The 56702-nt window shown below is 66.1% G+C and carries 56 protein-coding genes (1 of these 56 running past the window's edge); 26 read left to right on the forward strand and 30 right to left on the reverse strand.

Annotation, left to right across the window (positions count from 1 at the left end; all coding sequences use genetic code 11):
* Window positions 1-130 precede the first annotated feature (130 nt).
* From MC380_RS08565 to MC380_RS08630, 14 genes are all read left to right on the forward strand, one after another.
* The gene (locus tag MC380_RS08565) at window positions 131-652 is read left to right on the forward strand and encodes a hypothetical protein (protein WP_242164198.1); all 522 of its coding nucleotides are present in this window, start codon (window positions 131-133) and stop codon (window positions 650-652) included.
* Between the two features lie 1606 nt (window positions 653-2258).
* Window positions 2259-2759, forward strand: a complete 501-nt coding sequence (locus MC380_RS08570; RefSeq protein WP_242103697.1) for a hypothetical protein — start codon at window positions 2259-2261, stop codon at window positions 2757-2759.
* A gap of 91 nt (window positions 2760-2850) precedes the next feature.
* Window positions 2851-3669 (forward strand): type II CAAX endopeptidase family protein, encoded by an 819-nt coding sequence (locus MC380_RS08575; RefSeq protein ID WP_242164200.1) that lies wholly within the window; start codon window positions 2851-2853, stop codon window positions 3667-3669.
* A 30-nt stretch (window positions 3670-3699) separates the two neighbouring features.
* A complete protein-coding gene (locus MC380_RS08580) occupies window positions 3700-4080 on the forward strand; it encodes a VOC family protein (protein ID WP_242103695.1) in 381 nt (126 codons plus the stop codon).
* A 108-nt stretch (window positions 4081-4188) separates the two neighbouring features.
* Window positions 4189-4587, forward strand: coding sequence for a methyltransferase (locus MC380_RS08585; protein ID WP_242164201.1), 399 nt, complete (start codon window positions 4189-4191; stop codon window positions 4585-4587).
* A 77-nt stretch (window positions 4588-4664) separates the two neighbouring features.
* The gene (locus tag MC380_RS08590; RefSeq protein WP_242103693.1) at window positions 4665-5399 is read left to right on the forward strand and encodes a class I SAM-dependent methyltransferase; all 735 of its coding nucleotides are present in this window, start codon (window positions 4665-4667) and stop codon (window positions 5397-5399) included.
* 395 nt (window positions 5400-5794) lie between these two features.
* On the forward strand, window positions 5795-6733 hold the full coding sequence (locus MC380_RS08595; RefSeq protein WP_242164203.1) for a hypothetical protein: 939 nt from the start codon (window positions 5795-5797) through the stop codon (window positions 6731-6733).
* Between the two features lie 1009 nt (window positions 6734-7742).
* Window positions 7743-8180, forward strand: a complete 438-nt coding sequence (locus tag MC380_RS08600; protein WP_242164204.1) for a nuclear transport factor 2 family protein — start codon at window positions 7743-7745, stop codon at window positions 8178-8180.
* A gap of 178 nt (window positions 8181-8358) precedes the next feature.
* Entirely contained in the window at window positions 8359-9591 is a 1233-nt protein-coding gene (locus MC380_RS08605) for a DUF3466 family protein (RefSeq protein ID WP_242164206.1), read from the forward strand.
* Between the two features lie 252 nt (window positions 9592-9843).
* The gene (locus MC380_RS08610; RefSeq protein ID WP_242164207.1) at window positions 9844-10269 is read left to right on the forward strand and encodes a YciI family protein; all 426 of its coding nucleotides are present in this window, start codon (window positions 9844-9846) and stop codon (window positions 10267-10269) included.
* A 56-nt stretch (window positions 10270-10325) separates the two neighbouring features.
* Complete coding sequence (locus MC380_RS08615; protein WP_242103688.1) at window positions 10326-10736, forward strand: VOC family protein; 411 nt, start codon at window positions 10326-10328, stop codon at window positions 10734-10736.
* Between the two features lie 50 nt (window positions 10737-10786).
* Window positions 10787-11191 (forward strand): VOC family protein, encoded by a 405-nt coding sequence (locus tag MC380_RS08620; protein WP_242103687.1) that lies wholly within the window; start codon window positions 10787-10789, stop codon window positions 11189-11191.
* A 99-nt stretch (window positions 11192-11290) separates the two neighbouring features.
* Window positions 11291-11647: a DUF1428 domain-containing protein gene (locus MC380_RS08625; RefSeq protein ID WP_242103686.1), complete on the forward strand. Its 357-nt coding sequence runs from the start codon at window positions 11291-11293 to the stop codon at window positions 11645-11647.
* Between the two features lie 230 nt (window positions 11648-11877).
* A complete protein-coding gene (locus MC380_RS08630; protein WP_242103685.1) occupies window positions 11878-12270 on the forward strand; it encodes a VOC family protein in 393 nt (130 codons plus the stop codon).
* Window positions 12271-12445: 175 nt separating this feature from the next.
* Here MC380_RS08630 and MC380_RS08635 read toward each other — a convergent pair whose 3' ends face one another.
* From MC380_RS08635 to MC380_RS08675, 9 genes are all read right to left on the reverse strand, one after another.
* Entirely contained in the window at window positions 12446-13705 is a 1260-nt protein-coding gene (locus MC380_RS08635; RefSeq protein ID WP_242164209.1) for an RNA polymerase sigma factor, read from the reverse strand.
* Between the two features lie 130 nt (window positions 13706-13835).
* Window positions 13836-14402, reverse strand: a complete 567-nt coding sequence (locus MC380_RS08640; RefSeq protein WP_242164211.1) for a dihydrofolate reductase family protein — start codon at window positions 14400-14402, stop codon at window positions 13836-13838.
* Between the two features lie 10 nt (window positions 14403-14412).
* Window positions 14413-15024, reverse strand: coding sequence for a YceI family protein (locus MC380_RS08645; RefSeq protein ID WP_242164213.1), 612 nt, complete (start codon window positions 15022-15024; stop codon window positions 14413-14415).
* Between the two features lie 394 nt (window positions 15025-15418).
* Window positions 15419-15877 carry a hypothetical protein gene (locus MC380_RS08650; protein WP_242164215.1) on the reverse strand — a complete coding sequence of 153 codons (459 nt, stop codon included), beginning with the start codon at window positions 15875-15877 and terminating at the stop codon, window positions 15419-15421.
* Entirely contained in the window at window positions 15874-16074 is a 201-nt protein-coding gene (locus MC380_RS08655; RefSeq protein WP_242103680.1) for a PspC domain-containing protein, read from the reverse strand. The genes MC380_RS08650 and MC380_RS08655 overlap by 4 nt, the downstream gene beginning before the upstream one ends.
* A 115-nt stretch (window positions 16075-16189) precedes the next feature.
* Window positions 16190-17260: a class III poly(R)-hydroxyalkanoic acid synthase subunit PhaC gene (locus MC380_RS08660; RefSeq protein WP_242103679.1), complete on the reverse strand. Its 1071-nt coding sequence runs from the start codon at window positions 17258-17260 to the stop codon at window positions 16190-16192.
* Window positions 17257-18456 carry a class III poly(R)-hydroxyalkanoic acid synthase subunit PhaE gene (gene phaE / locus MC380_RS08665; protein ID WP_242164216.1) on the reverse strand — a complete coding sequence of 400 codons (1200 nt, stop codon included), beginning with the start codon at window positions 18454-18456 and terminating at the stop codon, window positions 17257-17259. The genes MC380_RS08660 and phaE overlap by 4 nt, the downstream gene beginning before the upstream one ends.
* A 175-nt stretch (window positions 18457-18631) precedes the next feature.
* Window positions 18632-19249: a CDP-alcohol phosphatidyltransferase family protein gene (locus tag MC380_RS08670; RefSeq protein ID WP_242164218.1), complete on the reverse strand. Its 618-nt coding sequence runs from the start codon at window positions 19247-19249 to the stop codon at window positions 18632-18634.
* Between the two features lie 69 nt (window positions 19250-19318).
* Complete coding sequence (locus MC380_RS08675) at window positions 19319-21121, reverse strand: D-(-)-3-hydroxybutyrate oligomer hydrolase (protein ID WP_242164220.1); 1803 nt, start codon at window positions 21119-21121, stop codon at window positions 19319-19321.
* A 217-nt stretch (window positions 21122-21338) separates the two neighbouring features.
* On the opposite strand from MC380_RS08675, the gene MC380_RS08680 reads away from it, so the two are divergent.
* Entirely contained in the window at window positions 21339-22007 is a 669-nt protein-coding gene (locus tag MC380_RS08680; RefSeq protein WP_242103675.1) for a response regulator transcription factor, read from the forward strand.
* Window positions 22008-22054: 47 nt separating this feature from the next.
* Here the strand turns inward: MC380_RS08680 and MC380_RS08685 are convergent, their stop codons facing one another.
* The 14 genes from MC380_RS08685 to MC380_RS08750 all read right to left on the reverse strand — a co-directional run bounded on the left by MC380_RS08685 (window position 22055) and on the right by MC380_RS08750 (window position 40518).
* Window positions 22055-23215 carry a porin gene (locus MC380_RS08685; protein ID WP_242164222.1) on the reverse strand — a complete coding sequence of 387 codons (1161 nt, stop codon included), beginning with the start codon at window positions 23213-23215 and terminating at the stop codon, window positions 22055-22057.
* A gap of 56 nt (window positions 23216-23271) precedes the next feature.
* Window positions 23272-23955 (reverse strand): response regulator transcription factor, encoded by a 684-nt coding sequence (locus MC380_RS08690; RefSeq protein ID WP_242103673.1) that lies wholly within the window; start codon window positions 23953-23955, stop codon window positions 23272-23274.
* A complete protein-coding gene (locus tag MC380_RS08695) occupies window positions 23943-25988 on the reverse strand; it encodes an ATP-binding protein (protein WP_242103672.1) in 2046 nt (681 codons plus the stop codon). The genes MC380_RS08690 and MC380_RS08695 overlap by 13 nt, the downstream gene beginning before the upstream one ends.
* A complete protein-coding gene (gene cysW, locus MC380_RS08700; protein ID WP_242164224.1) occupies window positions 25988-26833 on the reverse strand; it encodes a sulfate ABC transporter permease subunit CysW in 846 nt (281 codons plus the stop codon). Before cysW ends, MC380_RS08695 begins: the two co-directional genes overlap by 1 nt.
* Window positions 26830-27699 carry a sulfate ABC transporter permease subunit CysT gene (gene cysT / locus MC380_RS08705; protein ID WP_242103778.1) on the reverse strand — a complete coding sequence of 290 codons (870 nt, stop codon included), beginning with the start codon at window positions 27697-27699 and terminating at the stop codon, window positions 26830-26832. Before cysT ends, cysW begins: the two co-directional genes overlap by 4 nt.
* Window positions 27696-28781: a sulfate ABC transporter substrate-binding protein gene (locus MC380_RS08710; RefSeq protein ID WP_277929902.1), complete on the reverse strand. Its 1086-nt coding sequence runs from the start codon at window positions 28779-28781 to the stop codon at window positions 27696-27698. Before MC380_RS08710 ends, cysT begins: the two co-directional genes overlap by 4 nt.
* Window positions 28778-30715: an ABC transporter ATP-binding protein gene (locus MC380_RS08715; protein ID WP_242164226.1), complete on the reverse strand. Its 1938-nt coding sequence runs from the start codon at window positions 30713-30715 to the stop codon at window positions 28778-28780. Before MC380_RS08715 ends, MC380_RS08710 begins: the two co-directional genes overlap by 4 nt.
* Window positions 30716-30833: 118 nt before the next feature.
* Window positions 30834-32081, reverse strand: a complete 1248-nt coding sequence (locus tag MC380_RS08720) for an MFS transporter (protein WP_242164228.1) — start codon at window positions 32079-32081, stop codon at window positions 30834-30836.
* 174 nt (window positions 32082-32255) lie between these two features.
* A complete protein-coding gene (locus MC380_RS08725) occupies window positions 32256-32672 on the reverse strand; it encodes a GFA family protein (RefSeq protein ID WP_242164230.1) in 417 nt (138 codons plus the stop codon).
* 182 nt (window positions 32673-32854) lie between these two features.
* Window positions 32855-33604 carry a hypothetical protein gene (locus tag MC380_RS08730; RefSeq protein WP_242103667.1) on the reverse strand — a complete coding sequence of 250 codons (750 nt, stop codon included), beginning with the start codon at window positions 33602-33604 and terminating at the stop codon, window positions 32855-32857.
* Between the two features lie 80 nt (window positions 33605-33684).
* Entirely contained in the window at window positions 33685-34215 is a 531-nt protein-coding gene (locus MC380_RS08735; RefSeq protein ID WP_242164232.1) for an SRPBCC family protein, read from the reverse strand.
* The gene (locus MC380_RS08740) at window positions 34212-34610 is read right to left on the reverse strand and encodes a metalloregulator ArsR/SmtB family transcription factor (RefSeq protein ID WP_242103665.1); all 399 of its coding nucleotides are present in this window, start codon (window positions 34608-34610) and stop codon (window positions 34212-34214) included. The genes MC380_RS08735 and MC380_RS08740 overlap by 4 nt, the downstream gene beginning before the upstream one ends.
* A 108-nt stretch (window positions 34611-34718) precedes the next feature.
* Window positions 34719-38093, reverse strand: coding sequence for a PAS-domain containing protein (locus tag MC380_RS08745; protein ID WP_242164234.1), 3375 nt, complete (start codon window positions 38091-38093; stop codon window positions 34719-34721).
* A 181-nt stretch (window positions 38094-38274) separates the two neighbouring features.
* Entirely contained in the window at window positions 38275-40518 is a 2244-nt protein-coding gene (locus MC380_RS08750; protein WP_242164236.1) for a TonB-dependent receptor, read from the reverse strand.
* Window positions 40519-40796: 278 nt separating this feature from the next.
* On the opposite strand from MC380_RS08750, the gene MC380_RS08755 reads away from it, so the two are divergent.
* A complete protein-coding gene (locus MC380_RS08755; RefSeq protein ID WP_242164238.1) occupies window positions 40797-42200 on the forward strand; it encodes a GntP family permease in 1404 nt (467 codons plus the stop codon).
* Window positions 42201-42209: 9 nt separating this feature from the next.
* Here MC380_RS08755 and MC380_RS08760 read toward each other — a convergent pair whose 3' ends face one another.
* Both MC380_RS08760 and MC380_RS08765 read right to left on the reverse strand, forming a co-directional pair.
* Window positions 42210-44249, reverse strand: a complete 2040-nt coding sequence (locus MC380_RS08760; protein ID WP_242164240.1) for a glycoside hydrolase family 97 protein — start codon at window positions 44247-44249, stop codon at window positions 42210-42212.
* An 80-nt stretch (window positions 44250-44329) separates the two neighbouring features.
* Window positions 44330-45463, reverse strand: coding sequence for an NAD-dependent epimerase/dehydratase family protein (locus tag MC380_RS08765; RefSeq protein ID WP_242103661.1), 1134 nt, complete (start codon window positions 45461-45463; stop codon window positions 44330-44332).
* 174 nt (window positions 45464-45637) lie between these two features.
* On the opposite strand from MC380_RS08765, the gene MC380_RS08770 reads away from it, so the two are divergent.
* Window positions 45638-46027, forward strand: coding sequence for a BlaI/MecI/CopY family transcriptional regulator (locus tag MC380_RS08770; protein ID WP_242103660.1), 390 nt, complete (start codon window positions 45638-45640; stop codon window positions 46025-46027).
* Complete coding sequence (locus MC380_RS08775; protein WP_242164242.1) at window positions 46020-47918, forward strand: M56 family metallopeptidase; 1899 nt, start codon at window positions 46020-46022, stop codon at window positions 47916-47918. The genes MC380_RS08770 and MC380_RS08775 overlap by 8 nt, the downstream gene beginning before the upstream one ends.
* Before the next feature lie 180 nt (window positions 47919-48098).
* Here MC380_RS08775 and MC380_RS08780 read toward each other — a convergent pair whose 3' ends face one another.
* Genes MC380_RS08780 through MC380_RS08790 form a run of 3 tightly spaced genes read right to left on the reverse strand, consistent with a single transcriptional unit; the run spans window position 48099 to window position 50350 of the window.
* A complete protein-coding gene (locus tag MC380_RS08780) occupies window positions 48099-49463 on the reverse strand; it encodes an amidohydrolase family protein (RefSeq protein ID WP_242164244.1) in 1365 nt (454 codons plus the stop codon).
* A 32-nt stretch (window positions 49464-49495) separates the two neighbouring features.
* Window positions 49496-49861: an STAS/SEC14 domain-containing protein gene (locus MC380_RS08785; protein ID WP_242103657.1), complete on the reverse strand. Its 366-nt coding sequence runs from the start codon at window positions 49859-49861 to the stop codon at window positions 49496-49498.
* A 45-nt stretch (window positions 49862-49906) separates the two neighbouring features.
* Complete coding sequence (locus tag MC380_RS08790; RefSeq protein WP_242103656.1) at window positions 49907-50350, reverse strand: BON domain-containing protein; 444 nt, start codon at window positions 50348-50350, stop codon at window positions 49907-49909.
* Window positions 50351-50711: 361 nt separating this feature from the next.
* On the opposite strand from MC380_RS08790, the gene MC380_RS08795 reads away from it, so the two are divergent.
* From MC380_RS08795 to MC380_RS08830, 8 genes are all read left to right on the forward strand, one after another.
* On the forward strand, window positions 50712-51386 hold the full coding sequence (locus MC380_RS08795) for a protein N-lysine methyltransferase family protein (protein ID WP_242103655.1): 675 nt from the start codon (window positions 50712-50714) through the stop codon (window positions 51384-51386).
* Complete coding sequence (locus MC380_RS08800) at window positions 51383-51688, forward strand: YkgJ family cysteine cluster protein (protein ID WP_242103654.1); 306 nt, start codon at window positions 51383-51385, stop codon at window positions 51686-51688. Before MC380_RS08795 ends, MC380_RS08800 begins: the two co-directional genes overlap by 4 nt.
* 11 nt (window positions 51689-51699) lie before the next feature.
* Window positions 51700-51942: a hypothetical protein gene (locus MC380_RS08805; RefSeq protein ID WP_242103653.1), complete on the forward strand. Its 243-nt coding sequence runs from the start codon at window positions 51700-51702 to the stop codon at window positions 51940-51942.
* A 58-nt stretch (window positions 51943-52000) separates the two neighbouring features.
* Entirely contained in the window at window positions 52001-52210 is a 210-nt protein-coding gene (locus MC380_RS08810) for a hypothetical protein (protein ID WP_242103652.1), read from the forward strand.
* Between the two features lie 102 nt (window positions 52211-52312).
* Window positions 52313-52795, forward strand: a complete 483-nt coding sequence (locus tag MC380_RS08815; protein WP_242103651.1) for a YaiI/YqxD family protein — start codon at window positions 52313-52315, stop codon at window positions 52793-52795.
* Window positions 52796-52879: 84 nt separating this feature from the next.
* A complete protein-coding gene (locus tag MC380_RS08820; protein ID WP_242164246.1) occupies window positions 52880-53374 on the forward strand; it encodes a hypothetical protein in 495 nt (164 codons plus the stop codon).
* A 21-nt stretch (window positions 53375-53395) separates the two neighbouring features.
* Window positions 53396-53941, forward strand: a complete 546-nt coding sequence (locus MC380_RS08825) for a peroxiredoxin (protein ID WP_242164248.1) — start codon at window positions 53396-53398, stop codon at window positions 53939-53941.
* A 123-nt stretch (window positions 53942-54064) separates the two neighbouring features.
* Window positions 54065-54943, forward strand: a complete 879-nt coding sequence (locus MC380_RS08830) for a ChbG/HpnK family deacetylase (protein ID WP_242164250.1) — start codon at window positions 54065-54067, stop codon at window positions 54941-54943.
* Between the two features lie 58 nt (window positions 54944-55001).
* On the opposite strand, the gene MC380_RS08835 is transcribed toward MC380_RS08830, so the two are convergent.
* The gene (locus MC380_RS08835; RefSeq protein ID WP_242164252.1) at window positions 55002-55847 is read right to left on the reverse strand and encodes an alpha/beta hydrolase-fold protein; all 846 of its coding nucleotides are present in this window, start codon (window positions 55845-55847) and stop codon (window positions 55002-55004) included.
* A 129-nt stretch (window positions 55848-55976) separates the two neighbouring features.
* A protein-coding gene (locus MC380_RS08840; RefSeq protein ID WP_242164254.1) for a LytTR family DNA-binding domain-containing protein crosses the window boundary here: on the reverse strand, window positions 55977-56702 show its 3' portion. It continues 57 nt past the right edge of the window; 726 of the gene's 783 nt are visible here — the last part of the coding sequence; its start codon lies beyond the right edge, outside the window — the gene reads right to left on this strand; the stop codon is at window positions 55977-55979.

Raw genomic sequence — 56702 nt, forward strand, 5'->3', positions numbered from 1 at the left:
ATTTGGGTGGCTGGTATTCAAGATCGTCAGGCGCAGGCTATTCTTCCTCCGCCATCGTCATGACGCGGCCTAACAATTCATTCAAGCCGAACCCGCTTCGCGGGTCGGCTTAATTCAGGCGTTAGGCGGCATGGGCGAGTTCATCGCAAACCTTAAAGGCATGGGATGGCAAGTTGAGCCTCCTACTCCGGATGCTGAGATTCCAAAGCATCTCCTCGCGCGGTATGACAACCTCCCCGCTGAGCTTATCAATTTCATTTCCTCGTTTTCCCGCTGCACCAATCCATCCGCGCAAGCGTGGTTTGTGACCGCGTGCGACCTCGTTCGGAGCGAGCCGTTCCGGTTCAATGAGTTTGAGCTCATGTCACTCTCAGCGGCCGGACCTGATCAGGATTGGTCCGCCGCTGTTCGAGCGTTCTGGACGAGGCACTTTCCCCTCCTTCTTTCGGTTGCTGGGTCGTACCAGTACTTTGCGCTGTCTCTGGCAGGGCCGACCAGAGGGAGTGTGGTCTATGGGGCGGAGCCTGAGTTTGAGGAGTGCTCCATTGTTGCGCCGTCGCTGACGGAGTTCTTGGCCATGTTCCTGGCTGCCCAGGGCTCTCCTACGCCTGCCTTTCCGTTTAGCGTTGCCATCCCACAGAATGCCGCCTAACAATTCATTCAAGCCGAAGCCGCTTCGCGGCTCGGCTTAATTCAGGCGTTAGGCAGCATGGGTAGGTCGCCAATAGTCTTCAGGTGCATTTCGGAAGCTGAGTTGGCTGTCCTGGAGCGGGCCGTCCGGAAGGCACAGTGCTCAGACACTAAAGAGCCACCTGATCTAGCGCAGGCTGCGTCGCTTCAGGTCGTGGGTCGCTGCGACTGCGGGTGCGCGTCCGTAGACTTCTCGCACCTCCCGCCGGGAGAGATTGCGGAGCTCGTAGCGGACGCTGTCGCAGAGTCGCCCTCCGGTGAGCACCTTGGTGTATTGGTCTGGGCCAGCCGAGGGCGCTATACCGGCCTTGAAATTGTCGGGTACAGCGACAATCCGGCTCCTCTTCCCGCTTTAGAAACGATACGCGGCTGGGGACCTGAGGAGACGTAGAATGCTGCCTAACAATTCGTTCAAGCCGACGCCGCTTCGTTCCGGCCACAGGCATGGCACAGAAAGCTTGCCATGCCTGCAGCCCCCACTACGCAGCGCGGCTTAACTCAGGCGTTAGGCGGCTGCGACAGTTCAATGGCACGTAAAGCATTCGCTGCAATAGGGATCTGCCTGTCCGTAGCAGGCACTCTCGGCTTCTTTACTTTTGCCGACGATCTTCGGCACTCCGGCGAGTTCGCTGTAGCTTCTTGCCTGCTTCTCGCCGGCATCAGCTTGCTTGTATCTGTCCTCCGCCCTACGCTTCCTCTTCAATGGCTTTCTGTTGCTGTCCTGGCCGGGTTGCTGATTGGTTCCGTGCTGGATGCAGCTGCGTTTGGTCTCGTAGGCGGCATAGCAACTGGAGCGATCGCTACGTGGTGGCGTCACAGCCGCGCAGTGAAGCATCCTCGACCAGCCGCCTAACAATTCATTCAAGCCGACGCCGCTTCGCGGCTCGGCTTAACTCAGGCGTTAGGCATGTCTCACTTTACGGAGGAGTTCTGATGAACAGAGTCGTCTTCATCCTCAGTTTTGGAATTGCATCATCGCTTCTTTCGTCTGCGTCGTGTCCGGCAAGTGCGCAGAGTAGCCCCCGCTCGGCAGCAGTAGAGACCACGCTTCGCCGTGGTCAGCCGCTAAGAGCTACGCTAAACGGAGCTCAAGCTGTACCCGCTGTTCTGACGCCCGGCTCAGGGGAATTCAAGGCTTTCATCGAAAACTCGCAGCTCATCCGCTATGAGCTGCGATACTCCGGCTTAATCGGTGGTTCCGTTGGCTTTATCAGCATACATTTTGGTCAACCTGGAGTTAATGGCGGATTTATCGCCATCTTGTGTGGGGTCAATGAGCCCCCGTGTCCTTCGTCCGGAAACCTTCAAGGTTCAATTACTGCTTCGGACATTCGGGGCCCCGTGTCGCAGGGGGTTCCAACGGGAGACCTTGCCGCAGCGATACGCGCCCTCCAAAGCAAAAACAGTTACGTTGTCATTCGCACCAATAGATTTGCCCCTCCTGGCGGCGAGATTCGAGGACAAATCCGCGCTGGAAGACCATAGGCACATGCCTAACAGTCCATTCAAGCCGAGGCCGCTTCGCGGCTCGGCTTAATTCAGGCGTTAGGCAACACCAAGGATCCTCCATGCGAAGTCTGCTGCTATCGCTCTTATTGGTACCGCTTTGCGCGTCTGCCGTTGAAAGCACGCCTGAAGCGGCGGTTTCCACGCTGTGGAGCGCTTTGTCCAACGATCCTGGCACCAGTGCGGATCTCGCCGCACTCAAGCGGATTTTCCATGAGGATGCCGTGATCTTCGGCGGGCGGTACCAGGCGGGTGTCCCTGTCATGCGCCGCTCGACAGCCGAAGATTTCCTCAAGCACTACGAGAGCGCCGGGGAGAAAGGCTTCTATGAGTGCGAGGTCTCACGAGTCATACAGACCTACGACCGTTTCTCGGTCGCGTATAGCGTCGTGGAGTCGAGGACCGACAAGACTTCAACCGCCCCCGATTTCGTCGGCGTCAACAGCGTCCAGCTGTACAAGGTGGGGTCGCAATGGCAGGTCCTGTCGCTGTACTACCATGTGGAAAAGCAAGGGCTGCCCATTCCTCTAGGTGGTGGAAGCTCAGGCAAGTGCGTTGCCTAACAATTCACTCAAGCCGAACCCGCTTCGCGGCTCGGTTTAATTCAGGCGTTAGTCGTTGCTCACCGTTGGGAGACTCATGTCTCGTAGATCAATGATCGGCATCGCCACCTTCTTCTTAATCGCATTCGGCATTCCATGGGCCGGGTGGCTTCTCGTCCGCGACGAGAACATGAGTCTTTGGTTGTTCCCGCTGTTCGCGAGCATCGCTGGGTTCTCGGCCGCCTATGCAGAGGGTGGCAAGGAAGGACTGAAAGTGTTCTCGCGCCGGGTTTTCGCAATTGCTCCCTCAGTGCCGTACGTGTTGGCGGGGGTAGCACTTCCGCTGCTTCTTGGTCTGAGCTATCTGCTCACAAAGGGTGTACCTCTTTTCAGCATGCCGTGGTCCCCTGCAGCCGTACTGGCGCTGTCGCTCGGTGCCGCACTCGTGACAGGTCCCATCGCTGAAGAGTTTGGATGGCGCGGCTATCTCCAGCACCGCCTACTGAACCGTTTTGCACCGTTTTGGACGGCGCTGATTGTTGGCGCCATCTGGTGGGTGTGGCACTTTGCGTTGTACCGCGCGTCGGTCTTTGCCTCTCCAGTCTCGGCATTCAATTTCTTTGCCTACCTCGTAACTTGGTCACTTTTTATGGTCTTTCTTGTGGAGAGTGGCGGTGGCTCTGTCTGGCCCGCCGTTGCTCTCCACTGGGCAGCCAATACGCACCCGAGTGTTTTGCAATCGCTGCAGCCATACGTAGACGGCGGCATCCTGCCAGGCGGCTCCAAGGGCTCGCTGTTCTATCTCGGTGCTGCATGCGCCTTTGCTGCCATCAACCACCGGTTTTTCTTTGCCAAACGTGCAAGCGGGTCCGTATCGCACGCAACGGCCGACAATTCGTTCAAACCGAAGCCGCTTCGCGGCTCGGCTTGATTCCGGCGTTAGGCTTCAAGCAAGGTCCTCGTGAATCTCAACCAACTCACCCTGCCCGTTACAGACTTTGATCGCTCCGTCGCGTTCTACCGTGAAATGGGCTTTAAGCTGATCGTTCACTCGCCGCCACGCTATGCCCGCTTCGGGTGCCCGGACGGTGACTCAACGTTCTCACTACACACAGTGGATCATCCGGTAAACACCTCCGGCGTGGTCGTGTACTTCGAGTGCTCCGACCTGGACACACGGGTTCAGCGCTTGCTCGCAGCAGGGTTCGAGTTCACGCAACTCCCCACGGATGAGCGCTGGCTCTGGCGCGAGGCGCGTCTCACGGATCCTTCTGGCAACATTCTCTGCTTGTTCTGGGGTGGCAACAGTCGCAAGAATCCACCCTGGCGTGTTGCGACCTAACGGTTCATTCAAGCCGACGCCGTTCCGTGGCTCGGCTTTACTCAGGTATTAGGGCTCACACCCATTTTCACGCGAGCCGTCATTGCGTTTCTGGCGTTGCCTGGGGTCGTGGCTTTTTTTGTGCCTGTCGCCTGGGCCTGGCTCGCCCGACTTCCACTGCAGTCGCCCTTCGGCTTGGTTCTTGTCGTGCTCGGGACCTTAGGCTTGCTATGGTGTGTTCGCGACTTCTACGTGTCCGGCAAGGGCACGCTCGCCCCATGGGCTCCGCCGCAAAAACTGGTGGTTGTCGGCCTTTACCGGTACAGCCGTAACCCGATGTATGTGGCCGTGGCTGTCATCTTGCTCGGCTGGGCGGCCGCATTCCGCTCGGCCGGCATGCTGGCCTATGCGTTTGCCGTCGTCGTTGCTTTTCACCTACGGGTCGTGCTCGATGAGGAGCCTTCGCTGGCCCGGAGGCATGGCACGGCTTGGCAGCAGTACACTCGTCGCGTTAAACGTTGGTTCTAAGCAGGGTTCCGTCAGTGAACCCTCACAATTCATTCAAACAGAACCGACTTGGTAATGAACATTCCGAGGAAAAGTTGATGACGCAAGATTTCTCGATGGCCGAGCCAAGAACCAAGGGATTGGCGCTGCACTTGAAACCTGGTGATGAGCATTACCGTGCTTATGTCGGGCCTCCGAAGGATTACGATCTTGTTTCTGCCATGGCATTCAACCTTCTTACATGCCTTGGCCTCCGCCAACATCATCGCGTGCTGGATGTAGGCTGTGGATCGCTGCGCATAGGAAGACTTCTCATACCCTATTTGAACGAGAGCCACTACATTGGAGTTGAGCCAAATAAGTGGCTGGTAGATGACGGAATCGCGAATGAACTAGGTATGGACCTCGTTAGAATAAAGAAGCCACGGTTTTCATTTCGCGCGTCAATGTGCGACTTCAAGGATTCCTTGCATCTTGATTACGCGATAGCACAATCAATTTTCAGTCATTGTGGCGACGATCTGATCAGGCAATGGCTGTCGCAGATGTCTTTCCATTTGAAAGACGACGCAGCGATTGTGGCCACATTTCTAATTGGCAATGAAGACTATCGTGGAGACGGCTGGGTATACCCCGGGTGCGTAAGGTATAAACCAGAAACGCTAGCCGGAATAGCCGCTGAGTTTGGCCTCGACTTTCGCGTACTCGATTGGAGTCACCCGCGCCAAACCTGGGCGCTGTTTTCAAAAAGATGCTACGACACGTCACTGATTGATGGCGGTCCTATATCGTGGAATCGATTTGTTGCGAAGACCGTGAAGTCCAATACCTAGCAGATGATTCATGAAGCGATGCTTCCCTTCGCAAAGAGCGCACAAATGACGCCATCAATTTGTTTTCTGATGCACGGAAGGAAATTGTCTGCCCATCGGTAGCTCTTCAATACGGGCATCAATAGGACGTGCCCGGGCTCCGTTACACAAGACAGAAAATTTGTGATAGAAGGGCGTAGGGAGACGGCTCAAGCCCATATTGGTTGCTCTGGCAGCTGGCCGCACCCCGGGGGAATATCCGTGCATGCGGCTGAGGAAGCTTGGATCGCTACTGGTCCTAGAGTTTGGCCGCCTGCCGCGCGGAATATCCGCGCAGATAAATCAAATCACTCATCATGCCTTTCGGGGAAACTGTCATGAGCCTTAAAAGAGCAGTATTTCGCAATTCGTTGATCATGTCGTTCCTGCTCCTGCTCCTGCTTGCGAGCGGGGCTGCTTTTGCCCAGGCAACGCGCACATGGGTGTCGGGGGTAGGTGACGATGCCAATCCCTGCAGTCGTACTGCCCCATGCAAGACATGGGCTGGCGCGATTTCCAAGACGGCGACAGGCGGCATGATCAACTGCATCGACCCAGGCGGTTTTGGCGCAGTAACGATCACCAAATCGATTACGATTTCATGCAAGCATGTCGAGGGTTCTGGCCTAGCGTCCCTCAGCAACGGCATCGTCATCAATGGCGCTGGCATCGATGTTGTGCTTCGCGGCCTCGATATCGACGGCAGCCCGACTGCCTCGCCAGGTCTCAACGGCATCCGCTTCCTTCAAGGTGCATCACTGATCGTCGACGATTGCGTGATCCGCGACTTCAAGGGTGGGGCGCCGAATGGCAACGGCATCATCGTCATCAACAGTTCGCTTGTCGCCAGCGTCCATGTCATCAATTCGAACATCAGCGGCAATGGCACAGGAACAACCGGAGCCGGGATCCAGATCGCACCAACTGGCACAGGTGGCGCCAATGTCACCATCACGAACTCCGTCTTCTCGAACAACATCGTTGGTGTCCGCGCGGACTCAGCCGCGACGAGCGGAGCGATCGACGTGACCGTCACCGATTCGACAGCGGCCGGCGCGCCTTTTCATGGGTTTGTCGCGCTGGGTGCCGGCGGCCCCGTTCGCATGATGCTGAATCGGGTGACCTCGACCAACAATCTCGGAGAAGGAGTGCGGGCCGCCGGCGCCAATGCCGATATCCGGATCGGCAGTTCGGTCGTGACAGGCAATGGAACCGGCCTCGCCGCTGCCAGCAGCGGCCAGATCCTGTCCTACGGAAACAATCAGATCAATGGCAACACGGTGGACGGCTCAGCGACGGCTGTCCCTCTGAAATAGCACCGCCGCGTGCGGGCAGTCATGGTCGCGCTTTATATCGTCAATGGCTGTTCCCGTCATGCCCGCCGCCTGAGTGGCGGCGGGCTGACGGGCTCGCGAGCCATCCAGGCAAGGCGCATTTCGCCCGAACGCATCCACAGACGAAGAACGACGGCTATGGATAACGCAGCATTCGTCACTGCGGCATAGCGTGCAATGTCTCAGGGCGCTGCGAGCGAATAGGGATTGCTATGTTGCGATGACGCCAGCGTCGGCACGCCCAGGGCCGCCTTTGCTGGGCAACCTTTAGCTGCCAGGGGATTGCGTGCAAACGCGGGGTTTTCCAGCCCCCTGCAAGTGGACAAGGTCGCCGTCGCGATACAAGGACAACTCCTCGCCTAGGTAGGCCTCGTCGCTGCCGTTGGACACGGATTCTGCGCGCGACAACATGGTCGACCCTGTGGGCAATTTCACCAAGGCACCATGTTCGTCGTAAGTGACGGCCAGACCGCTTCCATCATCGCAAGCGTATACGACCATGCTGCCGGGCTCAGGATCGATTGCGGGAACGGCTGGCGTGGGCCCTGGCGATTCGGCAGTGGGCAGTGGTTCGGACATGGACTCAGCCGGTTGCTCGACCTCAGGTTGGTTTGGGGGTGGGGACGGGCTGCAAGCTGCCATCGTTGCGACAAGTATCAATCCGGTCATCATTCGTACGCGCTGACTCATTCGAGTTCTCCTGCCACACCGGTCAGAATGATAGTCCGTGTGACACGATCACGCAGCGGCGGTCCCCTGCCCTAAAAATGACTACAGAGACAAGATTTCGGTCCATGCGGCGTGGGCCGCGAATTGCGCGTGGATATTAGTTACCCGAAACCAAACTCGGTGGCGTTCTATCGGGACGGTCAATGCGGGATGAGACGACTTTGCCCTGCACAGGGAACCATGTCCGGAAACGGCTGGTTTCATTACTGCCGTCCGGGTATCTACCGGTCACAATACCCACTGCACTGACCCGGAGCCCACCATGCGACTGCTGCCCTGCCTGCTGTTTTCGATCGCCCTGCCGATCTCGTTCGTGTCTTCGGCATTGCAGAGCGAGGACGTGGCGGCCATCCTCAAGGTCGAGCGCGAGATCTGCGCAGCGTTCGAACGTGAGGATGCGGACTGGCTGGAGGCGCACCTGGATCCGACCTTCACCCTGACCAGTTCCACCGGCAAGGTGACGTCGGCGGCGCAGGAAGTCGCGGATCTGCGCGGCGGCACGCAGTACGACGTGTTCCGCAATCGCGACGCGAAGATCCGCCTCTATGGCGATGCCGCGGTGGTCACCGGCATCACCCGGGTAGAAGGCAAGAGCGATGGCCAACCGTATGCGCTCGAATTCCAGTTCACCGACACCTACATCCGCAAGCCCCAGGGCTGGGTGATGGTGGCCAGCCACGCCTCACGCCTGGGGCAATGAACCGCGCAATACCGGCAGGCACCGGGCGACCCGGTCCTTGTCCGGAAACGGCGAGTAATCCCGCGGACCCAGGCGCATAACTCCGATCGCGCCGCATGTCACGCGGCGCACCGAACCACGACTTCCACGCCGATCGCGTTCGCGCATCGCGACGGGATCGGCCGCCCCGGAGAAAGCCATGAAACGCGCGATTCCACATTCCGTGCTCGCCACCGCACTGCTGTCCGCCTGTTACCTGCTGCATGCCGGCTCCGCGCATGCGCAGGCCGCGGACGCCACGACGGCCCGCTACACGGTGAAACTGCTCAGCAAGGATCTGGGCGCCAAGCCCACCATCGGCTACAGCATCAACAACCTGGGCTGGGTCGCCGGCCGCGCACAGACCACCAAGGGCGGTCGCCAGGCGATCCTGTGGCGCGATGGCAATCCGACCCCGCTGGGCGCACTGGGCAAAGACAGGAACAGCATGGTGCGCTGGCCGGTGAAGAACACCATCGGCCTGGTCTCGGGCATTTCCCATACCAGCCGGATCGATCCGCTCAACGAAAGATTCAGCTGCGGCGCCTTCCTGCCGGCCGCCGCCAGCTACGTGTGCCGCGGCTTCGTCTGGCGCAACGGCGCGATGCGCGAACTCCCGACGTTTGGCAGCGCGGACACCCACGGCTTCGCCACCGGCACCAACAACCACGCGCTGACCGTCGGCTGGGCGGAATTCGACGCACTCGATGCCAGCTGCGTCCCCGGCAACGCCTTCAACCAGCAGCGGCGCTTCTCGGCCGCGTTGTGGGGGCCCGAAGCCGACCGCATCCGCGAACTGCCGCCGCTGCCACTGCCAGGCCACAGCACCAGCGCGGCCACCGCGATCAACGACCGTGGCCAGGTGGTCGGAATCTCCGGCAAGTGCGATCAGGGCGTCGGCCGCGAAAGCGCGCTGGAAGCCGTGCTCTGGGAAAACGGCCTGCCGCAGCGCATTCCGAATCTCGGCGGCAACGGCTGGCACACGCCGAACATGATCAACGAGAACGGGGTCGTGGTCGGCTTCTCCGCCTACGATCCGGCCTTGCCCGCCGATAGCGCCAAGACCCAGGGCTTCCTCTGGAGCCAGGCCACGGGCCTGGAGCCGATCGCGTTCCTCGCGGGCGATGACGACGCAACCGCCAATTCGATCAACAATCACGATCAGGTGGTCGGGATGTCGTGCGGCGCGGTCTGCCGCGCGTACGTGTGGCAGGACGGGCGCAGCGTCGATCTGAACGCGTTGCGCCAGCCCGGTTCAAGTTCGAATGCCATCCTGGTCAGCGCCAACGACATCGACGATCTAGGGCGCATTACCGGGCAGGCGCTGTATCGACCGAAGGGCGCCAGCGCGGATGTCGTCGTGGCCTTCGTGGCCAGCCCGGTCGAAGACTGAGTCATCGGTCCGCCAGCCGCCTGCCCCTCCCCTGGCTGGCGGCGCTTCGGCCGGGCGCCTTGCGTCCGGCCGTCTTTTTTTTGCGGCGCATCAGCGCCCGGATCGGCGCGGGCGGCCTTTGTCGCCGGGCCGCTCACATTTTTTCGCCTGGCGTGTCGATTCCGGACATGCCGCCTCGTCGTACTTGTCGAACGCCGGCAACAAGCCGCCGGCACCCTGCCACGACATTGCTTTAAGCAACGGGAGCGAATGATGCGCGTCATCGTGATGGTCAAGGCCAGCCAGCAATCCGAAGCGGGCGTCATGCCCAGCCAGCGGCTGCTGGAGGACATGGGCCGATACAACGAAGCGCTGGCGAAGGCCGGCATCCTGCTCGCGGGCGAGGGCCTGCATCCCAGCAACAAGGGCGTGCGCGTGCGCTTCGAAGGCGCGACCCGGACGGTGATCGATGGACCCTTCGCCGAAACCGGCGAGCTGCTGGCCGGATTCTGGCTGTGGCAGGTGCGCTCGATGGAGGAAGCCATCGAATGGGTGCGCCGTTGCCCGAATCCGCATGACGAGGCTTCCGAAATCGAAATCCGACCAGTGTTCGAAGCCGAGGATTTCGGCGAGGAACTGACGCCCGAGCTGCGCGAACGCGAAGAGCAGCTGAGGGTCGAACTGGCCACACGCCACTGATTCCCCAGCCGATTGCCGTTGATTTCCCGTTTCCAACCATGCAAAGGAAAGATCCCATGCAGCTCGTCGCCTACCTCAACTTCGAAGGCAATGCCAGGGAAGCCATGGATTTCTACGCCCATGCGCTTGGTGGCAAGGTCACCCAGCGATTCACCTACGGCGCATCGCCGATGGCCGAGCAATGCGGCCCGGCGGCCGCCGACCATGTGATGCATTCGCAGGTCGAAGCCGGCGGCGCGATCCTGATGGGCGCAGACGGTCCGCCGCCACATGCGGCGGGCAGCACTTGCGTCAACATCCTCACCGAGACGCCCGAGGAAGCCGAACGCGTTTTTGCGGCGCTATCCGAAGGTGGCACCGTGCAGATGCCGATCGCCGAGACGTTCTGGGCGCACCGCTTTGGCGGGCTGCAGGACAAGTACGGCAAGGGCTGGCTGGTGAATTGTCTCAAGCCGCTCGACGCCTGAACCGCGCGACCTCTTTCCCTCCTCCAAACACCCAACCGCAAGGACTCCCCATGCCCCGCCAGCTGTTCGTCAATCTCCCGGTCAAGAACCTGGACCGTTCCGTGAAGTTTTTCACCGCGCTCGGCTTCGAATTCAACCCGCAGTTCACCGACGAGAACGCCACCTGCATGATCATCGGCCAGGACTGCTACGCCATGCTGCTGGTGGAAAAGTACTTTGCCACCTTCACCGACAAGCCGATCGCCGACGCGACCAAGGGGGTCGAGGTGATCAATGCCATCGGGCTCGACAGCCGCGAAGAGGTCGATGCCATGGGCGACAAGGCGCTGGCTTCCGGCGGCAGCCCGTTCGCGGAGCCCAAGGATTACGGCTTCATGTATCAGCGCAGCTTCCAGGATCCAGACGGCCACTTGTGGGAAGTCTTCCACATGAGCGGTGAGCCCCCCGCGGCCTGAGTCCAGGCCTAGCGGAGCGCAGGTTGCTGCGCTCCGTTATCTCACCCTTTGCAGCGGAGCAGACTCCGCTGTGCGGCAACCCCGAAGAGGAGGTTGGTCATGTATGTCGATGGATTCCTGTTGGCGGTTCCGGAAAAGAACCTGGACGCGTACCGCAAGATGGCACGCAAGGCCGGCAAGGTCTGGAAGGAGTACGGCGCGATCGATTATGTCGAATGCGTCGCCGATGATGTCCAGCCCGGCAAGGTCACTTCGTTCCCGCAGGCGGTGAAGCTCAAGCCTGGCGAGGTGGTGGTGTTCTCATGGATCACCTACAAGTCGCGGAGGCAGCGCGACAGCATCAACAAGAAGGTCATGGCCGATCCGCGCATCGCCGCCATGGGACCACCCAACGCAATGCCGTTCGACGGCAAGCGCATGATGTGGGGCGGGTTCAAGTCGATCGTGGAGATGTAATCGTTGCCAACGACCGGGGCATGGGTGTGCATGTCCTTCGACTTCGATGGCCCCGGCGTCTGCGCCCAGGACGAACGGGAACATTCAACGCCGTTCGTCCCCGGTCCAAGTCCGGGCCGCGCCCGGAGAGTAGGCGCGTGATGGTGAGGTCGCAGGAAGTGCGGCACTATCGTCGCTGGAAGACCAAACCTAGGGAACGGAATCTGCAACGAACCTGGAGAATACCCACCATGACCGATGCCAACAGCGTCAACTGGTTCGAGATCTATGTGCAGGACATGCCGCGCGCGCGCGCGTTCTACGAAACCGTCTTTGCGATCAAGCTGGAGACGCTCAAGGTACCGGAAGATCCAGCGGGCGCGGGGCTGGAAATGCTGGCCTTCCCCGGCGACATGGAACGCTATGGCGCCAAGGGCGCGCTGTGCCGGATGCCCGGGGCGCCGTCCGGCCCCGGCGGCACGCTCGTGTACTTCGCCTGCGAGGACTGCGCGGTGGAAGCCGGACGCGTCGAAGCCGCCGGCGGCAGGATCCATCGCCCGAAGATGTCGATCGGCGAGTACGGCCACATCGTGCTGGCCTTCGACACCGAGGGCAACATGATCGGGCTGCATTCGATGCGCTGACCCGCCATGTGGGAGCGTCCCCGGATCAAGTCCGGGGCAGGCCCTTGGCCGCGAATGCCTTCTGGTCTGGTCCCATGACGAGAAAAGCAATCGCGAGCGAGCTCGCTCCCACGTCCGAAGCGTCCGATGCGAAAGGACTCCCGCACCGCGGAGCCATTGCACCCTGCTACTGCAGTCAACCGGCGCAGGCGGCGGCGCGGCGCTCGAACGTCTCGCGCTCGCGCGCATTGCGGGTGAGCTGGGCGGCGCGCTCGAACTCCTCGCGCGCCTCGGCCTTGCGCCCCAGGCGGTCGAGCAGATCGCCGCGTACGCCCGGCAGCAGGGCATAGGCCTGTAGCACTTTCTCGCCGCGCAGGCCGTCGACCAAGTCGAGCGCCGCGGCCGGACCGTCGGCCATCGACACCGCCACCGCATGGTTCAGGGCGATCACCGGCGAGGGCGAGACCTCGAGCAGCTGCGCGTACAAGGCCGCGATCCGCGGCCAGTCGGTCTGCTCTGCAGTGATCGCGCCGGCGTGACAGGCCGCGATCGCCGCCTGCAGCGCGTAGAAGCCGCCTGTTCCGCCCAGGCGCCGGATCAGTTCCAGGCCGGCCAGTCCACGCCCGATCAGCAAACGGTCCCAGTGCGATCGATTCTGGTCGAGCAGCAGGATCGGAGTGCCGTCGGCACGGGTACGCGCCTTGAGCCGGGACGCCTGCAGTTCCATCAGCGCCACCAGCCCATGCACCTCCGGCTCCTGCGGGAGCAGGCCTGCCAGGACCCGCCCCAGGCGCATCGCCTCGTCGCACAGCGCCGGACGCATCCAGTCGTCGCCGGAGGTGGCGCTATAGCCTTCGTTGAACACCAGGTAGATCACGGCCAGCACCGAGGAAACGCGCTCGGCGAGTTCTTCGCCGCGCGGTACCTCGTAAGGAACGTTGCGTTCGCTCAGGGTGCGCTTGGCGCGCACGATGCGCTGGGCGATGGTCGGTTCCGGAACCAGGAAGGCGCGCGCGATCTCGTCGGTGGTCAGGCCGCCGAGCAGGCGCAGGGTCAGGGCGACCTGGGCCTCGGTCGAGAGCACCGGATGACAGGCCACGAACACCAGGCGCAGCAGATCATCGCCCACCGGATCGTCCAGAGCCTCGATGTCGAGGTCGTTCGCGGCCTGCGCCTCTTCCAGTTCGCGCGAAATGTCCACGTGCTTGCGCGCGTGCAGGCTGCGCTGGCGCAGCACGTCGATCGCGCGGCGCTTGGCGGTGGCCATCAGCCAGGCCCCCGGATTGTCGGGCATGCCGTCGGTGGGCCAGCGTTCGAGCGCAGTGAGCAGCGCATCCTGGGCCAGCTCCTCAGCGGTGCCGACGTCGCCGCCGAGCATGCGCGCCAGCACCGCGACGATCTTCGGCGATTCGATGCGCCAGAGCGCATCGATGCCGGTGGTCTGCCAGTTGGTCATGGAGGCGGATCAGAGCATCATCGCCAAGGGCGCGCAAGGTCCATCCGGACCGCCGACCACCGGAGCCGGTGGCGCGCGCGGCGCGCGGCGCAGTGCCAGACGCCAGGTTGCGTGCGGCGGCGTACATCGCTCACTCCCGGAGCGCGGCGTAGCGCAGATGCGTGACCTGCGCGGTGGCGATGCACGCCGTCGGCTGCAGGCGCGCCGTCAGGCCGTCGGGGAACAGGCGCTCGCCACCGCCCAGGAGTACGGGAACCAGCTGCACGACGACTTCGTCCACCTGTCCCGCGGACAGGTACTGCCGGGCGACGTCCGCGCCCATCAGGCGTACGTCGCGTCCCCCGGCCGCCTCGCGCGCCTGGCGCAGCACGGCATCGATGCCGGAATCGACGAAGGCGAAGCCATCCGCGAGGTCCGCAGGCGGTGGCCGGTGCGAGAGCACGAACGACGGCACCGGAAACGGGGTGCCGTCCCAGTGCGCGACCCCCAGGTCGAACGTGCGCCGCCCGAGGATCACCGCACCGGTACGCTCGACCATCTCCCGCTTCGCCCTGGCATTGTCCGGGCCCGCATCGGCGGAGAACATCCACGCATGCAGCGCTTCGCCGCCCTCCCCCATCGGCATGTCGGAGGAGACGCCGGGGCCGGCGACATAACCGTCCAGCGACATGCTGAATTCGCACAGCACCTTGCCCATGCCAGCGTCCTCAGGAGGATTTGGCCACGGAGGGTTCGGCGATCGCCTCAACCTGGATCCGCAGCTTGACGGTCATGTCGAAGCCGTATTCCTTGCCGGCAGCCATGCCGTACTCGTCGCGCTCAAAGCTGCCTTCGGCGTCGGCGCCGCAGACTTCGCGCTTGAGCATCGGATGCGACGTGCATTTGAAGGCCAGAATCTTCAGCGTGAGCGGGCGGGTCACGCCATGCAGGGTGAAGTCGCCCACCACCTCGCCCGGCTTGCCGTCGGCGAATGCCTGCAGGCGCCCGCGATAGCTCGCCTGGGGATGGCTGGCGCTATCGAACAGCTCCTTGCCCTGCGCCGCCTCGTTCAGCTTTTCATGGCCGAAATCGACGCTGGGCACGTCGATTCGGATGTCGACGCTGCCGGCCCCCGCCGTCTTGTCCAGCACGATGCTGCCTTCGGTCCGGTTGAACTTGCCGCGCCAGAGCGACAGGCCCATGTGGTCGGCCTCGAAGCTTGGATAGGTGTGTTCTGGATCGACCCTGTAGGTCGTTTCCGCTGCCTGGGCAGAGGCGGCGGCTGTGCCTGCCAGGACGAAGGCGAGCAGGAAGGGGGTATGGCGGCAGATGTCGTTCATGGCGTCGGTTCCGGAGTGGGTGGCGCCTGTCGGGCAGGCTTCACTGGAACGACGACGCGGGCGCACTGGAATCGACATCGCCCGAGGGATGCAGATGCGTATCGATCAGGGACTTGAGCGGACAAGCTCAGACTTGCAGGCCGGTTCTGCTTGCAAATTCCTGAGCGCGGGCCGGATGCCGGGCCGGGCACCTATAAAAGCGAAGGCCCAGTCTCCCAGGTTTCCCTGGTCGGCTGAGCCTTCTTGCCGGAGCGATTGCTTTGGTTGCTTCCGACTTGCGTCTTCCGCTTCCTCTGCTTTTTCTCCGACAGGTGCAGACTAAGGCATGCTCGATTAAAAGTGTGTCAAATCGATGATCGCGCCTGAACATGCCGACGAACGGTCGCCGATGCATTCAGGCCCACGGCCACCAATCCCGCCCGCTGCGCGCATAGCGATCGGCGGCGCGCTCGAACCGGTTGCGCACGCTGATGCCGCCGCACAGCAGATACAGCGGCAGGAACAGCGGGCCGAGCACCATGTACTGATAGACGTGCGCGCGTTCGTGGTCGGCGAGCATGATCTCGGGCTCGTCACCGTGCCCGGCGCGGTGCGCATAGGTCACGCAGGTCGAATCCAGGCTGTCGCCGGTGTGCAGGATGGTATTGCCGAGCGTGAGCGCACCGCCCGGACCCCACGGCCAGCGATGGAACACGATCGCGCGATCGCGCCGGCTCCAGTGCGCATGTGCGCCGAAGGCGATGCCGACGAGCCCTGCCAACAGTCCCAGCGCCGTGTTGGGCAGCGTCCACAGCGCACCCAGCGCGACCGCGAGGCGCCGCAACAGCGTGGAGCCTCCGGACGCTGCGCTCAATCGTTGCCTTCGGGGATCAGCAGCCACAGCACCAGGTAGACCAGGATGCCCGGAAAAGCGATCGACACGATCGAGATCACCACATACAGGAAGCGCAACAGCGTGGAGTTCCAGCCGTAGCGTCGCGCGATGCCGCCGAGCACACCGCCGAAAATGCGGTCGTTGAGCGAGCGGGTCAATCCAGGCGGGCGATTCATTGGACGTTGCGATGCGTGCGTGCGATGGGCCGAGTCTAGCGCTGTGGCTGTGGAAAGCGTAGCGGCGCCGCGCCGATGCACGAAGCTGGCACTGCTCGGATCGCGCGGGCTCCGACTATTTCGAACGCTGCGACAGCCAGTCGTGGATGGTCTGCGGCACTTCCTTTTGCGCACGCCCCGAGACGTAGATGCCGATGTGGCCGCCGCGGAAGCTCAGCTCGGTGTAGTCGTCGGTGCCCACCAGGCCCTTGAGCGCGCGCGATGCATCGGGCGGGACCAGGTGATCCTGCTCGGCGAAGATGTTGAGCACCGGCATTTCGATCAGCCCCAGGTGCACTTCGTTCTCGCCTATGGTGATGCCGCCATTGACGAAGCCGTTGCCCTGGTAGAACTGCTTGATGAACTGGCGGAAGGCCTCGCCGGCCTGGTCGGGCGAGTCAAAGATCCACTTTTCCATGCGCAGGAAGTCCTCGACCGCCTTCTTGTCGTCGAGGATGTCCACCAGACCGAGGTATTTCTGCAGGTTCAGCCGGAACGGCTTGAGCGTGAGGTAGCAGGCATTCATCAGGTCGGCCGGCACGTTGCCCAGCGTGTCGACGAACAGATCCACGTCCATCTCGCGCGTCCAGTTGGACAGCATGTTGTCGGCGGTGTGGAAGTCCACCGGCGTCACCATCGTGATCAGGTTCCTGATCCGCTCCGGATGCAACGACGCGTAGCACAACGCGAATGAACCGCCCTGGCAGATGCCGAGCAGGTTGATGGCCTCCAACCCGAAACGCTGGCGCAGATGGTCGACCGCTCCGCCCAGGAACCGTTCGATGTAATCCTCGAGGGTGAGGAATCGGTCGGAACGGTCCGGATAGCCCCAGTCGATAATGTAGACGTCCTCGCCGCGCTCGAGCAGGCCCTTGACGATCGAGCGGTCGGCCTGCAGGTCCACCATGTACGGGCGGTTGACCAGCGCGTAACTGATCAGCAGCGGCACTTTCGCCGTGGGAGGTTTCTCGCCGACGAACCTGTACAGCACCACCTTGCCGTCGCGCCAGATTTCCTCGCGCGCGGTCGCACCGTAGTCCACATCATCGACCTGGCGCAGCGTTTCCAGCCCCGCGGCAAGCTTGGCCTGCATCTGCAGCGATTCGTTTGCCAGCGCGTCGGCGCCGAAGTTCAGCGGCCCGTTCATCGGCGCTTGCTCCCTTTGGTGGGCTTTGCCGCGGCATCGTCCATCGCGGCCGGAGCAACCGGCGCGGTGATTCCGGACAGCAGCGACACCGGTGCGGCGCGACGCGCCGGCTTGCTCGCCGCGCGCACGGCACGCGCCGCCTTGGCGGGTTTGTTCGTCTTTTTCTTCGGTCTTGTCTTCCGCACCACCGGTGGCGACGGTGTCTGCGGTTTGCGTTTCAGTGCAGCCTGCGGCGCGGGGCCCGCGGTGCGCGCGGCGGGCTTCACGGCCTGGCTCGCATCGCGCATCCGGCGCACCTGCCGCTCCAGTTCCGCCACCTTGCGGTGCGCGGCGTCCATCTCGCTACGGGTCGGCATGCCGAGCAGCCCGCTGGCGAGCTCGACTTCCTTCTGGATGCCGCTGCGCAGCCGCATCTGCGCATTCACCAGCGCACCGTAGACGTGGCGGAATTCCTGGGACAGGGCGATCTCGGCGTAGCTTTCCTCGGCCGCGTCGATCCACAGATCGAACAGCGCACGCGCCGAGGCGAGCTGGCGGCCGGGCTCTTCGCGCTCGGCCAGCTTGTCCTCGAACAATTCGAAGGCGCGCTGTCCGGCCTTGAGCATCAGCGCGTTGTAGGCGCTGCTCTTTTCCTGATACTCGACCTGCGCGCGCGCCAGCGCCTGGAGGCGCTCCTGGTGCTCGCGGCCGATGCCGAAGGCCGGCAGCGACAGCCAGGACATGCCTTCGCGCCGCATCGCATCCAGGTAGGGCGATGCGTCCTCGACCCACTGCTCCAGCCCCTGTTGGCCGTGGCCGCGCATCGCGCGGAAGATTTCCGGAAACGGATTCTCGCCGGCAGCGCCCAGCGCCCGCTTCCACGCTTCGGCGATCTGCGCAGCACTCTGGTCCTGCCCTGAAAACTGGGCGGCGACCTGCTGCATCTGCCCGAACCAGTGCCGGGCCTGCGCATTGAAACGTTCGACCAGGTCGTTGGCTTCGGAGCGGCCGCCGTGGGCGAGCTTGCTCCACCAGTCCACGGCGTCGTGCCAGCCCTGCATGCCCTGGGGCACCACCGGCTGTCCACTGGCCGCGCGCAGCGCTTCGCCCCAGGCATTCCAGTACTGCCGGGACAGCGCATCGAAATCCTGCCCGGACCAGTCGCGCGGATTTCCCGCCATGCCAGGGCCGAAGCCACCGAAAGGATTGTTCGCCATGGAACCTCCGTCTTCGACCGGATATTAGCAACCGGACGTGACGGAAAGCGGCGTTGCGATCAATCCCGGTTGTTCTTTGCGCACGTTCCTCGTGGATGCGGACAAAACCGCGAGGGACCGTGGCGTATTACGGCGAATCCGCTGCCCTGTCCTCCCGGACGCAAACCCGGCCAGCTCAGGGCTTGGGGATGTGCAAAGTCTTGCTGATCATCAGCGATCCCGACAGGGCATACAGCAGCACCAGCGGATGCAGCTGCCAGGGGCCGAGCTGGACCATGCCGAACCACAGCTCCGGGCCGATGCGCCCCACCCATGCGGCCACCGCCAGCAGCCCGACGATGGCCACGCTGGTCGGGATCGGTGTGCCTTCGAAATACCTGACCTTGCCCTCGTCGCCCGACAGCATTTCCGCGGTGACGTTGTAGCGCGCCAGCCTGCTCACGCCGCAGCCGACGAAGTAGCTCAACACGATCCAGTCCCAGCCGCCCTGCAGGCCGCAGGCGTAGCCCAGCGCCGCGGGCGCGACCCCGAACGAGATCACGTCGGCGAGCGAATCCAGTTCGCGCCCCAGGGTCGATGCGACCTTGCGCCAACGGGCGATGCGGCCGTCGAGCGCGTCGAAGACGAAGGCCAAGGGGATCAGGGCCATGCCGATCAGCAAGTCACGCACGCCGCCCTCCTGCAGGAAGCGCATCGCGGCGAAAATCGCACCGGTGCCGCAGAACGCGTTGGCCAGGGTGAACCAGTCGGCGAGATGGAAGTCCCGCAGCATGGAGAAGTGGCGCTGCTTCATGGCGGCATCCGTGGGGCGGTGCGCGCAGCGTGCCAGAAGCGGCGTGAACCGGCGATGCCGGCGCGCGCGTTACCGCGGCAATGCAAGGTTGGCGGGCGCGAGCGGCTTGCCCGTGCCGCGGGGCGTGGTCGGGATCAGCTCATCGGCCGGCAGCGGCACGCCACCGTCGAGGTGCGCCCAGACCCGATCCAGCGCCGCGTACAGATACGGCAGCATCGGCAGGTACTGAGCCGCATACACCGGCAGGCCGAGGAAGGCATCGAAATGCTGCGCGTGCCGGACCTGCCAGTAGCGCACGTCGCGCCCTGCCGCCTGCGCGGCCGCCACGTAGGGCGCACTGGTGAAGGCCATCGGCACCAGCCCGTCGTCGATGCCATGCAGCACCACTACGGGCAGGCCATCGCGCGGCAATCCGGCGCGGATTTCCTCGATGCCCTTGCGTACGCGGTCGGCATCGGCCCCCTGCCCGTCCCACAGCGCACGCAGGCACGCCAGGCCGGCGAATGCGGCATCGGGCGACGCGTCGGCTTTCGTGTCCAGCAGGCCGACACCCGCGCCAGGCGGTATGCCGCTGGCATCGGCCCACCATGCGCTGCGTTCGGCGGTGGTCGCCGCACGCGCCGCTAGGGCCTTGTCCTGCGCCGACCAGCGATAACCACAGGGATGCTCGTCCACGCCGTAGCGCCCGTAGGCCGAGGCATAGGTCGTGGCGACCGCACGCCACAGGTCGAAGGCCACGCTGATCGCGCCCGCGCGCAGGGCTTCGTCCGACCAGCCGTTGGCGCGTAACACTTCGTATGCGGAACGCCGCTGCGCGGCCGCGTCGTCGCCCGCAATCAGGCCGGCATCCTTCAGCGCCGCGCAGCGGGCCGCCGCGTACGGCATCGCCGGCACCCCCAGATGCGGCAGCGCGCAGGGCATCAGCAATGCGGCCTGGGTGGTGAAGTCGTAGAGCGGGCGCGCGCCGCGCACGGAGACATTGGGTTCGGCCGCGACCACGGCGTCGAGCCAGTCATCACCGTCCTCGGCCGCGCGCAGCACGGCACCGCCGCCGTTGGAAATGCCGACGGCGATGACCCGGGTATTGGCGAAGTCGAAACGCCGTTGCGGGTAGGCCTCGCCCAGCACGTGCAGCGCAAACTGCGCCGCCTGTTTGACGTGCCTGCCCCAGTCGGCTTCCGGATTGTCCTGCGAGTGGGCGTGCTTGAAGGCGACGCCGCTGGCGCCGACCGGGGCATCGGGCGCGAACGCCAGATCGGCGGCTTCACCCAGCGCGCCGGTCACGCCGTCGGAGCGGATGCCCTGCTGCGCGTCGAGGTCGAAGTAATCGGTGCCTGCGCCCTTGTCGGTATAGGCCACCGCGCAGCCTTTCGGCAGGCCCCAGGCACCGGCCACGGCGATCGATCCGTAGATGCCGCGCGAACCGGACGAAGCGGTCACGACGATGCATGGCTTTGCCGGATCGAACGCATCGGGTAGCTGCACCATGACCCGGTGCGGCTGGCTGGCGCCCGGCACGGTCGCGTAGGCGTGGAACTCCCGCCCCGGCACCGGCGCAACGCTCCCGTACAGCTCGCCGTATCCGCCGCCCGGCGCCAGGTCGGCGATGCCGCGCCAGTTGCTCCACAGCGCACGCCGTCGAAGTTCGGCCGCCGTAGGCGCTTCCGGATCGACGAACGCCGGCGGCGTCATCGCACGCAGGCCTTCCAGACCCAGCCCGGCGGTCAGCAGGTCGTCGCTGCCGCGATGCTCGCTGCTGCGGGCGTGGCTGAACATATCGGGGCTCGCGTCGCGGGTGCCGCCGCCGCTGGCGCACGCTACCAGGAGTGCGGCCGACGCGACGGACAGGCACAACAGGGGGAGTCTGCTCATGACGGCAAGTTAGCAAGCCGCCCGTCGCCCGGGCATCGTACTTTGGTCCGAAGCCATTCTGTGCCGCGCTTGCTAGGCTCGCGCCGCAGCAGCCTCTCTCCGAAAGCGGACGCCTTCCACATCGGGCGACGTTCCGTCGCAGGGCGCCGGCCACAGATTCCAGATGCCCTGCGCCTGCCCGAGCTACGCTGTCCGCGACCGAACCCATGGCTTCAACATGCCCACCCTGCTCATCGCCGACGACCACCCGCTGTTCCGCGCTGCGCTGAAGCAGGCCGCGGCGGACGCGGTCGCGGACCTGCGGGTGCGCGAAGCCGCATCGCTCGATGCCGTGCTGGCGGCGCTCGATGCCGAGCCGGACATCGACCTGGTGCTGCTGGACCTGCACATGCCGGGCAACCATGGCCTGGCCGGGTTGGCTGCGGTGCGCGCCCAGCACCCGGGCGTGGCGGTCATCGTGGTCTCGGCCAACGACGATCCGCGGGTGGTTCGGCGTGCGCTCGACCATGGCGCCGCCGGCTACCTGCCCAAGAGCGCGGGGCTGGAGGAACTGCGCGAGGCCATCCGCAGCGTGCTGGCCTGCGAGCAATGGCTGCCGGCCGCATTGCGCGGGGCGGTGTCGCGCGCACAGAGCTCGCCGCACGACAGCGCGCTGGCCGCGCGCCTGGCCAGCCTGTCGCCGCAGCAGTTCCGGGTACTCACCCTGGTGGCCGAGGGGCTGCTCAACAAGCAGATCGCCGACCGCCTCGACGTGCAGGAACGCACGGTCAAGGCGCACCTGTCCGCAATCTTCGAGCGCCTCGACGTACGCAACCGCACCCAGGCCGGCGTGGTGCTGCGCGAACTCGAACTCAGCGATCCGGCAAGGCAGGTCGCGTCCTCGTAGCCGCACCGCAGCGATGTCGCGCGTCGCGCCGGCAGCGCCCTCATGCCTCAGAACACCATGACCAATGCAACGGTCAGCACGCGCTCGGTGTCGTTATCGCCGCTGGCCGCGTTGGCGACACGCACGACCGAGAATTCCGACGTGACCCGCCATTTGTTGTCGAACCACAGGCCCAGGGCCAGGCCGGCAAGATCCGCCCGGCGGCCATTCGATAGCGGATCGGAGACCGCCTCGAAGGCATCGTTGTCGATGGTGATCCGGCCTACCCGCCCGGTCAGTTCGACCGCGACCGGCGTGTCCAGTCCAGGCACGACGAAATTGCCCGGATCGACGCCGCCATAGGTGCGGTCTTCGCCGGTCAGCACATAGCCGGCCTGCACTTCCCAGCCGCGATGCGCCACGCTGACGCGATCGGTGCCCAGGCGCACCGTCTCCCGCGACTGCACCACTTCGGCCTGGGCATACCGCGGCCCGCCGTAATAGTCGGCAAAACCGCTGATGCGCCCGGTCGAACCATCGGCGTACGCACCGCTGCGGTAGCGAAACCACGTGGAGCGGCCCGGCGTGCGGTAGCGCGCCAGGCGCGCATAGTCCGCATCGCCCTCGCGGTTGCCGCCGCTCACGCCCAGCCCCAGGCGGAAAGCGCCCTTCTTGTCGAGGGGAAACGTGCGCACCACGCGCGCGGCCGCTTCCGCCCCGCCATCGAGCGAACCCTTGACCTCATCATCGGCGGCGCCATCGAACACGCCGATCTCGTAACGCCAGCGGTCCTTGGGCTTGCCGTAACCGAACAGGATCCCGTTGTCGCGATTGGACGTCATCGACGCCACCCCGCTCACTTCGGTGGCCGCGACCGCATTGGACGACTTGAGTTGATCGACGCTGGCGGAGGACTTGAACCGACCCACGCGCAGGTCCCAGGCGGCATCGGGCGTGAAGTCCACGTAGGCCTCGAGCGCCTTGTTGGTCTCGCGCGCCAGATCGGGCATGAAGCGCGCGGACCAGCGTTCGCCCTTGTATTCGAATACCGGCCGCAGGCGCCGGATCTCGGAGGTTTCGCCGGGTGGAGACGCCAGGGTGTCGTAGAAGTCGCGATAGTAGTAATGGGCGGAGCCGCTGAACTTGAACTCCCCTGCGAACGACGGGGACGATACGACAGCTGGCACGAGCAACGAGGCCGCGGCAATTCGGACAAAGGGAGTGCGCATCGGTCCTCCTGGGAACCAACGTGGACGGGAAGGATTGGCGGGAAAAGCGCCGGGGGTCAGGGGCCGTCGCGCGGCGCGAAGGCATAGCCGACGCCGGGGACGTGCTCGATCCTGTCGCCGGACTCGCCGATCCGCGTCAGCTTCATCCGCAGGCGATGCACAAGCTGCTTGAGTGCGTCGCGATCGGCGCCGTCCCGATCGGCCCAGACCGCAACGATGATGCGCTGGGCATCGACCGGGCGTCCGCGGTGCCCCATCAACAGCCTGAGCAACCGGAGTTCGAGCGGCGACAACCGGCATGGCGGACCGTCGCCGAAGCGCATCTCGCTGCGAACCGCGTCCACAACCAGATCGCCGGACTCGAGCACCGGTTCGGCACCATCGCTGCCGCGTCGCAGCAGGGCGCGCACCCGCGCCAGCAGTGCGCGCGGGCTGAACGGCTTGCGCAGGTAGTCGTCGGCGCCGAGGTCGAGCCCGCGGACCTCGTCCGCCTCGTCCGCCCGTACGGTCAGCATCATCACCGGGATGTCGCTGTCGCGCCGCAGCTTTTCGAGCACGCCGAAGCCGTCGATGCCCGGAAGGTTGACGTCCAGCACTACCAGGTCCGGCCCGGTTTGTTCAAACACCGCCAGGGCCTGCTCGCCGTCGTAGGCGACGACCACCTCGTAGCCAGCCGTCTCCAGCGCGTAGCGCAGCAGGCCGACCAGTTCGACGTCGTCATCGACAATCAGAATGCGCACGCAGCCTCCAGGGGCAGTACCACCCCGAACCTGGCGCCACTGCAGCGCTGCGGTTCGGTGATGACGATCTCGCCGCCATGGCGCTCGACCAGCGCACGCGCGATCGCCAGCCCAAGGCCGGTCCCGCGTTGCGAAGGTTCCTGGTCCGGCGCGCGGCGAAACGGCGCGAACAGGTCCGCCGTGCGCGCCATCGGCGGGATGCCCGGACCTTCGTCCTCGACCCAGAGCGACACGGTTTCCTCGCCCCAGACGATGTCGACCCAGATGGTGCTGTCATCGGGCGCGAACTTATTGGCATTGGCCAGCAGGTTGATGACGACCTGCGACAGACGCTGGGTATCGCCCGTCAGCCGTTGTTCGCTTGCGGGAAGATGCAAGGCGACTTTCTGATTGCGTTGTTCGGTCAGCGGGCGCATCAGCTCGGCGCACTCTTCCACAAGCTTCACCAGATCCACCTGATCACGTCGCAGCCGCAGTTCGCCGTGTTCCAGGCGGACACTGTCGAGCAGGTTGTCGACGAGCTGGGAGAGCCGCAGCGCCCCCCGGAATTGGGCATCGACCAGGCGTTTGGCGGTGTCATCCCCGCGCCCCGCCAGATGGTCCTGGAGCAATTCGATCGACGCGATCTGCGCGGCGATCGGCGTCTGGAACTCGTGCGAGAGATTGGCGACGATCGCGTCGCGCATGACCCGCGACGCCTCTGCAGGCGTTTCCTCGCGCACGATGGCCACTTGCCGGTTCCGGGAAGGCGCATAGCTCCTGATCACCAGCTTGCGGGCGCCGCCGCCGACCCGATAGTCGCCGGTGGCGTGCGCCGAGCCCTTCAGGCGTGCCTGCTGCAACGGCGTTGTCGCCTGCCCCGCCTCCAGACCCTGGCCTGGCAGTGCGGACAGTACGTCATCGAAGCGCCGGCCGATCACGTCCGCTTCCTTCAGGTCGAGCAGTTCCAGGAAGCGGCGGTTGGCATAGATCACGTTCTCGTCGGCATCCATGGCAACGATGCCATCGCCCACGCCGTCGAGCACCATGTCGAGTTCATTGCGCTGGTGACGCTCGTTCTCGGCCAAGGCACGGATCTGCAGGCGCATGTCCTCGAGGCTGCGCGCGAAGGCATTGGGTTCGACCAGGCGCGTATCTGGTCGCCGGATGCGGCCCTCCAGGTTGCCGACACCAAGGCGTTCTGCGGCCGCCGCGAGCTGGGCGAACGGATCGGCGATCCGTCGCGCCAGCCAGACTGCAACTGCAACGGCCACCGCCACCATGGCCAGCGAACCGGCCATGAAGGCGAACAACCATTCCAGCAGTTCGCTGATGAGCGCCGAACGCGGCAGGCTGGTCACCAGCACCGCCTCGATGCCTCCCGGCTCTCTGCGCACGGGCTCGAGGTGGATCGCGGCTGCGTCGCCGGTCGGTTCCTTCAGGGTCTCTCCCGAGCCGGTGACCAGCACGTGGCGGATCGCCGTTCCAAGTCCATCGGACGCCCGGGCGGTTGGTGCGAGCAACTGCACCCGTACCGCCTCGTCGTTCAAGTCCAGCGCTTCCACCGTCAGCTGTCTGGCGACGACCACGCGATGCCCGGGCGGAGACTCGACGGCTTCGGACGCGACCAGCCAGCGTTGCTCGCCGTCCGCGCCGAACTGCAGCCCGTTGCTCATCAGGTTCGCGGGCGGAGATCCGGACTCGGCGAACAGGACGCCATGCCGGAAGACGCCGATGTAGTCGAGCCGCCCAGTGCGACGGAAATCATCGACGAACGCGCGTGCTGCACTCGCATCGGCACGCGCCAGGAACCGACGCAACGTCGGCCGCTCCACCAGCAGTCCGGCAACGACCGCCAGGTCCTGGCGCTGGTAAAGCAACCGCGCCTGGGCCTCGGTCGCGGCCTGGGCGACCTGGGCCTGCGCCCGCTCGACCAGGGACGCATGGATGATGCCGGTTCCGGTGGCCAGCAGCAGCAACGCCAGCAGTGCGACCAGCCCGACGTGGCTGGCGAGCAACAGATGCAGGAGCCTGAGCGGCCTGCCGGCGGCCATCAACCCTGCCCCCTGAGCGGATGCGCATGCTCAATCCAGCTCTTCGCAAACAGAGTGACGAGTCCCAGCATCGCAAGCAGCGACGCGACCGCGAACGCGGCGGTGAAGTCGTACTCGTTGTAGAGGATCTCGACGTGCAGCGGCATGGTGTTGGTTTGCCCACGGATATGCCCGGACACCACCGAAACGGCGCCGAACTCGCCCATGGCCCGGGCATTGCACAGCAGGATGCCGTAAAGCAGGCTCCAGCGGATCGATGGCAGCGTAACGTGCCAGAACGTGCGCCAGCCTCCGGCACCCAGCGTGTAGGCGGCCTGCTCCGGGTCGGTGGACTGCTCCTGCATGAACGCGATCAGCTCGCGTGCCACGAACGGCAGGGTCACGAACAGCGTCGCCAGCACGATGCCCGGTACCGCGAAGACCACCTTCCACCCGGTTGCCTGCAGGATGGGTTGGAACCAGCCCTGGCTGCCGAACAGCAACACCAGGACCAGGCCGGCGACCACAGGCGAGATCGAAAACGGCAGGTCGATCAATGTCACCAGCAGGCTTCTGCCACGGAAGTGGAACCGGCTCAGCACCCAGCCGGCGGCGATGCCGAACACGACGTTCAGCGGCAAGGCGATCGCCGCGACGGTCAGGGTCAGTTTCAGTGCGGCGCGCGCATCGGGCTGGTTGAGCGCCGCGATGTAAGTTTCGTAGCCACCAGCGAAGGCCTGGCTGAAGACTACGACCATGGGCAACCCGAGAAACACCAGCAGAAACACCACGGTGAGCAGGATCAGCCCCACCTTCAACAAGGGCGGATCGCGCAGAGCGGGGCTGTGGTCGCGATGCATGCTCATCCCGCTCGACGCGAACTGCTGTTCCAGCGCTGGGCGAGGTTGATGACCAGCAGCATCAGGAACGAAATCACCAGCATCGCAACCGCCAGCACCGTTGCGGATCCGTAGTCGTATTCCTCGAGCTGCACCACGATCAGCAAGGGTGCGATCTCGGACACGAACGGGATGTTGCCGGCGATGAAGATCACCGACCCGTATTCGCCCACGGCGCGCGAAAACGCCAGCGTGAACCCGGTCAGCGCAGCGGGCATGATCGCGCGTCCCACCACATGACGGATCGCCTGCCCCCGGCTCGCGCCGAGCGTGGAGGCCGCCTCTTCGAATGCCGGGTCGAGGTCCTGCAGCGCGGGCTGCACCGTTCGCACCACGAACGGCAGCCCGACGAATACCAGCGCCACCAGGATACCCAGCGGCTTGAAAGCGACTTCCACGCCCAGCGCCGCCAGCGGACGGCCCAGCCAGCCGTTGCCGGCGTACAGCGTCGCCAGCGCGATCCCCGCCACGGCCGTCGGCAGCGCGAACGGCAGGTCGATCATCGCGTCCAGAATGCGACGCCCGGGAAAGCGGTAACGGACCAGCACCCAGGCCGTGATCGTGCCGAGCACCAGGTTGAGCGCGGCGGCGGTGAACGACAACCCGAAGCTCAGCCGGTAGGCGGCCAGCGCCCGTTCACTGGTGGCGATCCGCCAGATCTCCGACGGCGACACGTCGAGCAGCTTCAGGAAGGCCGCGGCGATCGGCAGCAACACGATGATGCCGAGGTAGGTCAGCGTGATGCCCAGGGTGAGGCGGAATCCTGGGTGTGCCCGGATCCGGCGCCTCGTCCCAGGCAAGCGCCCGGCGTCCGCCGCAACCGACATGCTCAGAGTTCTCGGGCCGCGAAGATGGTGTCGAAACGACCGCCATCGGCGAAGTGCTCGGATTGCGCCTTCGACCAACCCCCGAACTGCTCATCGATCGTGAACAGCTCCAGCTCGGGGAAATCCTTGGCGTATTCGGCCAGTATCTTGGGGTCGCGAGGCCGGAAATGATGCTTGGCCGCCAGGCGCTGACCGGCCGGATCATAGAGATAGTTGAGGTAGCGCTTGGCGAGCGCCTCGGTGCCGTGCTGGCGCGCGACCTTGTCGACGATGGCGACAGTCGGTTCGGCAAGGATGCTGATCGAGGGACGGACGATCTCGAAGCGCTCGCTACCGAATTCTTCCAGGGTCAGGATCGCTTCGTTCTCCCATGCCAGCAGCACGTCGCCGATCCCGCGCTGGACGAAGGTGTTGGTGGAGCCGCGAGCGCCGGTGTCGAGGACCGGCACCGACTTGAAGACACGCGTCAAGAACTGTTGCGCGTCGGCATCGGTCCCGCCGCGCCTGAGCACCGCACCCCAGGCGGCCAGGTAATTCCAGCGGGCTCCGCCTGAGGTTTTGGGATTCGGGGTGACAACTGCGACGCCGTTCTGCGCCAGGTCCGGCCAGTCATGGATGTCCTTGGGATTGCCCCGACGCACGAGAAAGACAATCGTCGAGGTATAGGGCGCGCTGTTGTCCGGGAACTCGGCCTGCCAGCCGGGTTCGATCAGTCCGCGTTCGGCGATCGCATCCACGTCCGCCGCCAGGGCCAGCGTAACCACGTCGGCCTCGAGTCCGTCGATCACGGCACGCGCCTGCTTGCCAGAACCACCGTGCGACATGCGCACATCCACCGCCGGATGGCCACCCGCCTGCTCCTGCCGGGAGAAGGCGGGGTTGAACTCCGCATACAGCTCGCGGGTCGGGTCGTACGACACGTTCATGAGATTGGCGGCGGCGGTCGCCGGCACCTCGGGATCGGCGCCTGCCTGCTGCGGCGCTTCCGCGCCGCAGGCCGACAGCGCGAAAGCCGCAAACATGGCCAGGGCAGCGGCATAACCGGGTGCCACGGCGCGGGTTTTGCGCAAGGCTCGGATCGTCATCATTGTTGGCTCCAGATGCTTGAAACGGGGGGCGTCCTGGGTGGCGAGGCGACGCCGCCAAAGTACGAATGCAGATCGGTCCTGGGACGCAGTGCCAGGTCGGTGGCGTCCGGTTGCACCATCAGGAGCGTGGGGCGTCCATCCAGCGCTTGCAGCCAGGATTGCTGCCGGGCATCCAGCGCCGAGCGCGGCCCCAGATCGATGGCGATCGCGTCGGCGGAGTCGCCAAAGTAGGCGGCCGGGTCCTGCGGAGTGGTTTCAGCCGCGGGTACATCAACGGTGAACGGGATGCTGCGCAGCGCCAGCGCGTCGTGCCAGCGCGGTGGCGGTTCCGCCGGATGCACCGCACCCTCGAGATCGCGCACTTCGATTGCCGCCTTGAGCTCCTCGACCATTTCTGCCAACAGACTGATGTTGGGCTGCGCGGCTGAAAACGCGCGCAGCAGCACCAACCACCGTGCGTCCGTCCCGGCGACGAGCGGATCCACGCCGGCGGCCGCCAGCCAGAACTGGCGGGCATCGACGTTCTTGAGCAGTCCGCACACCCTGTCTGGCGACCGCATCGAGGCGGGCAACAGCACCAGGTCGTAGCTTTCGCCGGCCAGATGGACGCGTGCCGCTTCCCACAGGTCGATTCCGGAGGTTCGCGTGTTGATCAGCCGCAGATCTCCCGCGAACAACTGACGGTACTGTTCAAGCGGCGCATGCAGCTCCGGCGCGCCCACGGCGGGTCCAAGCACGGTCACCAGGGCATGCTGGCGCTCGCCGTAGGCCAACGCCGAACGCAGCAGCGCATGACCGCCGGCATCGCCGGGCGCGATCACGAGCAGACGCAGGCTGGGCCGCGAGATGGCATGCAGCTCGTTGGCGAACAACGTCACCCGATCGCCCGCCCGCAGCGGCAGCAGTCGCGCGGTGTCGATGCTGCGCAGCGACTCCAGATGATGTCGACGCCCGCCCGCTGCCTCGACCCGGACGTGCACGCGCTCGCTTGCCCCCAGGTACTCCACGCGCTCGACTTCCGCCGCGTGGGTGAACACATCCCGGTCGGCAGGCACCGGCGCATCGCCGCGCAACAAAATCAGCTTTTCCGGGCGCAGCAGCACCTTGACGCGCCGGGGCACGGTATCGGCCGACGCGCGCGAGGTGTCCAGGCGCACGCGCGCGCCTTCCGACGTCAACTCTCCCGGAAGCAGGTTGGCACGCCCGACGAAACCGGCGACGAATTCGGTACGCGGCTGCACGTAAAGCTCGTGCGGCGGTCCATCCTCGAGCAGGCGACCGCGATGCAACACCATGATCCGGTCGGCTACCGCGAAGGCCTCTTCCTGGTCGTGGGTGACGAATACCGCGGTGGTGCCGAGCTTTTTCAGCAGCTCGCGCAGCCCTTGCCGCAGCTCCTGGCGGATGCGTGCATCGAGCGCACCGAAAGGTTCATCCAGCAACAGCATGCGCGGCCGGTGCGCCAGCGCGCGCGCCAACGCGGTGCGCTGGCGCTGTCCGCCGGAAAGCTGGGCCGGATACTTGCGCCCGCTTCCGCCCAGGCCCACCAGCTCCAGCAGTTCATCCCGGCGCCCCTGGCGCTGGCGGCGATCCACGCCGCGTACCCGCAGCGCGAACTCCACGTTGTCGGCCACGGTCAGGTGGTCGAACAACGCATAGTTCTGGAACACGAACCCCAGGTCGCGGGACTGCGGCGGCAACTCCGTCATGTCGGTGCCGTCCACCAGCACCGTGCCTGCGTCGGCCAGGGTCAGCCCGGCAAGGATGCGCAGGATGGTGCTCTTGCCGCTGCCGCTTGGACCCAGCAGCGCGACCAGCTCGCCAGTTCCGACTTCGAACGAGACATCGTGGACCACCGGCCTGCCGCCGAACAGCTTGGTCAATCCGCGGACTTCCAGAGACATGTGTGCGCCATGCAGAACCAGTCGGCGCATGGTTCAACAGCCGCGGTTACGCTGTCAGTGGTCCTCCGGTTATGACCCGGTTACGAGGTCACGGGATTCCCCGTCCTGGCGGTCCGCAGCACGACGCGCGGAATGCACCCGGCTACGCTCAGGTCTGCAGCACGGGCTGGCGACCGCCACCCACCAAAGGCTTGCGCGCGGACGGGAACAGCAACGCGATGGCCGCTGCCGCCAGACCCACCGACATCGACCCGATGTACAGCCAGGTGTAGGACCCGAAGCGGTCGTACAGCCAGCCGCCCAGCAGCGGACCGAGCGCCATGCCCATGCTCGAGAGCAACGACGCCGCTCCCAGCACCGTGCCGAGAATGCGCGGCGAGAACGCTTCGCGTGCCAGCGAGGCATACAGTGGCATGGTGCCGCCGTAGGCCAGGCCGAACACGATTGCCACGGCGTAAAAGCCGGTGAGCTGGCTCGCACCGAGATAGGCCGCGGCCGCAAGGGCCTGCACCAGCAAGCCGGCCACCAGCACCGGCTTGGCGCCCAGCCGGTCCGCCAGGACGCCGAACAGCAGCCGTCCGCCCAGCCCGGCGGCGCCTTCCATACTGTAGATCGTCACCGCGGCGGTCACCGACAGGCCGCAGCCGACCGCGTAGCTCACCGTGTGGAAGATCGGGCCCGAATGCGCCGCGCAGCAGGCGAAGTAGGCCAATGCCAGCACGATGAAAGGTTTTGAACGCAACGCCTGCCTTGCGGTCAGGCTTTGGCTGCCCCTGGTCGCGATGTCCTCGGCCGAGGCGGCGGGCGCCGGTGCGGCACGCACGAACCAGACTGCCGGCAGGGTCAGCGCCCAGGCCAGCACGCCCACGATCAGCAGGGTGCTGCGCCAGTCGTGCTGCGTCACCAGCCAGGCCACCAGCGGCGACATCGTCATCGGCGCCACGCCGACCCCTGCCGACACGAGCGAGATCGCCAGGTTGCGGCGCCGCTCGAACGACGAGGCTGTCGCCGCAATCACCGGCGCAAAGAAGCTGGCGACCGCGACGCCCAGCAGCAACCCGTAGCTGAGTTGGAACTCCAGCAGGCTATCCGCCCGGCTCGCCAGCACGCAGGCCAGGCCCAGCAGCACGGAACCGGCCAGCACGCACACCCGCGGTCCGTAGCGATCGCTGAGCATGCCCCAGCCGAAGCCGGCGAAGCCGCCACTGACGAAAGCCAGCGTCATCGCACTGGACAGGCCGGCGCGCGACCAGCCGGTATCGCTGCTCATCGGCTGCAGCAGCACCGCCAGCGCAAACAACACGCCAATGCCCACACAACCGAGGACCGCGCCGGCCGCGACCAGGGACCAGTTGCGATCGACCGGGAAAGAAGAAGCGGATGCGGAGCTGTTCATGTGGGTGGATTGTCCTGTCTGCCTCCCATTCGACGGGTGGAGCATCCCGAAATCGACACGTCGGTCCGAATCGCGCCAGGGCGCTCATTCGCGGCCGCTATCGCTTCTCCGGGGCCATCGAACGGAGTATTCCCCACCTGCCAACTTGCGCATCGATATCGATGTCCGGATCGATCACCCCGGCGGCATCCCGTCGAACTTCGGCACGGCCGGATCAAGCTGGTCCCACGGGTATCCGCGCACGCGATAAGTCGTCATTTGCGGCTTGTACCGGCCCGGATCGTCGAGGCTGCCGGCATGCACGGTGAAAACATCCGGCGCAGCCGCAAACGTCAAATAGACCGGGGAACCGCACGTCGGGCAGAACGCGTGTGTCTTGACGTTGCCACTATCGGCAACGATGTCCCGCCGGGTCGCCACGCCCCCGAGTTTCACGCGCTGCCTGCTCGGAAAGCTCAGATAGGACCCGTGCCCGGTGCCGCTTGCCTTCTGGCAGTCGCGACATTGGCAGTCGTTCATGACGATCGGTTCGTCGGAGATCTCGTAACGGATCGCGCCGCAGGCGCATCCGCCGGTATAGGCCTTGCTCATGTCTGTCTCTCTTCTCGTACTGGGGTGGAAGACAGCACGCTGACCGATCGAACGAGGTTCATTGCGATCGGGCCAGGCGTTCGGCACGCATCGTGGCGCAGGTGCTGGAGTGCTGGAGTTATGGCGCTGTGGCCGGATGGAGTCGGAGGTGCACCCCGTCCACTGGCCGCAGAACAGCGCCGTCAGTGCTTCATGCCGGCAAGGCAGAGCACCTCGCGATGCGCACACAGCGCGTGCAGCAGCTCCCGCTCGTCGGCCAGGATCTTCGCCTTCTCCGTCTCGCCCAGAAGCTGGACCACGTAGCTCTGCTCGTCGTTGCCCTGGCGGTCGATGAGCGGGTACACCAGGGTCGCGGGATCGGCGAGATCTGGTTTGGCGCCGATATCCGCGTTGCTGATGCCCGGCGCGTAGTACATGAGGTGCGGCATCGCCATGGTGTGGATCTGCATGTCGGGCGGCCCGGCCGTGCGCATCACCGGCGCCACCATGTACGACACGCCCGATTTCTCGGGAGCGCGGTAGGTTCCGTCTGCGTAACGTTGCTCGACTCTTGCTTTCAACGCAGCGGCATCGATGCCGCTCACACGCAGCGCGGCCGTATCCATGATGACCTTCAGGTAGGTGCGCGCGCCCACCGCGTCGTAGCACAGCGGGATGTAGATGTCGTCGCGCAATTCGCCGTGCTCCCAGGCAGTGCGCTGCACCAGGCATTCCAGGCCGCTGGTTCCGCGGCGGGCGACGCGGTAGCCCGTTGCGGGATCGAGGACGTGCACGGTCGCTGCGTCGCGCAACGCAGCCGGCAGCGCGCTCAGTGCGTAACGCACTTCCAGTGTCTCTGGCATCGGCGTGAGCGAGGTAGCCTGTACTGCAGCCGCTTGTGCGGGCGCGGTCGCCAGGGCGACGACCAACGCGAAGATCCGGACCTTGTTCATGGCAAGCATCATCCGTTGCGCCGTGGCGGACCACGGCGCCTGTCTGTTGTAGGTTGAAGTGCGGGCGGACCGGCGTGCGGTCAGGCCGGCACGCGGCGATCGTATTCGGCGCGCAGCCGGCTCCAGCCGTCCCAGAACGGTTCGGGCTTGTGGCCCTTCGTGCGTGCAGCCAGGACGTTGAGGTGCATATGCCAGCCGGCGCCGATCTTGAGCAGGTTCGACCGGTCGGAGATGCCGCGGTGGAGCACGGTGAGCAGCACCTGCTCGCCTTTCGGTTCGAGCTCGAACGTCACATCGCCCCCACCCCAGGTGAAGGCGAGGCGGCGCGGCGCATCGAACTCGACGATGGTGCTTTGCATCCGGCTCTCCTCGGAGAAGCCTTCGGGCCGCTGCCCGGGCGGATCGGACAGCTCCTCGTTGCGCCAGACCAGTTCGAACGGCGCGCCAACCTGCAGGTCCATCTCGCCTGCGGCCAGCCACTGCCGGCGCAGGTCGCTTTCGGTGAGGTAGGCCCAGATGCGTTCGACCGGTCCGGGCAGCAGACGCTGGATCCGCACGGTATCGGGGGCGGTCACGACGCCGTACTCGGCTTCGGCAATGGCGATGTTCATGGTTTCCTCCTGGTGGTGGGAGATTTTCGGGCGGATCTGGCCGCTGGTTTCGCGACGCGCTTCGACGCGTCCTCGGCCTTGAGAATGGCCTCAAGCACGTCGAGTTTCTGGTTCCAGAAGCGCTCGTAATGACGGAGCCATTCCGCGCCGGCATGCAGCGGGCGCGCATCGAGCCGACAGGTATGCACCCTGCCCTGCACCTCGCGCTGGATCAGCCCGGCGCGTTCGAGCACCTGGATGTGCTTCGAGGCCCCGGCCAGCGAGATCTCGAACGGGGCAGCGAGTTCGCCGATGGTGCGCGGCTGCGCAGCCAGCTCGCGCAGCATCGCGCGGCGGGTCGGATCGGCCAGCGCGCCGAATACGGCGTCGAGGCGTTCTGGATATTGCTTAACCATATGGTTGAATATACGCGTCTGCAGACGATTGTCAACCCTTTGGTTAAATATATTTCGCAGGGGAAATGAACCGGCTCGATAGACCGGCTTGCGCTGGCGCTCTCGCGGTCATGCCATCAGGGGCCGGCCGGCGTCCAGCGTCGAGGGCGGCCTGGCCGCCAGCGCCCGATCCATCACCGACTTCAGCGCCAGCGCCTTGACCGGCTTTGGCAGCAGCGGCAAGCCGGCTTCCATCACCGCGCGCCGCACCTGATCGCCATGGTCGGCACTGAGGATCACGGCGGGACGCGGGCCGCAAGCGTTGACGAGGCGCTGGTACAGGGCGACGCCGGTATCGCCGGCGTCGAGATGGAAGTCGAGCAGCCACAGATCGGCAGGATGCAGCGCTTCCGCCGCCAGTGCGGCATCGCCGTCGGCGACGGCCGAGACCGTGCATCCCCACCGTTCGAGCATCGCCTGCAGCGCCTGCAGCCCGGCCGGCACGTTGTCGACCACCAGCACGCGCAAGCCCGGGTAGCCGCGTGCGCCGGGCTGCGGCGCGGCTGCGGTGCGCTGCGCCTGCACGCTCGGCAACAGCAGCGAGAATGTGGTGCCGCTGCCAGGCGCACTGCGCAGGGCGATCGGTGCACCCAGCAGGCGCGCGATCCGGTCGGCGATGGAAAGTCCCAGTCCAAGCCCCTGCCCGGCCGCATCGTCGCCACGCCGGAATTCCTCGAAGATCGCCTGCTGCAGCTCCGGCGCGATGCCCGACCCGGTGTCGTGCACTTCGATGCGCAGCGCGTCTCCTGCACGACGCACGCCGAGCAGGACCGTACCGCGTGCGGTGTAGCTCACCGCATTGGCCAGGAAATTCTGCAGGATGCGGCGCAGCAGCTGGGGATCGGTATGGGTCCAGGCACCGCTGCATACATGTCGAAAGCGCAGGCCGCGCTCGGCGGCCATGGCGGCGAACTCGGACGCCAGCGGTTCGAGTACCTCGGCCAGCGGGAAGTCGCGCGGCTCGGGCACCAGCCCGCCCGCTTCCAGTCGCGACATGTCGAGCAAGCCGGTGAGCAGGTCGGTGGTGGAATCGAGCGCGCCGCGGATCTGCAGCAGCTTGTTCTGCAACGCATCGCGACGCGGCTCGCCTTCGACCTGCTGGGACAGCGCGTCGGTGAACAGCTGCGCCGCGTGCAGCGGCTGCAGCAGGTCGTGGCCGATGGCGGTCAGGAAGCGGGTCTTGGCCTCGTTGGCACGCTCGGCCTCGTGCTTTGCCGCCTGCAGCAGCGCGGTGCGCTCGTCGACCCGCTGCTCCAGGGTTTCGTTGCTGCGGCGCAGCTCGTCCTGCGCATGGCGGAACGCGGTGACGTCGGTGAAGGTGGCGACGAAGCCACCGCCGGGCATGGGGTTGCCGCGGATCTCGACGATGCTGCCGTCTGGAAACCGGCGTTCGGACAGATGCGGCGTTCCCGCGCGCATATGCGCCAGGCGTCGCTGCAGGGCCGCTTCCACGTCGTCCGCGCCTTCGACATGGCGCAGCGCCCAGCGACTGATCTCGGCGATCGGCCGGCCAACCTGCAGCAACGCATCGGGAAAGCCGAACAGTTCGGCATAGCGCCGGTTCCAGGCGACCAGGTGCAGCTGCGCATCGACCACGCTGATGCCCTGCGACATGTTCTGCAGCGCGCCTTCCAGCAGGCGCTGGTTGAAGCGCAGGTCCTGCGAGGCCTCGCCGACGATGGCCGCGACCGTGTCCAGGTCGGCGCCGACCTCGCGCCGCGCGGCATCCAGCAGCAGGCGCGCCGATGCGGCGCCCAGTACCGCGGACAATTCGCGTTCCAGGCGCTCCTCGATGCGCGCGGGCACCGCACCTCCGCGCGGTGCGTCGGCCAGCAGCGCGTCCACCTGCATGGCGGGCAGGAAGCGGGTTGCGGCGCGGCGCAGGGTTTGCGCGTCGAAGCCGCGCGTCTGAGCGCCGGCGATGCGCGGGCGCTGCAGCGACAGCAGCACCATCGCCAGGGTGCCGGCGAAGAAGCTCGCGCCCACCGCACGACCCAGCCGGCTCCATCCGGTCAGCCCAAACAGCGCGTCGGGTGACAACCACGTCCAACCGAAGGGGCCGCCTGCGATCCAGTCGGCCTTCGCGCCGAAGGTCGCAGCCAGCAGCGGCGTGAGCATCACCCAGGCCCACACCATGAACGCGACCATTACGCCGACGGTCGCCGCGCGCGGCGGCGTGCGCGGGCGCCACACCGCGAATGCGAGCGCCGGTGCCAGGGTGGCCAAGGCCGAGAACGACACCGCACCGATGTCGGCCAGCGCGTCGCTGCCGCCCACCAGGCGCGCATAGCTCCACGACAGCAGCATGATGGCCACGATGCAGGCGCGGCGCAGGCGCAGCAGGTCGCCGCGGCGATCATCGCCCTGCCCAGACCATGCGCCGCGCAGCAGGCCCGGGGCGAACCAGTGATTGCCGATCATCAGGCTCAGCGCCAGGGTGCTGACCACCACCATGCCGGTGGAGGCGCTCAGCCCGCCCAGGAAAGCGAACAGTGCGATACCGCCATGGCCCTGCGAGGCGGGCAGCGCCAGCGCGTACATGTCCGAGGGCACCGCATCGCCCAGCAAGGCCACGCCGGCCCGGGCCAGCGGCAGCGTAGGCAGCGCGATCAGCACCAGGTACAGCGGAAACAGCCAGCGCGCGCTGCGGATGTCGCGTTCGTCGCGGCATTCGACGACGCCGATGTGGAACTGGTGCGGCAGGATGAACATGGCCAGCGCGCCCAGCAGCACCAGCGGGACGAAGCCGCCAGCCTGCGCGGACGCGGGCGCAACCGGTACGGTGACGGCCGGGATGTCGAGCGCAAGCCAGACGAACAGGCCCAGGACCAGCATCGCCACCAGCTTGAACAGCGATTCGAACGCGATCGCCAGCACCAGGCCGCGGTTGTGCTCGGTGGCGCTGGCACGGCGGGTGCCGAACAGCATGGCGAACACCGCCATGGCCAGGGCCACGTACAGCGCACCGTCGCGCCACGGCGCCACGTCCGCACCTCCGCGCGCTTCGCCGGTGAGCGTGGCGAAGCTCATGGTCACGGCCTTGAGCTGCAGCGCGATGTAGGGGACCAGCCCGAGCGCGGCGACCAGGGTCACGGTGGCCGCCAGCCACGGATCCCTGCCCAACCGGGTGGCGATCAGGTCGGCCAGCGAAGTCGCGTTGCTCTCCCGCGCCAGCCGCACCAACCGCACCATGAAGGCGAAGGCGAGCAGGTAGAACAGGATCGCGCCGAGGAACGTCGGCGGCAGCGGCCAGCCGTAGCGGGCCGCCTGGGTCACCGTGCCGTAGAACGTCCACGAGGTGCAATGCACCGCCAGCGACAGCGCGTAGACATGGCGCCAGCGGCGCGAGAACGCCCCAGGATGGCGTTCGCCATACACCGCCGCGGCAAACATCAGCGCCAGCCACACGAGGCCGGCGACGATCACGGTCGCGGTGCTCAGCATGCCGATGGCGGAAATCCCCTCACCCGGCGAGGATAGCCGCGAACGTCAGCCGCGTTGCCTGCCGGCCGCGCGTGGGCGCATGCCACACCCTCGGTCCGGCCCGGGCGCATGCAACGCACCCGGTGCCAGGTGGCATCCGCACGCCTTCGCGGAACCGGCCTTGGTCCTCGCCGGATGGGGCTCAGAAGTCGTAGCGCGCGGTCAAGCTGTATTGCCGGGGCGCACCATAGAAGCCGGTGAGGACGCCGAGCGCGGCGATGTTGTAACCCGTGGTGCGGTATTCCTTGTCCGCCAGGTTGGTGCCCTGCAGCGAGAACGACCAGGCGTCGTTGAGCTTGTAGATCACGCCTGCGCTGACCAGGCCGTAGCCGTCCTGCCGGATCGCCGGGCTCAGGTCGGTGGTCGGCCAGACCTCGCTCTGGTAGGCATAGCCCACGCGCGCGGACAGGTTGCCGCCATTGGCCAGATCGGTGCGGTATTCGACATTCAGCGCCCCGGAGAACTCGGGCGCGTTGGTGAAGCGCTGCGCATCGGAGATGTCGACGCCGCCGGTGACGAATTCGTCGTATTCCGCGTCCAGCCATGCCAGGTTGCCGCTGATCAGCCAGTTCGCCGTCGGCAGCCACTGGTATTCGACTTCCGCACCGTTCACGGTGCCGGCGCCGGCGTTGGTGAAATCGCCGAAGAAGGCATCGTCGACCCCGTCGCCATTGCTGTCGTAGCTGGTGAACACCGACAGCTGGATGTCCTTGTACTTGTTGTGGAACACCGACAGGTTGAGGAACAGACGCTGATCGAACAGTCCCATCTTCGAGCCGATCTCGTAGCTGTCGACCTGTTCGTCCTTGAACGGCTCGGCCGACTCCGGGAACTGCACCGACTGCGCGCGGATGTTGTAGCCGCCGGACTTGAATCCGCGGGTCGCCAGGCCGTAGACCATGATGTCCGGGGTGATCTCGTAGTCCAGCGACACCTTGGGCGAAACGTTCTCGAAACTGGTCGACTTGTCGAAGTCGGCGGCGATCGGCGTGGGATTGGTCGCCGTGCAGGCGAGTGCCAGCTCGGTGTAGGTCGCGTCCCGGTAGCAGCGGTTGAGGACCCGCGCGTGCTTGTCCTCGCTGGTGATCCGCGCGCCCACGTCCAGGCTCAGGCGGTCGGTCAGGTCGATGGTCCAGTCGCTGTAAAGGGCAACGCTCTCGGTGGTGACCACGCCCTGGGTATCGCCGAAGATCAGGTTGAGGAAGTTGTTGAGCACCTGTCCACCGGCATCGCCGTTGAACGCATACAGGCCGATCACGCCGCGCGCCCGTCCGCCGGCGTCGTAGTTGGCCTGCAGCTCGTTGGTCACCTGCTCGTCGCTGTAGAAGGCCTTCACGTCGACCAGCTTGTTCGGCAGGGTGTCGAAGTCGATGTTGGTCTCGGTGTCCGATTCGCGCCGGGCGATGACGTATTTGAGCGCCCAGTTGTCGTTGGGACGCCAGTTGACCGTGGCCGAAACGCCTTTCATCTCGGTATCGTTGACATTGGGCATTCCGCTGCGGATGTCGTAGCGGTCGTCCAGCGGCGCCACGCCCGGTGCCAGCGGATTGGGCGCCAGCATCTTCGCGCCGCGCACGCCTGACTGATCGTCCAGCCAGTCGAAGGTGAACTGGAAGTCCAGGTCGTCGCGCGCATACGCCCCCAGGTGCAGGCGCGCTGCGTTGATTTCCTTGTCGCTCACGTCCTGGCCGGTGAACTGGTTGGTGCCGAAGCCGTCCCGGTTCATGCTGGCGACCGACACCCGGCCGCGCAGGCCGCTGTCCTCGCCACCGATGGGGCCGCCGATGGCGGCCTTGGCATCGAGCTGGTTGTAGTTGCCGACCGTGACGGAGGCGAAGCCGTCGAGCTGTTTCGGCAATTCGCGGCTGATGTACTTGATCGCGCCACCGATGGTGTTCTTGCCGTACAGCGTGCCCTGCGGGCCGCGCAGCACCTCGATCCGGCCGACGTCGAACACGTCCAGCAGGGCGCCCTGCGGGCGGGCGATGTAGACATCGTCCAGGTAGATGCCCACGCCCGGATCCACGCCCCACAGCGGATCGGCCTGGCCGACGCCGCGGATGTAGACGGTGGCCGTGCTGGTGGACCCGCGCGCGGCATAGATGGTGAGGTTGGGCACCTGTGCGTCCAGGTCGCCGATGTCGCGGACGTTGAGCTTGTCCAGCAGATCGGGCGTGAACGCGGTGACCGCGACCGGCACGTCCTGGAGGGTTTCCTCGCGCTTGCGCGCGGTGACCGTGATCGCGTCCAGCGTGGCTGGCGCAGCTTCGTCTTCCTGTGCGGCCGTTGGTGCCGGCGCGTCCTGCGCGCGCACGATCGGGGCGTGGATGGCGGTGGCGGCGAGCAGACTGGTGGCGACGGCCAGGCTCAGGGTGCTGCGTTTCATCTTGGTTCCCCTCGGATAGGCATTGCGTGCGGCCAGGCGCCGCCCGCCGTGCAGACTAGGCAGGCGCACGGCCGCGGGCACTTGTACCTTCGGACAATGGGCCCGAGCGGTGTAGCCGCTGAGACTGCGCCCGACCAGCAGCGCTCACATCCTTTTGTGGGAGCGGCCTCGGCCGCGATTGCTCCTCGCCTTGAAACAAGCGAGGCCAAGGCATTCGCGGCCAAGGCCGCTCCCACAGGCCGCCGGAGTGCCGCGGGCGGTTCCTGCAGAGATCCCGAATGTCGTTCCTGATCGTCCTCGCCGCGCTGTGCTTCCTCATGTTCGTGGCCTATCGCGGCTACAGCGTGATCCTGTTCGCCCCGATCGCGGCGCTGGGCGCGGTGCTGCTGACCGATCCGTCGCTGGTCGCGCCGATGTTCACCGGCCTGTTCATGGACAAGATGGTCGGGTTCCTGAAGCTGTATTTCCCGGTCTTCCTGCTCGGCGCGGTGTTCGGCAAGCTGATCGAGATCTCCGGCTTTTCCAAGGCGATCGTCAAGGCGACCATCGCAGTCGTGGGCGCACAGCGGGCGATGCTGTCGATCGTGCTGGTGTGCGCGCTGCTGACCTATGGCGGCGTGTCGCTGTTCGTGGTGGTGTTCGCGGTGTATCCGTTCGCGGCGGAGTTGTTCCGTCAGAGCGATATCCCCAAGCGTCTGATCCCCGGCACCATCGCGCTGGGCGCGTTCACCTTCACCATGGATGCGCTGCCAGGCACGCCGCAGATCCAGAACATCATTCCGGCATCGTTCTTCGGCACCACGGCCTGGGCCGCACCGGTACTGGGCACCCTGGGCGGCGTCTTCATCCTAGGCGTGGGCCTGGCGTACCTGGAATGGCGACGCCGCAAGGCGCTGGCCGCGGGCGAAGGCTATGGCGATGCGGCCACGCTGGTGAACGAACCGGCGAGCTTTGCCGGCGGCAGGCTCGCCAATCCGCTGATCGCGATCCTGCCGCTGGTGCTGGTGGGCGTGAGCAACAAGCTGTTCACCGGTCTGATCCCGCGCTTCTACGGGCAGACCCACGAGTTCGTTCCGGCGGTAATCGGCACGCCCGCGCCCGTGGTGCAGGAGGTATCGAAGGTGGCCGCGATCTGGGCGGTGGAAGGCGCCCTGCTGGTTGGGATCGCCACGGTGCTCGCGTTCGCCTGGAAGCCGGTGATCGCCAGCTTCGCCGAGGGCACGAAATCGGCCATCGGCGGTGCCTTGCTCGCCTCGATGAACACCGCGTCCGAGTACGGATTCGGGGCGGTCATTGCCGCCCTGCCCGGCTTCCTGGTGGTGGCCAATGCGCTCAGTGCGATTCCCAATCCCCTAGTCAACGAAGCGGTCACCGTCACCGCCCTGGCCGGCATCACCGGCTCGGCCTCGGGCGGGATGAGCATTGCGCTCGCGGCGATGGCGGAAACCTTCATCGCCAACGCAAATGCCGCGGGCATCCCGATGGAAGTGATGCACCGGGTGGCAGCGATGGCCTCGGGCGGCATGGACACCCTGCCCCATAACGGCGCGGTGATTACCCTGCTCGCGGTCACCGGCCTGACCCACCGCCAGGCCTACAAGGATGTCTTTGCCATCACCCTGGTCAAAACGTTGGCGGTGTTCGTGGTGATCGGCGTGTTCTACGCGACCGGCTGGGTGTGAGGCGCACGATCAGGGTGAAGTCTGCGCTGGCGACGATGGCGCCGCATCCTGCGCACTGCCGATCCTGACAAGCCGGGCCACGTAGCCGCCGCCGGGCGCGAGCTTCAGCGTGAGGCTATCGTTTGCGCCCACCGCCTGGCGTTCGATGCGCACATCACCCGCATAACGATCGGCATTCAAGCCATCCGCGACGATGGTGGCCGCATAGCGGCCCTGTTCCAGGAACGACAGCGGGACTTCGAAGCTGCGCGCAGTCCAGTCGGTCATCGCGGCCACGTACCAGGTGTCGCCAGAACGGCGCGCCAGCACCAGGTAGTCGCCCACCGCGCCCTCGATCGGGCGGGTCTCGTCCCAGGTGGTCGGAATGCCGGCCAGGATGCGGGTGAACTCGGGCGCGGTGCGGTAGTCGGAGGGCGTGCCGGCCAGATACTGCAGCGGGCTTTCGTAGATCACGTACTGGGCCATCTGCTGGGTGCGCGTGCCCTGGTTCATCGGCTGCTCGCCGACCGCGCGGAAGGTCTTTTGCGTGCCGTTCTGCATCGAGCCGCCTTCCCAGTCCAGCGGACCGGCGAGCATGCGCACGAATGGCACGGTCAGGGCATGGTCGGGCGTGACCCGGTCGCTCCACATGTTGAACTCGTGGCCCAGCACGCCCTCGCGCGTGAGCAGGTTGGGATAGGCGCGCTGCATTCCGGTGGGCTTGAACGCGCCGTGCAGGTTGACCACCAGCCGGCGCTGCGCAGCAGCCTTGGCCACCCGCTCGTAGAGCTGCAGGGTCTTCTGGTCGTCGCGGTCCATGAAGTCCATCATGATCCCGCTCGCGCCCCAGGCCGCGTAGCGGTCCAGCGCTTCGTCCAGGTTGCGCTCCAGCGCGTTGGCCTCGTTCCACAGCAACACGCGCACGCCCTTGCTCCGCGCATACGCGATCAGGCCTGGCACGTCGATGGCGGGATTGAGTTTCGTATTGTCGTCGTTGTCCGACCATCCCGCGTCGAACATCATGTACTCGAGGCCGTACTCGGCCGCGAAATCGATGTAATAGCGATACGTGTCGGTGTTGAGGCCGGACACGAAGTCGACCCCGTGCAGCACACGGCTGGTGATCCACTCCTCGGTCGACTTACCCGGATGGATCCACGAGACGTCCTCCAGCGCCAATGGTCGCGCCAGGCGGTAGACCAGATCGTTGCCGACCAGCGCGGCGGCGTCGGGCGCCACCATGAAGACCCGCCACGGAAAACTGCGATCGCCAGCGGTGCGAGCGATGTAGTCCGCGCGCCGGATCACCATGTTCTGCTTGAATTCGCCGCCGAACACCCGCTCCTGCAATGGATAGCGCGCGAACTCGGCGCGCAATGTCGGCGCACCCTGCACGCCGCGCAGCCACAGCCCCGGGTAGTCCCACAGGTCCGATTCGGTGACGCCGACGTAGGCGCCGGACTGCGTGCGCACCAGCAGCGGCAGGAATGCCTGGCGCCCCGGCAGCACGTCGCGCAGCGCGACTTCGGTGTAGTTCTCCTCGAAGCTGGTGTGGAAGCAGTCGAGCTCGGGTTCCTTGCGGCAGGTGGCGAGCGCGATCCATGCCTTGTCCTGATCGCCGAAGCGCAACGTTGCGTGTTCACTGTCGATCGTGACCTCACCGTCGTAGCGGGTCTCGAAACGGTAGGCGACGCCATCGTCGTATACGCGGAACACGGCCGACAACGATTCGCCGAAATCGAGCCTGAGCTCGTTGTAGCGATCGGGGATGAGTGCGCGCTTCTCTGGCACCGCGGGCCGGATCACTTCATCGACCGAGCGCCGTTGCTCGCCGCTGACGGGCGGCAACGCTTCCGCGCGCGTCCGGCCGTCGATATCCAGACCGATGGGGCCTGCACGCACCAGCGTATTGTCGCGATAACGCACTTCCAGCGAGAGCGTCGTTCCTGCCTGCACCACGGCCTCGAGCGGCGCCTGCGGCGCAGCGACGCGAAAGCTCGCGGCGGAGGCGATCGAAGGAACGGCAGCGACGATCACCCACATCGCCAACCCGATTCGAAACAACATCATGCGCATGCCATCCACGGAAGCCGCCTGCGACATGCTACTGCCCGTTGCCTGCGCGGGCGTCGAATCGCGCCGGTTTGTCCCTATCCCCTGCTGGCGTGCCAGAGCCTGAGCCACTCGGCTTCCTGCTCGCGGGTGATCCCGGCATTGAGTTTGGCCTGGCGCTCGCCCGGCAGGCTTCGGAACCAGGCCATCAGCTCGGCCACCGTGGTCGCGAGCGGGCGATAGGTCAGGCCTGCAGCGACGGCGCGCGCGTTGCTGACCTGCCCATAGCCGGCGAATGGACCAGCCTGGCGCGGCACCCAGATCGGAAGGTCGATCTTTTGCGCCTCGACGAATTCCGGGGTGACATGGGTATAGCGCGGATCGCCGCCGACGACCGCTTCGCATCCGGCCAGCATCGCGTCCATGGTGACCGTGTCCCTGGGACCAACGGCATTGAACGTGCCGGTGGTGCCTGCTTCGGCCAGACGGATCATCCATTCGCCCAAGTCGCGGCCGTCGATGAACTGCACCGGATCCTTGCCATCGCCAGGCACGAGCATTTCGCCGCCCTGGGCGACGCGATGCGGCCAGTAAGTGAAGCGGTCGGTCTCGTCGCGCGGACCGACGATGTACCCCGGTCGCACGATGGTGACCTTGTCCCCGAACTGTGTGTGCGCTTCGGCTTCGCTCAGGGCCTTGAGCGGCCCGTAGAGGTTCTCGATATCGGCGCGCAGGCGTTCGATGGTCTCGGCCATCGGGTCCTTGCCCTTGTACTGCGCCAGCGGCGCGCCTTCGTCGATGCCCGGCTTCGAGCCGTCGGCGTACACCGAAATGGTCGAAATGAACAGGTAATGCCCGATGTTGCCTTTGAGCACCCTGCCCGCATCGCGCACCCAGAACGGCAGACTGGTCGGATTGTCGATGGCGACGTCCCACTGACGCCCTTCCAGCGCCTTGAGATCGCCGGTATTGCGGTCACCGTGCAGCTGCTCCACTTCGCCCGGCCATTCCGGCGACGGACGCTTGCCGCGATTGAACAGCGTGACCTTGTGCCCGCGTGCCAGCGCGTAGTTGACCTGGAACGGGCCGGTGAAGCCGGTGCCGCCGAGGATGAGGATGCGCAGCGGTTTTGCAGCGGCTCCGGGACCGGCGCCCCAGGCCAGTGTCGGCAAGGCCGAGCCGGCGGCGGCCAGTGCGCCCAGGCGGATCAGGTCACGACGCGTGGCGCGCATGCGGCAGCTCCGGTATTCGGCCTGTTTGCGGCCAACGCCGCAGTGTTGCACCGGGGCGCCGAGGCACGCGTATGTCGGAAGTCGGGGTGACCGACGCCCCACATAGACAAAAAGTTCTAGACACGATTGTCTAGGTGCGATAGGGTGCGGCCGAACTCCCTGGAAGCGCCCGCGATGTCGAAGGCCAAGCGCCTGCCCAGACCCACCCCCGCCGAACTGGACCTGTTGCGCACGCTGTGGCAGCTGGGCCCTGCTTCGGTGCGGCAGGTGCACGAAGCGAAGCTGCGCGAGCGGCCGGACCTGGCATACGCCACGGTGCTGCGCCTGATGCAGATCATGCATGGCAAGGGCCTGCTCAAGCGCGACGAAAGCCAGCGCTCGCACGTCTATGCCGCCGCACAGCCGCAGAACTCGTTGCAGACCCGTTTGCTGGACGAGCTGATCCACAAGGCCTTCTCCGGCTCGGGCAAGGATCTGGTCCTGGCCGCGTTGCGCGGTGGCCGGGTCAGCGATGCCGAACGCGCGGAGATCCAGCGCTTTCTAGAGGAGACCGGCGATGAATGAGATGGCCGTGGTGCTAGTGCCCGCGCTTGGCACGGCGCTGCTGCATTTCCTGTGGCAGGGTGTACTGATCGGTCTGGTCGCGTGGCTGCTGTTGCTTGTGCTGCGCGATGCGCGTCCGCAGGCCCGCTATGCGGTCGCCTGCGTCGCGCTGCTGGCGTGCGTGGCTGCGCCGCTCGCGAGTGTTTGCCTGGCGTTCCTGGGTAGCGGCGCCGAAGCGTTGCCGACCGCAGGCCGTCTGCTCGCACGCGACGCCGGCGCGGGATCGACGGCCGCGCTGATCCGCCCTGCCCTGCCGACACCACCCGACGTCCTGTTGCCCTGGGTCGTGGCGCTGTGGGCCGTGGGCACCGGCCTGCTGTCGCTGCGCATGGCCGGCGGCGTGCTCTGGGTGCGGCGCCTGTGCCGCGACGCGCATGCAGACACGGGCGGCCACTGGCAGGGCTGCGTCGACCGCCTCGCTGCACGCATGCGAATCGCGCGCAAGGTCGCGCTGCAGTTCACCGACCAGGGCGACAGTCCACTGTCTGCCGGCTGGTGGCGCCCGATCGTGTTGCTGCCGATGGCCGTCGCCGCGCGCATGCCGGCGTCGCTGCTGGAAGCCCTGATCGCGCACGAACTGGCGCATATCCGCCGCCACGACTACCTGGTCAATCTGCTGCAGGGCGTCATCGAAGCCCTGCTCTTCTACCACCCGGTGGTGTGGTGGCTGTCGAGCCGCATCCGCGAGGAACGCGAACTCGTCGCCGACGACCTCGCCGCCACTGCGCTGGGCGAACGCCGCAAGCTCGCCCTCGCCCTGTCCGAACTCGATCGCATGTCGCTCGAGCGATCGCCCCTTCCCCCGCTTCAACTCGCGCAAGCCGCGCACGGAGGTCAGCTCATGTCCCGCATCCGCCAACTCGTCCGCCCCCAACCCCAAGCCACGCGTCGTCCTGGCACCATCGTGTTGCCGCTGCTCGCTCTGGCAGCGGCCGGGATCGCCTTCTACGCGAACGCGCGCATCGCCAACCCGGCAACCGGTTTCGTGCGCGCAACGCCTGCAAGCGTGGTCGCCCAGCCCGTGGCATTGGCGCAGGCCACGGCGCCGGCCGCGCGGGCGACTCCAGCCCCCGCGACCCGTCCGGTGGCGCGCATCTCGATCGGCAACCGCGGCGATGGCGACAGCTATGCGCTGGTGCGCAAGGGCGAGGAAGGCTTCGCGATGTCCGGCAGCAGCGACGACATCGAGCAGATCCGCGCCGCCCAGGGCAGCATCGACGGCGATTTCCTGTGGTTCCGCCGCGACGGTAGGGCCTGGGTCGTGCGTGACGCCGACACGCTCGCCCGGGCCCGGCAAGCGTGGGCGCCGACCGAAGCACTGAACACGCAGATGCAGGCGCTCAATGCCCGGATGCAGCCGCACAGCGAAAAGCTCGAGGCACTCAGCGCGCGCATGGAAACCCTGAGCGAGGCTTCGGAACAGGAAACACCGGAATTGCGCGCCGCTTCAGCACAAATGGAAGCCCTCGGCGAGCAGATGGGCGAGCTCGGCGAACGTCAGGCGGCGCTCGGGGCGCAGCTAGACGACGCCGACGGCAGCCGTCGGGCGCAACTCGAGTCCGAAATGGAGGCGCTGGGCGCGCAGCAGGAAGCGCTGGGCGCACAGATGGAACGGCATTCGGCGGTGATGGAAACGGCCTCCCGGCGCATGGAGCAACAACATGCTCCGATGGAGGCGCTCGGGCGCGAGATGGAAGCCGCCAGCCGGCCGATGGAAGGCATCGGCAAGGAAATGGAGAAGCTGGGCGGGCGGATCGAACAGCAAGCCAAGCTCGCCGACGGCCAGGTGCGCCGCCTGATCGACGATGCCTTCGAACGCGGCCTGGCGAGCCCGGCGCCGGCGCAGCAATAACGGGCGTCAGCGCCTGCCGCATCCGCAGGGCTGGTTCGGAATCGTCGAACCAGCCCTGATTGTTTGCGACGCACTGGCTCGTTCTTCCGGCGAGTTTCGCGCGCCGGCGGGCAAACCGGCGGCACAGAGCTGCGAAGACAACACGGACTCACGCTGCAGCGTTGCCGACGCCGTCCGCCTTCAATCCGCCCGCCGCGCCGCGATCTCCTGCAAGCGTGACTGCAACGCAGCTTCCGGCCACCACTGCCCACCCACCATCACGCCCGTACGGCGTGCGGCATTAGCGATGTCCGCACGTGGATCGGCTTCCAGCAGAACCAGGTCCGCACGCCGGCCCACGGCCACCGTGCCGAAGGCGTCGGGGGTGCCGATCGCGCGCGCCGGGTTGCGCGTGCCCGTGACCAGGACGTCGTACGGCGTCAGTCCGGCGTCCACCATCATCCGCATCTCGCGATGCACCGAGAAGCCGGGCACGTTGAAGAACTGCGGCGCGTCCGAACCCAGCGCGACCGGCGCGCCACCGTCATGCAGCGCCTTGAGCAGTTCGCGTCGCAGGCGCACCAGCGCCTGGGCCGCCTCGGGTCGGAAATCGTCGCGGCGCGCGTACTCGTGCTTCGCGCGCACCCAGGCTTCGCGGACTTCACGCGGCAGATAGCGGAATTCCGGCCAGCGGATCATCGTTTCGGCCGGTTCGGGCGAGGCCAGGTGCTCGATGAAGCTCAACGTCGGCACGTTCCAGGTGCCCGCCGCCACGGTGCGCTGCACCGCATCGTGCATGCGCGAGCGGTCGATCGATCCGATCCAGCCGCTGCCGAACACGCCGGGGTCGCGGCCAGTCACGTCGGATCCCGGTGGCACCAGGAATTCGACGTACCGATCGAGATGGTCGATCGACGCCTGCTTCGCGTCCAGCGCGCCGACCAGCCCCACTTCGAACGGCACGTGGCCGGCGAACGGCAGCTTCAGTGCGTGCGCGGTGTTCGCCATCGCCGCATAAGCCGCACGCGGCATGTCGCCGATCTTGACCAGGTCGAAGCCCGCTTGCTTGGCCTCGCGCACCTCGCGTTCGGCTTCCTCCGCGGTTTTTGCGCTGAGCCACGGACTCGCCGCGACCAGGTTCGGTCCCGCCACCTCGCCGCTATCCACACGCCTGCGCAGGTCGAGGTGCCAGGGGTCGCCGGCCATGTTGCGCACCGTAGTGACGCCGTTGGCCAGGTACAGGAACAACACGTCCTGCGCATATTGCGGGTCGTCCGGACCTGGCACGTGCCCATGCATCTCGGTGAGCCCCGGCATCAGCACCTTGCCAGTGCCGTCGATCCGGAAGGTGCCGGGTGCAAGATCGACGGTGGCCGCGGGCGCGATCTGCGCGATGCGCCCATCGCGCACGATCACCGTGCGATCGCGCAGCAGCGCGTCGCGGTCCATGGGCAGCACATCCACTCCCACGAAGGCGACGGTGACGTTTGCGGATGTGGGGGTGTTCGCGGCAGGTTCCGCGCCGCCGGCTCGCGGTTGCGCGCAGGCGGCGAGCGCCAACGTCATCAGCGATGCAGCAACGACCAACGCGCGCCGCATCAGCCCGCCAGCCACGCTTCGGCCTCGCTGCGCCGCGCCGCCGGGAACGCCTTCAGCTCCATGCCCGGGAACAGCGCTCCTTCGAACTCGCTGATGCCGCGCACCCAGGCGGCGTCGGCGACCACCGCCACGCGGCGGAATCGACGGAACACCCGCAGCAGCTGCGGAATGCGCGCGAGTTCAACGGCCAGCGCGCCGAAGGACGGGAAGTCGAAGTCGCCCACGCTGTAGAGCATCCTGCCGCGCTCGATGTCCTGTGACTGCGCCGCCAGTTCGTCGAGCGCCGCGCGCATGCCGGCGGCGTCGAGCTTGCCCTCGAAGGCGACGTCCACGCGATCGGGCTGAGGTCGGGTGATGCTGATCATGATCCTGGCTTCGTCTTGACGCTAACGGCGAGCCTGGCGCAGCGGCTACGCACGCGCCTGGCCGCTTCCCGTCGAGATGCGGTTGTCGACGCCGTACACGCCGCGCATGACCGACAGAGTCTCGGTGAGCGTTTCGATTTCTCCGGGCGAGGCACGGCCACGCAACACGACGTGCCCGTGGTTCACGTCCACGTTCACCTGCCCCGGATGCGCCACCACCCGGCCCAGCCGGGCGCGGATGCGCTCGTGCAGCCGGTCGTCGTCCACCGGTGCATCGGCCAACGTCGAACGCGCGCGCGCCAGCATTCCCCTGGCCCGGTCCGCGGCCCGGTGCGACTTGGCGCGTACGAACCGCTCGGCGTCATGGGTGGCCGCCAGGCCACGGTCGCGCACCAGCGCACGTCGACGACGCCCGGCCAGCGGATCGAGGTAATACATGACGGCCGCGCCCGCAGCGAAGGCAGCGGCGATCCTGGCAATGCGGTTCATAAGATCCTCCAGTTCGGACGGCTTGATCCAGCGGACGGCTCAATTGGAAAGGATGTCGCAGGTTTCGATAAGCGCGCGCGAAGAAGACGTCAGCTGGGCGCATGGCAATCGGCGCAGTTCGCATTCACGCACCTTCGTGCAGCGGCACGCGCTCGCCCGATACCGGCTTGCCCGCACGGTCCAGGGATTGCGGTCAAAGACCACACAATGCGCGGTTCAGGGGCTCCGCACCGGGGGATGCTAGAATGCCCGCTCGGGCACTATCCCGATCCGCGCGTCTCGCGCGACCCCACGTCGCCCGCCTCGCCCCCGTCCACGCGCCATCGCCCCTGTTGTCTGGGCGACGCTTCATCGGAGCGGCATGCCCGGCTACACCACCCGCAATCTCACGGTCCAGGTCGGCGGCCATCCCTACCGCCTGCGGGTACTCAGCGATCGTCAGCAGTTCGCAGACCCGGACGGCCACGGCGTCCGGATGGGTATTTCCTCCGCGCAATGGAGTCTGTTCGGCCAGCTGTGGCCGGCGGGCCGGTTGCTGGCCCAGGCCATGCACCGCATCGATATTTCCGGCAAGCGCATTCTCGAGATCGGCTGCGGCCTGGGGTTGGCGAGTCTGGTGTTGCAACGACGTGGCGCCGACGTGGTCGCCTCCGACACCCATCCGCTGGCCGAACCCTTCCTGGCCTACAACGCCGCGCTCAACGCTCTGCCGGCCGTCCACTACCGGCACATGCGCTGGGACCACCCGCTGCCGACCCTGGGTGAGTTCGATCTGATCATCGCGAGCGATGTGCTTTACGAACGCGACCACGCGGCCTTGCTGGCAGGCGTGGTCAAGCGCCACGCGCGCCCCGGGGCCGAAGTGCTGATCACCGACCCGGGCCGCGGCAACAGCGCCCCGTTCACCCGCATGCTGGAGGCGCAGGGCTTCGAGCTGACGCGTTCGCGCTGCGCCATGGACGACGACGATGCCGAGAGCGGCCGCGGCAACATCCTCCATTACCAGCGGTGCGCGCCGCCGGAACGCCCACAATGAGTGCCTCGTCGCTGAGCTGTTCCGCCTGCGACGCGGTCTGCTGCCGCCTGACGGTGGTATTGCAACCCGACGACGGCATTCCGCTGCACCTGACCACGCATACCGAGGCCGGCCTGCATGTGATGGCGCGCGATGAAGAAGGCTGGTGCGTGGCGATCGATGCCGCGCGCATGTGCTGCTCGATCTATGGCACGCGCCCGCAGGTCTGTCGCCGCTTCGCGATGGCCGGCCCCTACTGCCGCGAGATCCGCGAGGACTACGCGGACCGCAATACCCGCGGCATCCCACTCGCCATGTACTGAAGGAGATCCCCATGCCACGCCAGAAGAAAACGCCGATTCCACCGTCCAACACCAGTCACCTGTTCGGTGGACGCAAGACCGTCGACCGCGGCGGCGGGGTTACCCGCGAGCGGATCGCCGATGACATGGAGGCGTTCCGCAAGGCCGGCGGCCGGATCGAGGTGCTGGGCATCACGCGTTCGCTGACCAAGATCGACCCCGGGGCCGATACGCCCGCAGCCCCGGCGCACCCGGGACCCAAGTCGCGCCGCTGACCGCTTGCAGGCGCGAAGTTCACCGCAATCCACCCACCACCTCTGATGGAGCACGCCCTTGGCCAAACCCAACTATTCCTTCGAAAAGCGCCAACGCGAGATCGCCAAGAAGAAGAAGCAGGACGAAAAGGACGCACGCAAGCGCGAGGCGCGCAACGCCGCCAAGCCGGCGGAGCCCGAGCCGCCCGCGTCACCTTCGCCTGAAGCGCCTGCAACCAGCACCACCCCGGTTCCGCCCGGACCACGCGTGCATCGCCGGGTGTCCTGACGATTCGGGACGGCATGCGCCGTCCTGCCAGGTCGCCGGATTCGTCGTCCGCGACCCTCCGGCCAGAGTGAACCGGCTCCACGACTGGGGGATCCCCGAGTCGTGAGTCCAGCCGATGCCGAACCCGTGCCTGCGCAGATCTGGGTCGATGCCGATGCCTGCCCGGGCGTGATCAAGGACATCCTGTTCCGCGCTGCCGAGCGGGCGCAGGTCCGGGTCACCCTAGTCGCCAACCAGTGGCTGCGCACCCCACCCTCGCGTTTCGTCCGCAGCCTGCAGGTCGCCGGCGGTTTCGACGTGGCCGACAGCGCGATCGTGGAACGCGTACGGCCGGGCGATCTGGTCGTCACCCAGGACATCCCACTGGCCGCGCGCGTGCTCCAGCGCGGCGGCATCGCCGTCAATCCGCGCGGCGAGCTTTACACCGCGGAGAACATGGCCGAACGCCTGTCGATGCGCAACTTCATGGAAGAACTACGCGGTTCCGGCGTGCAGACCGGTGGCCCGCCGACCTTCCATGCCCGCGACCGCCAGGCCTTCGCCAACCGGCTCGACCACTGGATCGCGCAGCGCCCGCGCCGGTGACTACGGTTCGGGCCGTTGCGCCGGTCGCCCAACCGGCGCAGGCTCTGGGCACCGTCCCGTGGAGGCCACGCCATGCTGTCGTCCATGTCCGCATTCACCCTGTTCCACGTGGCCCTGAGCCTGGTCGGCATCGTCGCCGGTCTGGTGGTGATGGCGGGCCTGTTGCAGTCCCGTCACCTGCCGGGCTGGACCGCGCTGTTCCTGGTGACGACCGCGGCGACCACCGTGACCGGATTCCTGTTTCCGTTCCGCGGTTTCACGCCGGCGCTTGGCGTTGGCGTGGTGTCTTCGGTGGTCCTCGCAGCGACTGCGTATGCGCTGTACGCGCGCCGTCTGGCGGGTCGCTGGCGCGGGACCTATGTGCTTGGCGCCACCGTTTCCCTGTATCTCAATGTATTCGTACTGGTGGTCCAGTTGTTCGACAAGGTCCCGGGCCTGCATGCTCTGGCGCCGACGCAGCAGGAACCGCCTTTTGCCATCGCGCAGGGAATTGTGCTGGTTCTGTTCGTCGCCGTCGGATTCGTCGCTGTGCGAGGGTTCCATCCGGTAGAACTGCCAGTGGACGCCCACGCCGCCTGACCATCCCACGGGAGCCCCGCTATGCGCACTCCGCTCAAGCTTGTCGCCATCGCCATCATCGGCGTCGTGGCATTCGCTTCACCGTCCCTGGCCGCATTGAAAGTCGGCGCGCAGGCGCCGGACTTCAGCGCTCCGGCCTATCTCGCCGGCAAGCCGTTCACCTTCGCATTGGCGGACGCCCTGGAGAAAGGGCCGGTGGTCGTTTATTTCTTCCCCGCGGCCCACACCCCCGGCTGCAACCTCGAAGCCGCGCTGTTCTCCAAGGCGATCGACGAATTCAAGGCGCAGCACGCCACCGTGATCGGCGTCACCGCCGGCAATATCGACCAGCTTGCCGCGTTCTCGAACGAAACCGAACATTGCGGCGGCAAGTTCGCGGTCGCAGCGGATCCGGGCGCGAAGATCGCCCAGCAGTACGATGCGGTGCTGGACAAGAAGCCCGAGTGGTCCAACCGCACTTCCTACGTGATCGCACCTGACGGCAAGATCGTGCACGTCCATTCTGACCTCAATCCCAACCTGCACGTCAGGGAAACGCTCGATGCGGTGAAGGCGCTGGCGAAGTAGCCCGCTGCTCTGCGCGGCTTGCCCGGCCCTGCGACCAATTTTCCAGAGGCCGGACGTGTATTCCGGGATGCGCCGTGCAGCCATTCGAGAAGTGATGCATTACACAGGACACGGAAACGCCTAATGCGAACCACGTTGTTTTACTTCCTGCTCTCGCTGGCCTGCACCCCCGCACTTGCGCAGCAGGATCCATCCGGCGGGCACGACATACGCCTGATCGTCCGCGCCGATGACATGGGCGCCGCGCAGGCGGTCAACGAAGCCTGCATCCAGGCTCATAGGGACGGCATCGTCACCTCCGTCGAAGTCCTCGTTCCCGGCCCGTGGTTCCTGGATGCCGTGCGGCTCATCAAGGAAAATCCCGACATCGACGTTGGCGTGCACCTCGCACTCACCAGCGAATGGCAACTCATCAAATGGCGCCCGCTGACCCATGCGCCGAGCCTGGTCGATACGGACGGTTATTTCCGGCCGATGACCAAACAGGAACCCGGCTTTCCACCCGATACCGGATTCGTCGACGCGCATCCGAAACTGGACGAGGTCGAGCGCGAACTGCGGGCCCAGATCGAAACCGCGCAGCGGCATCTCGGCAAACAGGTGAGCCATGTCTCTGCGCACATGCTCGCCGCCCGGGCGACTCCCGGACTGCAGGCGCTGACCGAACGCCTGGCGCGCGAGTACGGCCTGCGGATGGAAGACGATGGCGTCAAATACGCCGGAAACTTCGGCAGCAACACCTCCACGCCGGAACATCGGGAAGAGGCGCTGGTCGAGCTGCTCGAACGGCTGCCGCCCGGCGACTGGTTCATCGTCGAACACCCTGCCTTCGACACGCCCGAGATGCGCGGCTTCGGCCACAAGGGCTACGAGCGCGTCGCCGCCGACCGTGCCGGCGTGACCTGGGCCTACCTCAGTTCCAGGGTCAGGGAAGTGATCGACCGCCGCGGGATCGAGCTGGTTGGTTTCCCGGCGATTGCGTCGAACCCTCTTTCGAGGTGACTTGCGGCTTCGGCTACGCGGCGCGCGTGCGTGGAGCGGTCGGCGCAAAGGCTCGGGGCTAGGGACCCGGCAGACCGAACAGCCAGCGCACCGCGCGCGGAAATTCGGCACGCCAAGCGGCCTCGTTGTGCTCGGCTTCCGGCACGATGTGCAGCGCCACCGACTTCGCGCCTGCACCCGGCTGTGCGTGCAGGATCGCCGCCATCCGGGCCACCTGCGGCACCGACTCTTCGCCTTCCTTCCCGCCCATGTACAGGTAGACGCGGCTGTCGGCCGGAAGCGGCGTGCGGCGGGCGATGGCGAAAGGCTCGTCGGAGACCCAGTACGAGGGCGAGAACACCCCGGCCTTGCCGAATACCTCCGGATAGCGATGGATGGCGTAGTCGGCCGACAGGCCACCGAGCGAGCTACCGAGGATTGCGGTGTGTTCGCGCCCGGGCAGCGTGCGGTAGTTGGCGTCGACGAACGGCTTGATCGCCTGCACCAGGTCGGCCACGAAGGCGGCGCCCGCATTGGGCAGGAAGCGCACGTTCCAGTAAGGGATCAGCTCGTTGATGCGCAGCCCGTTGCCGTGATCGATGCCCACGACGATGGCAGGAAAATCCTGTTCCTGTGCCAGCGCGTCCATGGCCTCGTCCACGCCCCACTCGCCGACATAGCTGGTGGCGTCGTCGAACAGATTCTGGCCGTCGAACATGTACAACACCGGATAGCGGCGGCTGCCCCGCGCGTAGTCAGGCGGCAGATACACGCGCAGCTGGCGGGCGAACCCGAGCGCCGGCATCCGCAGCGGCGGGGTGTATACGCGCACCGACGGGCCGGCGGTGTGCGCCCGCTCGGCTTCGGCTGCGGGCAGCGCCAAAGGCAGGAGCAGGAGCAGGAACGCAAGGATGCGCGGCAGCATGATCGGTCTCGCCGGTCGGGTCGACGCCCAATGTGCCCGGCGCAAGGCGCCCCTGCCTGTCCTATCGGTCATGGGGAGTGGTGGCGAAGCCGAGGCGGTCCCGGAAATCGTTCGTCCGCCCGCCGCGTCTCAGCCCGCCCTCTCGTCGCGGCGCGTGGACACCAGCCGCAGGAAGGTCTCGTGCTGGTAGCGGCTCATGCGCAGCTGCTGCCCGGTGTCCATGACGACGACGTGGTGGCCGTTGAACCAGGGATGGATCGCCTTGACCCGGCGCACGTTGACGATCGCCGAGCGGTGCACCCGCGCGAAATTGCGCGGGTCCAGCCGCGCCGCCAGCGCGGTCATGGTCTCGCGCAGTTCGTGCACCTGCCCCGCCAGATGCAGCTGCACCGTGTTGCGGCTGGCCTGGATCCAGACGATGTCGTCGACCGGGACCAGCACGACATGTTCCTCGATGCGCACGGGAATGCGCTCCAGGAAGTCTTCCCGTTTGCGCAGCGCATCGAGCATCTCCAGGAGTTTCGCCGATGCCTGCGGGCCCTCGCCGGCGGACAGGCGTGCCTTCGCGCGCCTGAGGGTATCGGCGAAGCGTTCGCGGCCAAACGGCTTCACCAGATAGTCGACGGCATTGGCCTCGAACGCACGCACCGCGTACTGCTCGTAGGCGGTAACGAATACCGTGGCCGGCATGCGCGCAGCGCCGATCGTCGCGACCACGTCCAGGCCGGTGATCGCCGGCATCTGGATATCGAGGAAGACCAGGTCCGGCAACTGGCTGCGGATCGCCTTGACTGCGGACACTCCGTCGCCGCATTCGCCCAGCAGTTCGATCTCCGGATCGTCACGCAACAGGCG

The sequence above is a fragment of the Lysobacter sp. M15 genome, assembly GCF_022662515.1.
Classification (GTDB): domain Bacteria; phylum Pseudomonadota; class Gammaproteobacteria; order Xanthomonadales; family Xanthomonadaceae; genus JAKPBU01.

Bases quoted from the DNA above. Each gene is read 5' to 3' on its own strand.
- MC380_RS08830 (WP_242164250.1), top strand. From the start codon at position 54,065: ATGCGAACCACGTTGTTTTACTTCCTGCTCTCGCTGGCCTGCACCCCC.
- MC380_RS08755 (WP_242164238.1), top strand. From the start codon at position 40,797: ATGTCGTTCCTGATCGTCCTCGCCGCGCTGTGCTTCCTCATGTTCGTG.
- MC380_RS08610 (WP_242164207.1), top strand. From the start codon at position 9,844: ATGCGCGTCATCGTGATGGTCAAGGCCAGCCAGCAATCCGAAGCGGGC.
- MC380_RS08640 (WP_242164211.1), bottom strand. From the start codon at position 14,402: ATGGGCAAGGTGCTGTGCGAATTCAGCATGTCGCTGGACGGTTATGTC.
- MC380_RS08675 (WP_242164220.1), bottom strand. From the start codon at position 21,121: ATGAGCAGACTCCCCCTGTTGTGCCTGTCCGTCGCGTCGGCCGCACTC.
- MC380_RS08735 (WP_242164232.1), bottom strand. From the start codon at position 34,215: ATGAACATCGCCATTGCCGAAGCCGAGTACGGCGTCGTGACCGCCCCC.
- MC380_RS08760 (WP_242164240.1), bottom strand. From the start codon at position 44,249: ATGATGTTGTTTCGAATCGGGTTGGCGATGTGGGTGATCGTCGCTGCC.
- MC380_RS08820 (WP_242164246.1), top strand. From the start codon at position 52,880: ATGTCCGCATTCACCCTGTTCCACGTGGCCCTGAGCCTGGTCGGCATC.
- MC380_RS08780 (WP_242164244.1), bottom strand. From the start codon at position 49,463: ATGACGTTGGCGCTCGCCGCCTGCGCGCAACCGCGAGCCGGCGGCGCG.
- MC380_RS08565 (WP_242164198.1), top strand. From the start codon at position 131: ATGGGCGAGTTCATCGCAAACCTTAAAGGCATGGGATGGCAAGTTGAG.
- MC380_RS08750 (WP_242164236.1), bottom strand. From the start codon at position 40,518: ATGAAACGCAGCACCCTGAGCCTGGCCGTCGCCACCAGTCTGCTCGCC.
- MC380_RS08615 (WP_242103688.1), top strand. From the start codon at position 10,326: ATGCAGCTCGTCGCCTACCTCAACTTCGAAGGCAATGCCAGGGAAGCC.
- MC380_RS08575 (WP_242164200.1), top strand. From the start codon at position 2,851: ATGATCGGCATCGCCACCTTCTTCTTAATCGCATTCGGCATTCCATGG.
- MC380_RS08800 (WP_242103654.1), top strand. From the start codon at position 51,383: ATGAGTGCCTCGTCGCTGAGCTGTTCCGCCTGCGACGCGGTCTGCTGC.
- MC380_RS08790 (WP_242103656.1), bottom strand. From the start codon at position 50,350: ATGAACCGCATTGCCAGGATCGCCGCTGCCTTCGCTGCGGGCGCGGCC.
- MC380_RS08655 (WP_242103680.1), bottom strand. From the start codon at position 16,074: ATGAATCGCCCGCCTGGATTGACCCGCTCGCTCAACGACCGCATTTTC.
- MC380_RS08600 (WP_242164204.1), top strand. From the start codon at position 7,743: ATGCGACTGCTGCCCTGCCTGCTGTTTTCGATCGCCCTGCCGATCTCG.
- MC380_RS08720 (WP_242164228.1), bottom strand. From the start codon at position 32,081: ATGAACAGCTCCGCATCCGCTTCTTCTTTCCCGGTCGATCGCAACTGG.
- MC380_RS08825 (WP_242164248.1), top strand. From the start codon at position 53,396: ATGCGCACTCCGCTCAAGCTTGTCGCCATCGCCATCATCGGCGTCGTG.
- MC380_RS08805 (WP_242103653.1), top strand. From the start codon at position 51,700: ATGCCACGCCAGAAGAAAACGCCGATTCCACCGTCCAACACCAGTCAC.
- MC380_RS08670 (WP_242164218.1), bottom strand. From the start codon at position 19,249: ATGAAGCAGCGCCACTTCTCCATGCTGCGGGACTTCCATCTCGCCGAC.
- cysW (WP_242164224.1), bottom strand. From the start codon at position 26,833: ATGAGCATGCATCGCGACCACAGCCCCGCTCTGCGCGATCCGCCCTTG.
- MC380_RS08590 (WP_242103693.1), top strand. From the start codon at position 4,665: ATGACGCAAGATTTCTCGATGGCCGAGCCAAGAACCAAGGGATTGGCG.
- MC380_RS08625 (WP_242103686.1), top strand. From the start codon at position 11,291: ATGTATGTCGATGGATTCCTGTTGGCGGTTCCGGAAAAGAACCTGGAC.
- MC380_RS08620 (WP_242103687.1), top strand. From the start codon at position 10,787: ATGCCCCGCCAGCTGTTCGTCAATCTCCCGGTCAAGAACCTGGACCGT.
- MC380_RS08775 (WP_242164242.1), top strand. From the start codon at position 46,020: ATGAATGAGATGGCCGTGGTGCTAGTGCCCGCGCTTGGCACGGCGCTG.
- MC380_RS08630 (WP_242103685.1), top strand. From the start codon at position 11,878: ATGACCGATGCCAACAGCGTCAACTGGTTCGAGATCTATGTGCAGGAC.
- MC380_RS08785 (WP_242103657.1), bottom strand. From the start codon at position 49,861: ATGATCAGCATCACCCGACCTCAGCCCGATCGCGTGGACGTCGCCTTC.
- MC380_RS08730 (WP_242103667.1), bottom strand. From the start codon at position 33,604: ATGAACAAGGTCCGGATCTTCGCGTTGGTCGTCGCCCTGGCGACCGCG.
- MC380_RS08740 (WP_242103665.1), bottom strand. From the start codon at position 34,610: ATGGTTAAGCAATATCCAGAACGCCTCGACGCCGTATTCGGCGCGCTG.
- MC380_RS08795 (WP_242103655.1), top strand. From the start codon at position 50,712: ATGCCCGGCTACACCACCCGCAATCTCACGGTCCAGGTCGGCGGCCAT.
- MC380_RS08645 (WP_242164213.1), bottom strand. From the start codon at position 15,024: ATGAACGACATCTGCCGCCATACCCCCTTCCTGCTCGCCTTCGTCCTG.
- MC380_RS08710 (WP_277929902.1), bottom strand. From the start codon at position 28,781: ATGATGACGATCCGAGCCTTGCGCAAAACCCGCGCCGTGGCACCCGGT.
- MC380_RS08765 (WP_242103661.1), bottom strand. From the start codon at position 45,463: ATGCGCGCCACGCGTCGTGACCTGATCCGCCTGGGCGCACTGGCCGCC.
- MC380_RS08770 (WP_242103660.1), top strand. From the start codon at position 45,638: ATGTCGAAGGCCAAGCGCCTGCCCAGACCCACCCCCGCCGAACTGGAC.
- MC380_RS08715 (WP_242164226.1), bottom strand. From the start codon at position 30,715: ATGCGCCGACTGGTTCTGCATGGCGCACACATGTCTCTGGAAGTCCGC.
- MC380_RS08660 (WP_242103679.1), bottom strand. From the start codon at position 17,260: ATGAACGGGCCGCTGAACTTCGGCGCCGACGCGCTGGCAAACGAATCG.
- MC380_RS08635 (WP_242164209.1), bottom strand. From the start codon at position 13,705: ATGACCAACTGGCAGACCACCGGCATCGATGCGCTCTGGCGCATCGAA.
- MC380_RS08680 (WP_242103675.1), top strand. From the start codon at position 21,339: ATGCCCACCCTGCTCATCGCCGACGACCACCCGCTGTTCCGCGCTGCG.
- MC380_RS08695 (WP_242103672.1), bottom strand. From the start codon at position 25,988: ATGGCCGCCGGCAGGCCGCTCAGGCTCCTGCATCTGTTGCTCGCCAGC.
- phaE (WP_242164216.1), bottom strand. From the start codon at position 18,456: ATGGCGAACAATCCTTTCGGTGGCTTCGGCCCTGGCATGGCGGGAAAT.
- MC380_RS08725 (WP_242164230.1), bottom strand. From the start codon at position 32,672: ATGAGCAAGGCCTATACCGGCGGATGCGCCTGCGGCGCGATCCGTTAC.
- MC380_RS08685 (WP_242164222.1), bottom strand. From the start codon at position 23,215: ATGCGCACTCCCTTTGTCCGAATTGCCGCGGCCTCGTTGCTCGTGCCA.
- MC380_RS08745 (WP_242164234.1), bottom strand. From the start codon at position 38,093: ATGCTGAGCACCGCGACCGTGATCGTCGCCGGCCTCGTGTGGCTGGCG.
- MC380_RS08835 (WP_242164252.1), bottom strand. From the start codon at position 55,847: ATGCTGCCGCGCATCCTTGCGTTCCTGCTCCTGCTCCTGCCTTTGGCG.
- MC380_RS08605 (WP_242164206.1), top strand. From the start codon at position 8,359: ATGAAACGCGCGATTCCACATTCCGTGCTCGCCACCGCACTGCTGTCC.
- MC380_RS08595 (WP_242164203.1), top strand. From the start codon at position 5,795: ATGTCGTTCCTGCTCCTGCTCCTGCTTGCGAGCGGGGCTGCTTTTGCC.
- MC380_RS08570 (WP_242103697.1), top strand. From the start codon at position 2,259: ATGCGAAGTCTGCTGCTATCGCTCTTATTGGTACCGCTTTGCGCGTCT.